General features: G+C 75.8%; 34 protein-coding genes and 2 tRNA genes (1 of these 36 only partly in view). 18 read left to right on the forward strand and 18 right to left on the reverse strand.

All coding sequences use genetic code 11. The features are described 5' to 3' along the window. From BMY88_RS18550 to BMY88_RS18560, 3 genes are all read left to right on the forward strand, one after another. Positions 1-2180, forward strand: the 3' portion of a protein-coding gene (locus tag BMY88_RS18550; protein ID WP_091947039.1) for a putative bifunctional diguanylate cyclase/phosphodiesterase. The gene continues 118 nt to the left of window position 1, outside the view; the window shows 2180 of its 2298 coding nt (coding positions 119-2298); the start codon falls outside the window, past its left edge; the stop codon is at positions 2178-2180. Positions 2181-2269: 89 nt separating this feature from the next. Beyond that, on the forward strand, positions 2270-3514 hold the full coding sequence (locus BMY88_RS18555) for an SLC13 family permease (RefSeq protein WP_091947042.1): 1245 nt from the start codon (positions 2270-2272) through the stop codon (positions 3512-3514). Between the two features lie 82 nt (positions 3515-3596). Further along, on the forward strand, positions 3597-5831 hold the full coding sequence (locus BMY88_RS18560) for a putative bifunctional diguanylate cyclase/phosphodiesterase (RefSeq protein WP_091947045.1): 2235 nt from the start codon (positions 3597-3599) through the stop codon (positions 5829-5831). Positions 5832-5834: 3 nt separating this feature from the next. Here the strand turns inward: BMY88_RS18560 and nadA are convergent, their stop codons facing one another. The 5 genes from nadA to BMY88_RS18585 form a co-directional block, all read right to left on the reverse strand. Next, a complete protein-coding gene (nadA, locus tag BMY88_RS18565) occupies positions 5835-6866 on the reverse strand; it encodes a quinolinate synthase NadA (RefSeq protein ID WP_244524788.1) in 1032 nt (343 codons plus the stop codon). 98 nt (positions 6867-6964) lie between these two features. Continuing rightward, a complete protein-coding gene (locus tag BMY88_RS18570) occupies positions 6965-7561 on the reverse strand; it encodes a dihydrofolate reductase family protein (RefSeq protein ID WP_091947048.1) in 597 nt (198 codons plus the stop codon). 84 nt (positions 7562-7645) lie between these two features. After that, entirely contained in the window at positions 7646-8764 is a 1119-nt protein-coding gene (locus tag BMY88_RS18575; RefSeq protein WP_091947050.1) for a bifunctional RNase H/acid phosphatase, read from the reverse strand. Between the two features lie 8 nt (positions 8765-8772). Continuing rightward, a complete protein-coding gene (locus BMY88_RS18580; RefSeq protein WP_091947054.1) occupies positions 8773-9513 on the reverse strand; it encodes a zinc ribbon domain-containing protein in 741 nt (246 codons plus the stop codon). A gap of 4 nt (positions 9514-9517) precedes the next feature. Then, positions 9518-10372, reverse strand: a complete 855-nt coding sequence (locus tag BMY88_RS18585) for a Nif3-like dinuclear metal center hexameric protein (protein WP_091947057.1) — start codon at positions 10370-10372, stop codon at positions 9518-9520. Between the two features lie 180 nt (positions 10373-10552). Between BMY88_RS18585 and BMY88_RS18590 the strand changes: the two genes are divergently transcribed. The 4 genes from BMY88_RS18590 (at position 10553) to BMY88_RS18605 (ending at position 16124) form a co-directional block, all read left to right on the forward strand. Continuing rightward, positions 10553-12490, forward strand: coding sequence for an FUSC family protein (locus tag BMY88_RS18590; protein WP_244524789.1), 1938 nt, complete (start codon positions 10553-10555; stop codon positions 12488-12490). Between the two features lie 39 nt (positions 12491-12529). Next, positions 12530-13504, forward strand: coding sequence for an alpha/beta fold hydrolase (locus BMY88_RS18595; RefSeq protein WP_244524790.1), 975 nt, complete (start codon positions 12530-12532; stop codon positions 13502-13504). A 92-nt stretch (positions 13505-13596) separates the two neighbouring features. Further along, on the forward strand, positions 13597-15084 hold the full coding sequence (locus tag BMY88_RS18600; RefSeq protein ID WP_244524791.1) for a WS/DGAT/MGAT family O-acyltransferase: 1488 nt from the start codon (positions 13597-13599) through the stop codon (positions 15082-15084). 41 nt (positions 15085-15125) lie between these two features. Continuing rightward, on the forward strand, positions 15126-16124 hold the full coding sequence (locus tag BMY88_RS18605; RefSeq protein WP_091947062.1) for an NAD-dependent epimerase/dehydratase family protein: 999 nt from the start codon (positions 15126-15128) through the stop codon (positions 16122-16124). A 12-nt stretch (positions 16125-16136) separates the two neighbouring features. Here BMY88_RS18605 and BMY88_RS18610 read toward each other — a convergent pair whose 3' ends face one another. Both BMY88_RS18610 and BMY88_RS18615 read right to left on the reverse strand, forming a co-directional pair. Continuing rightward, positions 16137-17702, reverse strand: a complete 1566-nt coding sequence (locus tag BMY88_RS18610; RefSeq protein ID WP_091947065.1) for a class I adenylate-forming enzyme family protein — start codon at positions 17700-17702, stop codon at positions 16137-16139. Positions 17703-17706: 4 nt separating this feature from the next. Further along, complete coding sequence (locus tag BMY88_RS18615; RefSeq protein WP_244524792.1) at positions 17707-18639, reverse strand: alpha/beta fold hydrolase; 933 nt, start codon at positions 18637-18639, stop codon at positions 17707-17709. A 182-nt stretch (positions 18640-18821) separates the two neighbouring features. Here BMY88_RS18615 and BMY88_RS18620 point away from each other — a divergent pair, with 182 nt between their 5' ends. Beyond that, positions 18822-19625, forward strand: coding sequence for an esterase/lipase family protein (locus tag BMY88_RS18620; RefSeq protein ID WP_211435711.1), 804 nt, complete (start codon positions 18822-18824; stop codon positions 19623-19625). 31 nt (positions 19626-19656) lie between these two features. Here the strand turns inward: BMY88_RS18620 and BMY88_RS18625 are convergent, their stop codons facing one another. The 5 genes from BMY88_RS18625 to BMY88_RS18645 all read right to left on the reverse strand — a co-directional run bounded on the left by BMY88_RS18625 (position 19657) and on the right by BMY88_RS18645 (position 22744). After that, positions 19657-20487: an acyl-CoA thioesterase gene (locus BMY88_RS18625; RefSeq protein ID WP_211435712.1), complete on the reverse strand. Its 831-nt coding sequence runs from the start codon at positions 20485-20487 to the stop codon at positions 19657-19659. 69 nt (positions 20488-20556) lie between these two features. Next, positions 20557-20628, reverse strand: a tRNA-Val gene (locus BMY88_RS18630). A 67-nt stretch (positions 20629-20695) separates the two neighbouring features. After that, positions 20696-21775: a glycosyltransferase family 2 protein gene (locus tag BMY88_RS18635; RefSeq protein ID WP_139220516.1), complete on the reverse strand. Its 1080-nt coding sequence runs from the start codon at positions 21773-21775 to the stop codon at positions 20696-20698. A gap of 36 nt (positions 21776-21811) precedes the next feature. Next, positions 21812-22270, reverse strand: a complete 459-nt coding sequence (locus BMY88_RS18640) for a peroxiredoxin (RefSeq protein ID WP_091947077.1) — start codon at positions 22268-22270, stop codon at positions 21812-21814. Positions 22271-22318: 48 nt separating this feature from the next. Further along, on the reverse strand, positions 22319-22744 hold the full coding sequence (locus BMY88_RS18645) for a DUF3052 domain-containing protein (protein ID WP_091947082.1): 426 nt from the start codon (positions 22742-22744) through the stop codon (positions 22319-22321). A 359-nt stretch (positions 22745-23103) separates the two neighbouring features. On the opposite strand from BMY88_RS18645, the gene aceE reads away from it, so the two are divergent. Then, positions 23104-25917 carry a pyruvate dehydrogenase (acetyl-transferring), homodimeric type gene (gene aceE, locus BMY88_RS18650; protein ID WP_211435713.1) on the forward strand — a complete coding sequence of 938 codons (2814 nt, stop codon included), beginning with the start codon at positions 23104-23106 and terminating at the stop codon, positions 25915-25917. Positions 25918-25959: 42 nt separating this feature from the next. On the opposite strand, the gene BMY88_RS18655 is transcribed toward aceE, so the two are convergent. From BMY88_RS18655 to BMY88_RS18665, 3 genes are read right to left on the reverse strand one after another with little or no spacing between them, the layout of a single operon-like run. Continuing rightward, entirely contained in the window at positions 25960-27234 is a 1275-nt protein-coding gene (locus BMY88_RS18655; RefSeq protein ID WP_091947201.1) for a M20 metallopeptidase family protein, read from the reverse strand. A gap of 5 nt (positions 27235-27239) precedes the next feature. Then, positions 27240-27749 (reverse strand): pirin family protein, encoded by a 510-nt coding sequence (locus BMY88_RS18660; RefSeq protein WP_091947085.1) that lies wholly within the window; start codon positions 27747-27749, stop codon positions 27240-27242. Beyond that, positions 27746-28438 (reverse strand): phosphatase PAP2 family protein, encoded by a 693-nt coding sequence (locus tag BMY88_RS18665; RefSeq protein WP_091947088.1) that lies wholly within the window; start codon positions 28436-28438, stop codon positions 27746-27748. Before BMY88_RS18665 ends, BMY88_RS18660 begins: the two co-directional genes overlap by 4 nt. Positions 28439-28483: 45 nt before the next feature. On the opposite strand from BMY88_RS18665, the gene BMY88_RS18670 reads away from it, so the two are divergent. From BMY88_RS18670 to BMY88_RS18695, 6 genes are all read left to right on the forward strand, one after another. Then, positions 28484-29662, forward strand: coding sequence for a PucR family transcriptional regulator (locus BMY88_RS18670; RefSeq protein ID WP_091947091.1), 1179 nt, complete (start codon positions 28484-28486; stop codon positions 29660-29662). 151 nt (positions 29663-29813) lie between these two features. Continuing rightward, entirely contained in the window at positions 29814-31025 is a 1212-nt protein-coding gene (locus BMY88_RS18675; RefSeq protein WP_244524793.1) for an acyltransferase domain-containing protein, read from the forward strand. Next, positions 31022-31990 carry a beta-ketoacyl-ACP synthase III gene (locus tag BMY88_RS18680; RefSeq protein WP_091947094.1) on the forward strand — a complete coding sequence of 323 codons (969 nt, stop codon included), beginning with the start codon at positions 31022-31024 and terminating at the stop codon, positions 31988-31990. Before BMY88_RS18675 ends, BMY88_RS18680 begins: the two co-directional genes overlap by 4 nt. A gap of 91 nt (positions 31991-32081) precedes the next feature. Beyond that, complete coding sequence (locus BMY88_RS18685; protein WP_091947097.1) at positions 32082-32321, forward strand: acyl carrier protein; 240 nt, start codon at positions 32082-32084, stop codon at positions 32319-32321. A gap of 49 nt (positions 32322-32370) precedes the next feature. Continuing rightward, entirely contained in the window at positions 32371-33609 is a 1239-nt protein-coding gene (locus tag BMY88_RS18690; RefSeq protein ID WP_091947100.1) for a beta-ketoacyl-[acyl-carrier-protein] synthase family protein, read from the forward strand. Between the two features lie 59 nt (positions 33610-33668). Continuing rightward, positions 33669-35117, forward strand: coding sequence for an acyl-CoA carboxylase subunit beta (locus BMY88_RS18695; protein ID WP_091947103.1), 1449 nt, complete (start codon positions 33669-33671; stop codon positions 35115-35117). A 189-nt stretch (positions 35118-35306) separates the two neighbouring features. Here BMY88_RS18695 and BMY88_RS18700 read toward each other — a convergent pair whose 3' ends face one another. Together BMY88_RS18700 and BMY88_RS18705 are read right to left on the reverse strand one after the other, a co-directional pair. Next, positions 35307-35807: a DUF3145 domain-containing protein gene (locus BMY88_RS18700; protein ID WP_091947106.1), complete on the reverse strand. Its 501-nt coding sequence runs from the start codon at positions 35805-35807 to the stop codon at positions 35307-35309. 321 nt (positions 35808-36128) lie between these two features. Beyond that, the gene (locus BMY88_RS18705; protein ID WP_091947108.1) at positions 36129-37229 is read right to left on the reverse strand and encodes a GGDEF domain-containing protein; all 1101 of its coding nucleotides are present in this window, start codon (positions 37227-37229) and stop codon (positions 36129-36131) included. Between the two features lie 170 nt (positions 37230-37399). Here BMY88_RS18705 and BMY88_RS18710 point away from each other — a divergent pair, with 170 nt between their 5' ends. Next, entirely contained in the window at positions 37400-38311 is a 912-nt protein-coding gene (locus BMY88_RS18710) for a maleylpyruvate isomerase N-terminal domain-containing protein (RefSeq protein WP_091947111.1), read from the forward strand. Between the two features lie 14 nt (positions 38312-38325). On the opposite strand, the gene BMY88_RS18715 is transcribed toward BMY88_RS18710, so the two are convergent. Next, positions 38326-39540, reverse strand: a complete 1215-nt coding sequence (locus BMY88_RS18715) for a M23 family metallopeptidase (protein ID WP_091947114.1) — start codon at positions 39538-39540, stop codon at positions 38326-38328. 411 nt (positions 39541-39951) lie between these two features. Between BMY88_RS18715 and BMY88_RS18720 the strand changes: the two genes are divergently transcribed. Continuing rightward, positions 39952-40025: transfer RNA gene (locus tag BMY88_RS18720), tRNA-Ile, on the forward strand. A 113-nt stretch (positions 40026-40138) separates the two neighbouring features. Continuing rightward, on the forward strand, positions 40139-40447 hold a 309-nt coding region (locus tag BMY88_RS18725; protein WP_139220484.1), incomplete at its 3' end, for a helix-turn-helix domain-containing protein.

Below are 40447 nucleotides of genomic sequence, written 5' to 3' on the forward strand. Positions count from 1 at the left end.
TGGGCGGCCCCGCCGCCGCGGCGCCGCCGTCCCCTCTGTGGCTGCTCCCCGGCCTGGCGCTGCACGGCGGGCTCTGCGGGCTCTTCCTGTGGCGGGCTCGCAGTCTGGGCCAGGAGCGCCGGGTCTGGACGCAGATCGCCTGCGCCGCGGTGGTGTTCGCCACCGCGGCGGCGGTCAGCGGTGTACTCGGCGTCCTCCCGGCGACCCGGGAGCACGCCGCGATGCCGCTGGCCTGGGCGCCGGTCCTGGCGTTCCCGTTCGCCCACCGGGGGCTGGTCCGCTGGAACCGGTACACGACCAGCCTCGCCGACCCCGACGACCTGCTCAACGGGTTCGCGGCCGTGCTGGGGGGCATGGCCGTGCTCAACGTGGTCGTGGAGCGGGTCGACGGCGCGCTGGCGGCCGCGCCCTGGTGGCAGGTCCAGCCGCTGCTCGCCCAGGCCGCGACGGGCGTGGTCCTGGCCGGGACGGCGGCATCGGTGATCTCCCTCGGCGCCATGGGCCGCGACCCCCGCGCGTGGCTGGTGACCGCCGTGTTCACCCTGCCGTTCGCCGGCGACCTCGCCACCGTGCTGCTCGACGGCCGGTCGATCGCCTGGTCGGTCGTCTGCGAGCCGCTCAGCGCCGTCCTGCTGTGCCTGGCGGCGCTGCTGCGCCCCGCCCGGACCACACCGCAGCCGACCGACCCGACCGCGACCACCGTCGGCGCGTTCTTCGTCATCGTCGCGTCGATCCTGCTCCTCCTCGTCGATGCCGGGGGTGCCTCCTCCGGGGTCGCGACGTGGTGCGCCGCCGGGGCGGCCCTCGGCTCGAGCGTGCGGCTGCTGGTCAACGTCCGGGAGCTGGCCCAGCTGGCGATCACCCGCAGGGAGGCGCTGACCGACGAGCTGACCGGCCTGGCCAACCGCCGGGCGGTGCTGCGCCGGGTGGCCGAGCTCGACCGCGAGCAGATCCCGCTGGCCTTCGCGCTCCTGGACCTGGACCGGTTCAAGGAGGTCAACGACGGCCTCGGCCACGCCGCCGGCGACGAGCTCCTGCGGCAGGTCGCCGCCCGGCTGCAGCCGGTGCTGCGCACCGGTGACCTGCTCGGGCGCCTCGGCGGCGACGAGTTCGCCGTCGTCGCCGTCGTGGAACCGGGGCTGTCGGCGGCGGACGTCGCCGCGTCGCTGTGCACCCGCCTGCACGACCGGCTGGCCGAGCCCTTCCGGATCGGCGGGATGTCGGTGCACGTGGGCGCCAGCATCGGCGGCACCGTCTGCACCGGGGCCCCCGCCGACGGCCACGCGCCCGCCCGGCTGCTGCGGGAGGCCGACGCGGCGATGTACGACGCGAAGCGGTCCGGAACCGGCTCGGCCCAGTACGACCACGCCCGGCACGGGGACGGCGGGAGCCAGCTCGCCCTCGTGGAGGAGCTGCACCTCGCCCTGGCCGCGGGCCAGCTCGTGCTGCACCACCAGCCGCAGGTGCGGGTGTCCACCCGCGAGGTCGTCGGCGTCGAGGCCCTGGTGCGGTGGCAGCATCCGCAGCGCGGGCTGATCGGGCCGGCCGAGTTCCTCGCGACCGCCGAGGCCCACGGGCTCATGGGCGCCCTCACCGACCAGGTGCTGGCCGCCGCGGTCGAGCAGCTCGCCCTCTGGCGGAGCCAGGGCCTCGCGCTGCGCATGTCGGTCAACCTGTCGGCCAGCAACCTGCTCGACGCCGGCCTCCCCGCCCGCGTCGCCGCGCTGCTGGAGGCGCACGCCGTCCCGGCCGAGGACCTCACCCTCGAGGTCACCGAGACCGTGCTGCTCAGCGACACCGCACGCAGCCGCGCGGTCGTCGCCGACCTGCGCGCGCTGGGCGTCGGCATCAGCATCGACGACTTCGGCACCGGCTACTGCTCGCTGGCCTACCTGCGCGAGCTGCCGGTGACCGAGCTCAAGCTCGACCGCTCGTTCACCGCCGACCTGGTCTCGGACCCGCGGACCGAGGCGATCGTGGGCAGCACGCTGGACCTGGCCCACCGGCTGGGCCTGCGGGTCGTCGCCGAGGGCGTCGAGGACGAGCGCACCCTCGCCCGCCTCTGCGCGCTGGGCTGCGACGACAGCCAGGGCTACCTGCACTCGGTGCCGCTGCCCGCGGCCGAGCTCACGGCCTGGCTGTCCCGCGGCCCGTCCTCCCGCAGCCCCGCTCTCCGCTGACCTGCCCGTCCTGCCGTCCCGACTCCCGCCGGCCTGCCTCCCGCCGGCCTGCACCGAACCCGCCCGGCGCCGCCGTAGGCTCGCGACCCGTGCCCGGCGTGGACCCGCTCGCCCTCGCCGCCTCCGCCGTCGTGCTGGCCGCGGTGCTGGGCGCCGCCCTCGCCGCCCGCCCGCGGGTGCCGGCCGCGGCCGTCGCCGTCGGCGGTGCGCTGCTCCTGTGCGCGGCCGGGCTGGTCGGCTGGTCCGACGCCGCGGACGCCGTCGGCGACGTCGCGCCGACCATCGGCTTCCTCGTGCTGGTGCTCGTCCTCGCCGCCCTGGCCGACGCCGAGGGCCTGTTCACCTGGGCCGCCGCCGTCACCGCGGGCCGCGGCGGGCACTCCCCCACCCTGCTGCTCGGCCGGGTCGCGGTGCTCGCCGCCGTCGTCACCGCCGTCCTGAGCCTGGACGCCACCGTGGTGCTGCTGGTTCCCGTCGTCCTCGCCACGGCGGCCAGGCTGGGCGTCTCCGCGCGGCCGCACGCCCTGCTCACCGGTCACCTGGCCAACAGCGCCTCCCTGCTGCTGCCGGTCTCCAACCTGACGAACCTGCTGGCCTTCGCCGCCACCGGGCTGTCGTTCCTGCACTTCGCCGGCCTGATGGCGGGCCCGTGGGTGGCCGCCGTCGCGGTCGAGTTCCTCGTCCTGCGCGCGCTGTACCGCGGCGACCTGGCGCGCCGTCCCGCGGCACCGGCCCCGGACGCGCCCCCGGTCCCGCGGTTCGCGCTGGCGGTGGTGGCGCTGACGGTGGCCGGTTTCGGCGTGGCCGCGCCGATCGGGATCTCCCCCGCGTGGCCGGCCGCCGCGGGCGCCACCGCCCTCGCCGTCCGCAGGCTGTCGCTGCGCACCGGCCGGCCGGCCGAGCTCGTGCGGGCCGCCGACCTGCCGTTCGCGGCGTTCGTCGCCGGGCTGACCGTCGTCGTCCTGGCCGTGCGGCGGCACGGTCTCGAGGCCCTGCTGGCCGATCTGCTCCCGGACGGCGACGACCTGCCCGCCCTGCTCGCCGTCGCCGGTGCCGCGGCCGTGCTGGCCAACCTGGTCAACAACCTGCCCGCCACCCTCGCGCTGCTGCCGGTGGCCGCGGCCGGCGGCCCCGGGACGGCGCTGGCGATCCTGATCGGCGTCAACGTCGGCCCCAACCTCACCTACGCGGGCTCCCTCGCGAACCTGCTGTGGCGGCGGGCGCTCGGCCCGGCCGCGCCGGGGGCGGCCGGCTTCTCCGCCGTCGGCCTGGCGACGGTGCCGCTCACCCTGCTCGCCGCGACCGTGGCGCTGTGGACGGCACTGCGGCTCTGACCGGTCGTCCCCCTACGGGGTGAGCCGCTCGTGTGGTCCGCTTCATCCCGGACCGCCCGGGACCGATACCCCCTCCATGCCCGTGCGCTCGCGAGTCCGGCTGCTCCCCGGGGCACCGCTGTGGCTGCTGGCCGTCATCGCCGCCGGCGTGGCGGCGCAGGCCGCGGCGGCGGCCGGCCGGCTGCCCGCGCCGCTTGAGCCCTACGCGTTGCTGATGGCCCTGCCGGCCTACGGCGGGCTCGTGACCCTGCTGCTCTGGCGATCGCGCATCGTCGACCAGGAGCGCGACGTCTGGGCGCGCCTGCGCATGGGCGCGACCGCCCTGGCCGGCGTGACCGCGCTCGGCGGCGTGCTCGCCGTCTTCCCGGCCACGCACGCGGTCGGCACCACGGGCGCCCTCTGGGCACCCCTGGTCGCCTACGTCTTCCTGTACGGCGGCGTGGTCCGCTGGAACCGCTTCGGCACCGAGGTCGCCGATCCGGACAACCTGCTCACCGGCGTCGCCGCGCTGCTGTCCTGGGTCGCCCTGACCCTCGTCTCGGTCGAGGCGCTGGGCGGTGCGGACTCGCTGACGACCGCGCAGCTCAACCCCGTCGCGGTCCAGCTCGCCGCGGGGCAGCTGCTGTTCATCACCGCGCTGCTGCAGCGGGTGCTGGGCGACCTCCGGCGCGACGTCCGGCCGGTCCTGCTGGCCTGCGGGTTCGGTGGCATCGACCTGACGGGCTACCTCGTGCTCGGTGACGTCGCCGCGCCCGCGTGGGCGGCGACGTCGGGCACCGCGGCCTGCCTGTTCATCGCGGTGGCGGCCCTCATCCGGCCGCTGCCGGCCACGCCCCGTCCCACGGACGCCGCGAGCTCGATGGCCGGCGCCTTCACCGTGATCGTGCTCGGCGGCGCCGCTCTGGTGGCCGCGGGCTTCAGCGACCCGTCCGTGGCGATGCTCGTCTGCGCCGGCCTGGCGGTGCTCGGCGGTGGGGTGCGGCTGCTCATCGGCGTCCGCGACCTCGCCCAGCTGGCCACCACGCGGGCCGAGGCCCTCACCGACCAGCTCACCACCCTTCCCAACCGGCGCGCCGTGCTGCGCCGCATGGACGAGCTCGGCGCCCGGAACACCGCGGTGGCCTTCGCCCTGCTCGACCTCGACCGCTTCAAGGAGGTCAACGACGGGCTCGGCCACGGCGCCGGGGACGACCTGCTGCGTCAGGTCGCGGCGCGGCTGTCGCCCGTGCTGCGGACCGGCGACCTGCTCGGCCGCCTGGGCGGCGACGAGTTCGCCGTGGTCGTGGCCGTCGAGCCCGGCGCCTCCGCCGAGGACACCGCGGAACACCTGTGCCGGCGGCTGCGCGAGCAGTTCACCGAGCCCTTCGTGCTCGACGGCCTCGCCGTGCACGTAGGGGCCAGCATCGGCGCGACGATCGGGCGCCTGTCCGCCGGCGACGCCGAGGCCTCCGCCCGGCTGCTGGGCGAGGCCGACGCGGCGATGTACGACGCCAAGCGCGGCGGTGGCGGGTTCGCCCTCTACGACGGGGCCCGGCACGCCGAGAGCGGAACGGCGCTCACCCTCGTCGAGGAGCTCCGCGCCGGGATCACCGGCGGCCAGTTGGTGCTGCACCACCAGCAGCAGGTGGACATGCGCACCGGCCGGGTCGTCGGCGTCGAGGCGCTGGTCCGCTGGCAGCACCCGCGCCTGGGGCTGCTCCAGCCGGCCCGGTTCCTCGACCTGGCCGAGGCGCACGGGCTCATGGACGCGCTCACCGACGAGGTGCTCGGTCAGGCCGTCCGGCAGCTGGCGCGGTGGCGGGCGACCGTCCCCGACCTGCGGATGTCGGTCAACCTCTCACCGAGCAACCTGCTCGACACCGTGCTGCCCGACCGGCTGGCGGTCCTGCTGGCCGAGGTCGGCGTCCCGGCGGAGGCGCTCACGCTCGAGGTCACCGAGACCGTGCTGCTGCGCGACCCCGAGCGCAGCCGAGCCGTCGTCGCCGCGCTGAGCGCCCACGGCGTCGAGATCAGCATCGACGATTTCGGCACCGGCTACTGCTCGCTCGCGTACCTGCGCGACCTGTCGGTGAGCGAGCTGAAGCTGGACCGCTCCTTCACCGCCGACCTGCTGCGCGACCCGCGTACCGAGGCCATCGTGGCCAGCGTCGTCGAGCTGGCCCACCGGCTCGACGTGCGGGTCATCGCCGAGGGCGTGGAGGACGAGGTCACCCTCGCGCGGCTGGCGGAGCTGGGCTGCGACCAGACCCAGGGCTACCTGCACGGCCGGCCGGTCCCTGCCGACGAGCTCCGGCTGGACCTGACGCCGGCGCCCTGAGCGTCATTCGCCGCCGCGGCCGGGCTCCCCGATCGCGATCATGGCCTCGACCGCCCGCCGCGCCCGCGCCGCCGTCTCCGGGTCGACGTCGATGACGCCGCGGCCCGTCCGCAGCGTGTCCAGCAGCTTGGCCGGCGTGATCATCTTCATGTAGCGGCAGGCGGCCCGGTCGTTCATCGGGATGAACTGCGTGCCGCTGTTGAGCGACCGCAGCTGGTGCAGGATGCCGATCTCGGTGGCCACGAGCACCTGGCCGGCGGTGGTGGTCCGCGCGGCCTCCGCCATGCCTCCGGTGGAGAGCACCCGGGTGCGGTCGGCGGGCAGGTCGCCGTGGCTGACCAGGTCCAGTACCGAGGTCGTGCAGCCGCACTCGGGGTGCACCAGGATCTCCGCGTCGGGGTGGGCGGCGACCTGCTCCCGGACGTCGGAGGGGCTGATGCCGGCGTGCACATGGCACTCCCCCGCCCAGATGTGGATGTTCTCCCGCCCGGTCACCCGCTTGACGTGCGCGCCGAGGAACTGGTCGGGGCAGAACAGGATCTCCCGGTCGGCCGGGATGGACCGGATGACGTCGGCCGCGTTGGACGACGTGCAGCAGATGTCGGTCTCGGCCTTCACGGCGGCCGTGGTGTTGACGTAGCTGACGACGACGGCCCCGGGGTGCTCGGCCTTCCACTCCCGCAACTGCTCGGCGGTGATGCTGTCGGCCAGCGAGCAGCCGGCGTCGAGGTCGGGCAGCAGCACGGTCTTGTCCGGGGACAGGATCTTCGCCGTCTCGGCCATGAAGTGCACGCCGCAGAAGACGATCTCGCGGGCGTCGGTCTCGGCCGCGACCCGCGACAGGTAGAGGGAGTCGCCGGTGTGGTGGGCGACGTCCTGGATCTCGGGCACCTGGTAGTTGTGCGCCAGGATCACCGCGCCGCGCTCGTCGGCGAGCCGGCGGACCTCGGCGGCCCAGCTGTCGCACTCACCGGGCGAGAGGGTCCGCTCGTCGCCGGGGACGGCGGGGGTGGCGGGCGCGATCGTCGAGGTCACACGGTCTCCAGGGAGTCGGGCGGGGCCCACATGATCCCCCGTCCGGCCTCGGCAACGGGGTACCGGGTACAACAACCGGCCCGTGGCCGCCCTTCCCGTCAGCGGCGCACGTCGTAGACCAGGTGCAGCACCCGGCGCCCCTGGACCACGAGCACCGGGTCCTCGAGGAGCACCTCCGGGAGGCCGCCGCTGCCGAAGTAGGGCTTGCCCGAGCCCAGCACGACCGGCACGAGGTTCAGCACGACCCGGTCGACGAGGCCCTCCCGCAGCGCCTGGCCGCCCACATCCCCGGCGGCCACCGACACGTCGCGGTCCCCGGCGTACGCCTTCGCCTGCTCGATCGCGGCGGCGACGCCGTCGGTGACGAACGTGAACGGCGCCGTGCCCAGGTGCGGCCAGTCGGTGGGCACCGAGTGCGTGACCACGAAGGCGTGCTCGCCGTTGGGCGGCACTCCCTCCCAGCCGTTCGTGTGGTCGAAGAGGCGGCGGCCGACCACGCCCGCGGCCATCCGCGGCGCCGTCCCGGCCAGGAAGTCCGCGGTCTGCCGGGTCACGTGGAAGACGCGGGTCTCGTCGCTGAACGTCGTCTCGACCTCGCCGTTGCCGTACCAGTCGAACAGCGGGCCCACAGAGTCGTCGTCGCGCGCGACATACCCGTCGAGGGACACCGCCGCGAACAGGATCGCCCTGCCCATCTCGCACCTCCGGTCGTCTCCGGGGCCCGGGGTGGGCTCCCGCCGTTACGACACCCGGCTCGTGCTCAACTCATCGGTTGACGACTACGGCAGGTGGGACGAGTCGTTGACGAGGCGGACCGAGTGCCGGCCGTCGGTCGACCACGCGACCGTCGACAGCGACGCCGCCGACAGGAAGATCCGGTGGACGACGGCGTCGTCGACGTCGAGGCCCGCGGCCAGCATCAGCTTGATCGGGGTGACGTGGCTGACCACGAGCGCCGTGCGGCCGCGGTGCTCGCGCAGGATCCGGGACCGGGCCCGGCCGACCCGGCGGGCGACGTCGGCGATCGACTCCCCGCCCGGAGCCGGGACGTCGACCTCGGTGAACACCCGCCGGGTGGCCAGCGGATGTCGCGTGCGCGCCTCGTCGGCCGTCAGGCCCTCCAGGTCGCCGAAGTCCATCTCGACCAGGTCGTCGTCGAACAGCACCGGCAGGCCGAGCCGCCCGGCGACCACCTCCGCGGTCTCCCGCGTCCGGCGCAGCGGCGACGCGACGACGACGTCGACGCCCAGCGCCACGGCCCGCGCGGCGGCGGCCTCGGCCTCGGCCCGGCCGACCGCCGAGAGCGGCAGGTCGTTGCGGCCGCTGAACCGCCGCTCGGGGGTGTGCTCGGTCTGCCCGTGCCGCAGCAGGTGCGTGACGGTGGTGACCGCGGGCGCGCGCTCGGCTGCGGCCGGCTGGACGTCGTCCTCGGTGGTGCTGCGCTCCCCGGCGGCGTCCCGGTGGATCGGCTTGCCGTCCATCGCGCTGTTGGCGAGGGCGTCGGCAGCGGAGTTCTGCGCCCGCGGGATCCAGGTGTAGCGGACCCGGCCGAGCTGCCGGGCGAGCTGCTGGGCCTGGACCGCGAGCTTCTGCATGTCCGGGTGCTTGACCTTCCAGCGCCCCGACATCTGCTCGACGACCAGCTTGGAGTCCATCCGGACCTCGACCTCGGCCGAGGACGCCGACCCGCCGGTGAGGTCCAGCACCGCCTGAAGCCCGGCCACCAGGCCGCCGTACTCCGCGACGTTGTTGGTGGCCCGGCCGACGCTCGCCGCCCGCTCGGCCAGGACCGAGCCCGTGGCCGCGTCGCGGACGAGCGCGCCGTAGCCGGCCGGCCCGGGGTTGCCCCGCGATCCCCCGTCCGCCTCGACGACGAACCGGCCGCTCACCGCGCCCATGGTTCGACTCACAGGCCGCTCTCGGCCGTGCGCACCAGGATCCGGCCGCAGTTCTCGCAGCGCACGACCTCGTGCGGGTCGGCGTTGCGCACCGTGGCCAGGTCGCGGCCGTTCAGCTCGATGCGGCAGCCCTGGCACTGGCGCGACTGCAGCAGCGCGGCGCCGGAGGTGCCGGTCTGCGTGCGGATGCGGTCGTAGAGCGCCAGCAGCGCGGCGGGGATGCCGCCCGCAGCGGACAGGCGCGCCGCCTCGTGCTTCGTCGTCGCGTCGGCGACGTCGGCCAGCGCGTCGTCGCGCAGCTGCTCGGCGCGGGCGAGCGCCTCGCGGGCCGCGGCGTGCACCTCCTGCGCCTCCGCCAGCGCCTTCTCGGCCGTCTCGACCTGCTCCATGAGCTCGAGCTCCTGGTCCTCCAGGTCGGACTGCCGGCGCTGCAACGACGACAGCTCGTGCTGGAGGTCGGTCATCTGCTTGGCCGAGACGCTCCCGCCGTCCAGGAGCTTCTGGTCCTTGGCCGCGCGGGCCCGCACGGTCTCGACGTCGGCCTCCATCCGGGTGACCTCGCGCTGCAGGTCGCGCGTCTCGGTCTCGGCGCGGACGACGGCGCCGGCGGCGTTCCGCTCCGCCTCGGCCGCGGCCTCGACGGCCGCCGCCTCGGGCAGGGTGCGCCGGCGGTGCGCGAGCTGCGTGAGCACGACGTCCTCGGCGGCGAGAGCCAGCAGTTTCTGCTGGTCGAAGTGGTCGGCCTTCACCCGCTCAACCTACCTGCGCCGGGGGCGGTCCCTGACCGACGTGCACGGTCCAGGGATCGGTCCGCTGCGCGGCGACGATCACCTCGACCCGGCCCCCGAGGTCCGCGGCCAGCACCCGCGCGGCGACCGCCAGCCACGGCCACTCCGTGGCCCAGTGCGCGACGTCGACCAGCGCGGGGCGGGCGGGGTCCAGGGCCATGGCCTCGCCGGCCTCGGAGACCGGGTGGTGGCGCAGGTCGCTGGTGAGCAGGACGTCGGCGCCGGCGGCGGCCGCGGCCGGCAGCAGGGAGCCACCGCTGCCGCCGCACACGGCCACGGTCGTAACCGGCCGTTCGGGATCGCCGGCCAGCCGCACCCCGCCCGCCGTCGCCGGGAGCGCCGCGGCCGCCGCGGCGGCGAACTCGCGCAGCGGCACCGGCCGGGCCAGCCGCCCGACGCGCCCGAGCCCGGCCCGCGGATCGCTGCCGGCCGGCTCCAGGGGCGCGGCGTCGACCAGCCCGAGGACGGAGGCCAGCGCGTCGTTGACGCCGTGCTCCGGGGCGCGGTCGGCGTTGGTGTGCGCGACGAACAGCCCGGCTCCGGCGCGGACCAGCCGGTGCACGAGCCGGCCCTTGGCGTCGTCGGCCGGCACGCCGTGCACCCCACCGAGGAACAGCGGGTGGTGCGTCACCAGCAGGCCCGCGCCGGCGGCGACCACCTCGTCGACGACGGCGGCCACCGGGTCGACGGCGAACAGGACGCGCTCCACCGGGTCGTCGCGGTCGCCGCACACCAGCCCCACGGCGTCCCAGTCCTCGGCCAGCGCCGGGTCGTAGCGGGCCTCGAGCGCGGCGACGACCTCGCCCAGCGTTGCGGTCACGGCCGCCGACCGTAGCCCAGCCCGCAGCCGGCGAGATCGCGATCCTCGCCCCCGCGTCGCCCTCCCCACGCTCCACCCCGCGGTCCGCGACTCCGACGCGAGGACGGCGATCATCCCGCCCCCAGGAGGGGTTGGCCCGCACCGACCGCGGGGAAGCCCCCGGTCGTGGTGGAGCGGGCGTTGCGGGCACCGGCCTGGCTGGAGGAGCTGGTCCGCACCACTCCCCCGCCCGTGCCGTGGCCCGACGTCGTCCGCTTCGCGATCGCCGTGCCGATGCCGCTGGCGGTCGCGGTGCTCGTGGCCGGGGGGATCGAGCCCGGGCCCGAACTGGGCGCCGGCGTCTTCGGCACCACCGGCGCGCTGGCCGCCAGCCTGGCGCCGCGGGGCGGGCCGCTGCGGGACCGGATGCGCCGCACCGCGGCCGCGACCGGCCTCGGCGCCGTCGGGCTGCTCGTCGGCCAGTACGCCAGCGGCGGCGGGTGGGTGCCGGTCCTCGTGATCGCGCTGGTGTCGGCGGTCGCGGCCCTGATCAGCGCGGTCAACGCCGCGCTGTCCCTGGGGTCGCTGCAGCTGCTCGTCTACACCGCGCTGGCGTCGGGTCTGGTCACGCCGCTGTCGGCCGGGGCGGAGATCGCCTTCTTCTTCGCCGGCGCGGCCTGGGCGGCGCTGACCGTCCTCGTGCAGGCCGCGACCGAACCCGGGGATCCCGACCGCGCCGCCGTCGCCGCCGTCCTCACCCGCATCGGCGAGCTGCTGGCCGCCGCGGGCACCGAGGACACCGAGGAGGCGCGCCGCGGCCTGACCACCGCGCTCAACGACGCCTACGACCGCGTCATCCGCAGCCGCAGCTCCATCGCCGGGCGCAGCGCCGAGCTGTCGGAGCTGGCCGGGGTGCTCAACGCCACGGCACCGCTGGTCGAGGCGACGGTCGCGACCGTCCGCGCCGGGGTGGCGGCCGACCCCTCCGACGTCACCGCGGTGCACGCGCTGGCCGCCGCGGTCACCGGTGCCCGCGAGCTGCCGGCGCAGCGGCCGTCGTCCCTGGCCGAGGGCCCCCCGACCCGGCGCGCGGTGCGGCACGGGCTGCGGCTGGCCTGGAACGTCGTCGGCGACCCCGAGGAGCGGGCCGGTGCGGCCGTCGACCTCCCCCACCTCGACTGGCGCACCCGCCTGCGGGACGTCGCCGACCGCACGGTCGCCAGCCCCGACACCCGCTCGTTCGCCCTCCGCCTCGCGCTGTGCATGACGGTCGCGGAGATCGCCCGGCAGCTGCTGCCGCTGGACCGCCCCTACTGGGTGCTGCTCACGGTCGCGATCGTGCTCAAGCCCGATTTCGGTTCCGTCTTCACCCGGGCGGTGCAGCGCGGGGCCGGCACGCTGCTCGGCGTCCTCATCGGGTCGCTGCTGCTGGCCCTGCTGCCGCGCAACGGCTGGGTGCTGCTCGCGCTGGCCGTCGCCGCCGGGCTCCTGCCGTGGGCCCGCGACGCCAATTTCGGGCTGTTCTCGGTGTTCCAGACGCCGGTCATCATCCTGCTGCTGGACCTGGCGCTGGACGGCGGACCGGAGCTGGTCCTCGCCCGCATGCTCGACACGCTCGTGGGCTGCGCGATCGTGCTCGTCGTCGGCTACGCGCTGTGGCCCTCGACCTGGCGGGCGCCGCTGGACGAGGCGCTGCGCGACGTCGTGACCGCGCTGGACGCGTTCGTCGGCGCCGCGTTCACGGGCGGCCCGACCGAGCGCCGCCGGGCCCGCCGCGGCACCTACCGGGCCCTCACCGAGGTGCAGACGCAGCTCCAGCGGCGGCTGGCCGAGCCCCCGCCGATCAGCACCCGCGCCGCGGCCTGGTGGCCGGTGATCGTGCAGCTGGAGCGGACCTCCGACGCGGTCACGGAGGCGGTCATCGCCGTCCGCACCGGCGAGCCGGCGCCCGATCCGGCGCAGGTCGCCGTCCTGCGCCGGGCGATCGGGCAGCTGGAGGACGACGTCGCCGCCACCGGCTCCCCCGACGACGCCGAGATCCTCGCCGTGGGGGTGCTCGCCCCGGTCGCCCGCGAGGTCGACGCCGCCCGGCGGCTGGTGCGCGGCACGGCCCCCGGCCGGCGGCAGAGCGCCCCCTGACCGCTTGCCCGGGCGGGCCGGTGGGCCTGGGATGGGGGCGTGCCCCTGCCGCCCGGCGTCGACGCCCCCGTCCCCGGCCCGCCCGGACCCCCGCCGCCGGGGTCGCGCACCGTCCGCACCGACGACGGCGTCGACCTGCACGTGGAGTTCGACGGCGACGACCGGGCGCCGTTGACCGTCGTGTTCGCGCACGGCTTCACCGCCCAGCTGGCCGAGTTCGACGTCCACCGCGCGGCGCTGCGCCCCCGCGCCCGGCTGGTGTTGTGGGACCAGCGCGGGCACGGCCGCTCGGGGTGGACGCCGCTGACCGCCGCCACCATCGACCGCACCGGCCGTGACCTCGGGCAGGTGCTGGACGCCGTCGTCCCGGCCGGGCCGGTCGTGCTGGCCGGGCACTCGATGGGCGGGATGAGCATCATGGCGCTGGCCCGGCAGCGGCCGGAGCTGTTCGGCACCCGGGTGGCCGGTGCGTTCCTGCTGGCCACCTCCTCCGGCGGGCTGGTCGGCACCGGGGTGCTGGGCCGGTGGGTCACCGCGGTCCGCCGGCTGCACCTGCTCGGCCTCTGGCTGCGCGGCCTCCAGCTGCTGGCCCCGCTGCTGGAGCGATTCCGCCGCCGCGGGACCGCGGTCGGCCGCTGGTTCACCCGCCGGTACCTGTTCGGCCGCGCAGACGCCGATCCCGCCGACGTCCGGCTGGTGCAGGCCCTGCTCGAGGAGACGCCCTACACCGTCACGCTGGCCTTCTGGGCGACGTTCCTCGAGCACGACGAGACCGCCGCCCTGCCGGTCCTCGGGCGGGTGCCCACCACCGTCGTGGCGGCCACGGACGACCGGCTCACCCCCGTCGACCACGGCCGCCGCCTGGCCGGGCTCCTCGGGCACGACGCCGAACTCGTCGTGGTGCCGGGCGCCGGGCACAGCGTCAACCTCACGCGCACCGACGTCGTCGACCGGGCGCTGGCCGACCTGCTGGACCGGGTCGAGGACCGCCTGCGCACGCCCCGGGCGGGGTGACGCGGACCGCAGATGCCGGACCGGACCGGCTCGTCGTCCCCATTGCGGCGGCCCGCCAACAGCGGTTGGCTTCGCCGCACACCCGAGGACGCGTGGACGGCCCCGCCGGGGACGGTGGTGGCGGCGAGGAGCTGATCGTGGACCGCATGAGCCCGACGGACGCCGGTTTCTACTTCGCGGAGAGCGAGAACACCCCCCTGCACGTGGGCTCGGTGGCGGTGTTCGAGGGGCCCGCGCCGAGCTACGGCGAGGTCATCCGGCTGCTGCTGAGCAAGATGCCGCTGGTTCCGCGGTACCGCCAGCGCGTGCGCCCCGTGCCCTTCCAGCTGGGCCGGCCGCTGTGGATCGACGACCCGCACTTCCAGATCCTGTACCACGTGCGGCACACCGCGGTGCCCGGCCCGGGCAGCGAGGAGCAGCTGCGCAACCTGGCCGGCCGGGTGCTCGGCCAGCGGCTGGACCTGGCCAAGCCGCTGTGGGAGCTGTGGCTGGTGGAGGGCCTGGAGAACGGCCGCTGGGCGATCATCTCCAAGGTCCACCACTGCATGATCGACGGCGTCGCGGGCACGGACCTGATGCAGCTGATGTTCGACATCACCCCGGACGCCACCCATCCCGAACCGCACGACTGGACGCCGCAGCGCACCCCGTCCGGCGTCGAGGTCGTCGCCGGCGCCGTGCAGGACGCGCTCACCCAGCCGCTGCGCCGGCTCACCGCGGGCGAACCCGGTGGCCCCGGCGTGACCCGCACGCTGGCCGGCGCCGGCCGGTCGCTGGTCAAGGCCCTCCCGACGGTCGCCCGGCAGCTGACAACACCCATCGCCCGCTCCCTGTCGGGCCCGATCGGCCCGCACCGGCGGTGGGCGTGGACCGAGGCCGAGTTCGACGAGCTCAAGCCCATCCGGACCGCGCTCGGCGGCACGGTCAACGACGTCGTCCTGGCCTCGATCGCCACCGGTTTCCGGGACCTGCTGGAGCGCCGCGGAGCCCTGCGCGACGGGCTGGTCGTGCGGTCGATGGTGCCGGTGTCGATGCGCCAGGAGAGCGAGCGCGGCCGGCTGGACAACCGCATCTCGGCGGTCTTCGTCGACCTGCCCGTCGGCGAGGCCGACCCGGTGGCCCGGCTGGACTCGGTCCGCCGCCAGATGGACGAGTACAAGCAGATGATGCAGCTGGTCGATGCCCGCTCGATCATCGCGATGGGCGACTTCGTGGCGCCCACCCTGCTCTCGCTCGGGGTGCGGGCGGCGCTGGGCGCCAGCCAGTTCTACGCCCAGGCGGTCACGACGAACGTGCCCGGCCCGCGGGTGCCGCTGTACGTGCTGGGGCGGCGGATGACGTCGGCGCACGCCTACGTGCCGATCGCCGGCGGCACCCGGGTGTCGATCGGGATCTTCAGCTACCTCAACACGATGACGTTCGGCATCAACGCCGACTTCGACGGCTTCCCCGACATCGACCTCCTCTCCGCCGGCATCCGGCGCGGCATCGACGAGCTCAAGGTCGCCGCCGGGACGGCGGACGCGCCCGCCGGGGAGCAGCCGCCCGCCCGGGAGCCGACGGAGGCCGCCGCCCGGTGAGCCGCCGGTGTGAGGGACCGCTGCCCGGGTAGCGGGGGCGGGTGGCCGAGACCGACCTGACCGTGGCCGTGACCGGCCCCACCGGCACCTTCGGCGCGGGGCTGGTGCCGCTGCTGCAGGACGACGACCGGATCGCGCGGATCGTCGGCGTCGCGCGCCGGCCGTTCGACCCGGCCGAGCGGGGCTGGACGAAGATGGAGTACCGGCGCGGCGACGTCCGGGACCCCGACGCGCTGGCCGAGGCCTTCGCGGGCGTCGACGTCGTCGTCCATCTCGCCTTCCTCGTCACCGGCAACGCCTCCCGGCGGACCACGCGGGCGATCAACGTCGACGGCACGCTGAACGTCTTCCGGGCCGCCGCGGCCGCCCGCGCCCGCCGGTTCGTCTACGCCTCCTCGGTCGCCGCCTACGGGTTCCACCCCGACACCCCGGCGCTGGTCGACGAGGAGTGGCCGGTGCGCCCGGCGTCGCGGTTGTTCTACGCCCGGGAGAAGGCCGAGCTCGAGCAGTTGCTGGCCACCCAGGCGGTCGGCGCGCCGGACATGGCGGTGTACCTGCTGCGCCCACCGGTCGTGGTCGGGCCGGACGTCGTCGGCGCCAAGGACGTGCTGCCCGGGCCGCTCGCCCCGCTGGGCCGCGCGCTGTTCGGCCGCCCCCGGCGGCTGCCGGTGCCGCTCCCGGTGGCGGTTCCCGCGCTGCCGCTGCAGCTGGTGCACGAGTCCGACGTCGGCCGCGCCCTCCAGCTGTGCGTGGTGGGCGCGGGGCCGCCCGGGGCCTACAACATCGCCGGGGACGGCGTGCTGACCGCCGCCGACGTCGCCCGCGAGTTCGGCGCCCTCGCGCTCTCCCTCCCGGCCGGCCCGGCGCAGCTGGCCGCGCGGGCGGTCACGGCCCTGCCGTTCCTGCCGCCGGCCGCCCAGTGGGTGGAGGCGGCGACCCGGCCGGTGATCATGGACACCGCCAAGGCCCGCGAGCTGCTGGGCTGGAAGCCCCGGTTCACCGCCCTCGAGGCGCTGCGCGACACCCTGCGTCCCCGCTGAGCCGCGCCCGGCTCAGCCGCCGCCCGCGCGGAACAGCTCCTCGACCTCCACCTTGCGCACCTTGCCGACCGCCGTCACCGGCAGCGTCGCCTCGAAGCGCCACACGCGGGGCACCTTGAAGTGCGCCAGCCGCTCGGCGGCGAAGGCCTCCAGCGCCCGCGGCGCCGGATCGGCGCCCTCCCGCAGGACGACGGCGGCGCCGACCTGCTGACCCCAGCGCTCGTCGGGCACGCCGACGACGGCGACGGCGGCCACGGCCGGGTGCTGGCCGAGCACCTCCTCGACCTCCGCCGGGTAGACGTTCTCCCCGCCGCGGATGACCACGTCGCGCACCCGGCCCTGCACCCGGAGGAAGCCCTGCTCGTCGAGCGAGCCGAGGTCGCCCGTGCGCAGGAAGCCGTCCGGGGTGAAGGCCTGGGCCGACGCCTCCGGGGCCCCGAAGTAGCCACCGGCCGCGCAGACCGTGCGGACGCAGATCTCGCCCGCCTCGCCGACGGCCAGCTGCCGCCCCGACAGCGGGTCTCGGATGCTCAGCTCGACGTGCGGCACCACCCGCCCGACCGTGTCGGTCACGACGGCGGGGTCGTCGTCCAGCCGGGTGCTGGACACCATCAGGCACTCGGACTGGCCGTAGGTGGCGAAGACCGGCGCTCGGATTTCCGCGCGCAGCCGCTCGACCAGCCGGGGCGAGATGGAGCTGCCGCCGAGCCCGGTCGAGCGCACCTGCCCGGCCGGGGGCGGCACCCAGTCGGGGTGGTCCAGCAGGCGCAGGAGCATCGTCGGCACGCCTCCGAGGCGGGTGGCGCCGGTGAGCCGCAGCAGCCGGAGGTACTCGGCCTCGTCGAACCGGGGCATCAGCACGTAGGCGCTGCCGACCGCCATCGCGCCCAGGACCATCGCCAGCGCACCGCCGACGTGGGTCATCGGCACGGGGTTGTGCAGCACGTCGTGCTCGTCGGTGCCGTGCAGCCGCGCCCGGATCCATGCACCGTTCAGGGCGGCCCGGTGCGACAGCGCGGCGGCCTTCGGCCGGCCCGTCGTCCCCGAGGTGAACTGCAGCAGGAACAGGTCGTCGGGCGCCACCGGCGGCAGGGCTGCCGGCGGCTCCGACCCGGCCAGGGCGCGCAACGCGGAGAGGTCGTGCACCCGGCCGCGTGCGCCGAGCGAGCGGGCGCGGTCGAGCAGGTCGACCCCGCGGACGTCGCGTCCGGCGAGGACGAGCCGCGGGTCGGTCCCGTCGACGGCGTGGGCGCACTCCGGGTCGGTCCAGGCGCCGTTCCACGCGGTGACGACCGTTCCGGACAGCGCGCAGCCGTACTCGGCCAGCACCCACTCCACCGAGTTGCGCGACCAGATGGCCACCCGGTCCCCCGGCGCGGTGCGCCGCGCGATCCAGCCCGCGACCCGCTGCGCCTCGGCGAGCAGCTCGGCGTAGGTCATCCGGCCGAGGCCGTCCCCCTCGGCCCACAGGAGGGCGGGGCGGTCGGGGAAGCGGGCGGCGGTCTCCCGCAGCCGGTCGCCGATCGTGCACTCGAGCAGCGGGACCGACGTCCCGCCGGCCGCGACGGCTGCGCGCACCGGGTCAGCTCCGCTCGGCCGGCCCGCGACCGGCCGGGGAGACGAGCCCGGAGTCGCGCAGCCAGTCCAGCAGGTGCCCGGCCACCACGTCGGGCACCTGCAGTTGGGGCACGTGACCCACGCCCGCCAGCTCCACGTAGCGCCAGTCGGGATGGCGGGCGGCGATGTCGCGGGACGCCTCCACCGGCACGAGCCGATCGCGGTCGCCGTGGAGGAGCAGCACCGGTCCGGCGATCGAGGCCATGGCCTCGCGGTAGCGGCGCGGATCGGCCAGCACCCACAGCAGCGACCGCGCGGCGGCCAGGAACGCCTTGTCCATGCCGGCGACGTCGCGCCGCTCCTCCAGCAGCGTCACCGACCGGTCGACGACCTCGGCCGGCACCGCGTCCGGGTCGACGCCGCACAGCTCGAGCAGCTCGCGCACCCGCCGCAGCGGCGACCTGCGCGTCCGGTGGAACCACAGCGCCCGCTCGGCGAGGAACGGCACGGCGTAGAGGGCGAAGTGCAGGGCGACGGCGGGATCCGGGGCGCGCCGCGCGCCGGGCACCGCCGGGTCCAGCAGCACGGTGCCGCGCACCCGCTGCGGCGACCGCGCCGCCTCGAACAGGGAGATCATCCCGCCCATCGAGTTGCCCACCAGGACCACGGGCCCCGGCACGACCTCGCGCAGGAAGCGGTCGAGCACCAGCACGTTGGCCGGCACGCCCGCCCGCCGGCCGGCCGGCTCGCTGCGGCCGAACCCGGGCAGGTCCAGGGCGAGGACGCGGGCGTGCGGGGTGAGCAGCGGGGCCAGCAGGTCCCAGTTGAGGTGCGAGCCGCCCAGCCCGTGCACCAGGACGACGGCCGGGCCGCCGTCGGCGCCGCCGAAGTCCACGTAGTGCACCGGACCGTCGAGGTCCACGGTCATCGACCGTCCCGGAACAGGCGTGTCGTCCACGGCTCCACCGTGGCACGGACGCCGTCCCGGTGCCCGCGCGGGACGCGTGGGGCGCGCGGGACGGGTCGGTGTCCGGCGCCACACCGGGCTGCCGAGGACACGACCGGGTCTCGGCGGGTGTCGCCCGCGAGCCCCGGTGGTATCCGTGAGGTGACCAGCGCCGGTCGTCGAGGAGGAACTCCGTGGCACGTCAGCCCCGTGGCGGTCCCGCCCTGCCGCTCTACCTGAGCGAGCCGGGCCGGGCGGCGGTCGACTTCGGCCTCTTCGTCGCCGCGCGCCCCCTCCTGCACTCGCTGCCGCACGGCGACGGCCACCCCGTCCTGGTGCTGCCGGGCCTGCTCGCCGACGACCTCTCCACCCGCACGCTGCGGGCGACGCTGCGCCGCCTGGACCACCGCGTCCACGGCTGGCGGCTGGGCCGCAACATCGGGCCGACCCCCACCTGCGTGGACGGCATGCGCCGGCGCCTGGACGAGCTCGCCGAGCGCTACGGGCGCCCGGTGAGCCTGGTCGGCTGGAGCCTGGGCGGCGTCTTCGCCCGAGAGCTGGCCCGCGCGACCCCGGACTCGGTCCGCCAGGTCATCACGATGGGCAGCCCGTTCCGGCTGACCTGCGAGTCGCAGACCCGCGCCGCGCGGGTGTTCGCCCGGTTCGCGCACCTGCACGTGGACGGCCTGTCGTTCCCGCTGGAGAGCGAGTGCACCCCGCTCCCGGTGCCGGCGACGTCGATCTACTCGCACTCCGACGGCATCGTCCACTGGCAGACCTGCCTGGAGACGCCGGGGCCGCGGGCGGAGAACATCGCCGTCCACGCCAGCCACCTGGGCCTGGGCCACCACCCCGCCGTCGTCTACGCGGTGGCCGACCGGCTCGCCCAGCCCGCGGGCACCTGGCAGCCGTTCCGGGCGCCGGGCGTGCTCCGGCCGGTCTTCCCCCGCCCCGACGTCCCGGTCGCCGGCTCTCCCCGCTCCGCCACCGCCGCCTGAGGACCGGCAGCGGCTGCGGCGTACGGGCCCGTCATTTCAGGTAGATCTCCTGCACGATCGAGGCCACGTGCCGGCCCTCGCCGTCGTACGCCGACCCCAGCGCCACCCCGCGCCCGTGCGCGGTGGACAGCGGCTGCGACGTCAGCACGAACCACTCGTCGGCCAGCAGCGGCCGGTGGAACCACATCGTGTGGTTGACGCTGGTCGTCGCCACCGTGCCCGGGCCGCCCTCGCCGTCCGGCCCGCCGGCGGACAGGCCGGCCGCCGTGATCGCGACCGTGGGCACCGCCATGTCGGAGACGAGGGTCAGCACGCCCGCGTGCCAGACGCTCTCGCCGGGCAGCCGGTCCGCTGCCCGGTACCAGGCCTGCACCTCGGTGGAGAGGGTGCCGTTGGCGCTGCCGGTCGCGTCGACGAACTCGATGCCGAAGCCCCCGTCGCGGTGCACCCGCAGCTTCCCCGCCTCGACCGCCGCGGCCGGGAACCGCAGCGGCGACGGCAGCTGGAACTCCGCCCCCGCCTCGCGGGTCCGCTGGAACGACGCCTCCAGGGTCACCACGACCCGGTCGCCCTGCCGGCCGACGACGCGGCGGCTGATGAGGGAGCGCCCGTCCTTGACCCGGTCGACGGCCAGGACGATCGGCTCGCCGGCGCGGCCGCGCTGCGGGAACTCGCCGTGCAGATGGTGGACGGCGTAGTCGTCGGGCACCGTCGCGTCGGCCGACAGCAGCGCCTGGAACAGCAGCGCGCCGCCGAACAGGGTCTCCCGGGCCAGCGGCGAGGCGCCCGAGACGCCGAACCGGTCGCCCCCGAGCGGTTCCACGCCGAGGGCGGCCACGACCGCGGACACCGTCTGATCCACCGCACACCTCGCACGTCGACGTCGGAACTTCTCCGGCGCCGACACCGTGCGGTGAGGGCGGGACCGGGGTGGGCGCGGCCGGGATCGAACCGGCGACCGCTCGCTTGTAAGGCGAGAGCTCTCCCGCTGAGCTACGCGCCCCGCGAGCCCAGGGTAGGGGCACCCTGCGCGGCCCTTCCCGCAGGGCCGGGCCGTGCTCGGGGCCGGGCTACCCCGCCGGGCGGCCGGGACGTCGGCGCCGGCCCGCCGCGGCCTGGACCCGGGCCTTCCCGCGCCGGTACCGGCGCCGCAGGAGGCTGACCAGGCTGGCGTCGGAGGTCGCCGCCTCCAGGCCCGCCAGCCGCTCCTCCAGGCGCCGCACCAGGTCCTCGGTCCGCCGACCGAGCTCGGCCTGCGCCTCCCGCGCCTGGACCTGGCCGGCCAGCAGTTCCTCCTGCCGGAGGGCGGACTCCCGGAAGAGGTTGTGCAGGTGGTCGATCTCGGTCCGCAGGTATCCGGTCAGGTAGAGCAGCCCGCCGACGCCGTGCCGCCGGACGTGCGCGCGCAGCGCCTCCTCCCGCACCCGGAGATCGGCGGCGCGGTGGTCCCGGGCGCGGGCGAAGACGCTGTTCACCAGCGCGCCGTCGGCCTCCGGGCGCTGGTGCCAGAAGGCGAGCACCTCGCCGTCGAGGAAGCCGATCGGGCACTGCGACTGGGCCAGCCTGAGGTTGAACTCCCAGTCGCCCACGACGGGCAGGTCCTCCCGGAACGGGCCGACCTCGTCGTGCACGCTGCGCCGGTACAGCAGCGAGATCGGCACGACCCGGTTGGAGCGCAGCAGCTGGGCGAGGCTGAAGGACCGGGCCTCGGGCGCGAAGACCTCCCGCGACTCCTCCTCGAGCCGGCCGTCCCGGACGCGCTCCCAGACGATCTCCGTCCGTACCGCGACCCCCGCGTCGCCGGTCTCGCGCAGGTGGGCGACCGTGCGCGCGAGGAACTCCGGGTGCCACGTGTCGTCGTCGTCGTGGATGGCGACGAACTCCGAGGCGCTCGCGCCGATGCCCTGGTTGGAGGCCGCCTCCATGCCCCGGGACTCGGCGTTGTGCAGCACGGTGACCCGCCCGGCCAGGCCGGGTCGCGCTGCGACGAGATCGTCGACGACGGCGGCATCCCCACCGTCGTCGACGACCACGAGCTCCCAGTCCGGGAAGGTCTGGGCGCAGACGTCGGCCAGCGCCCTCTCCAGCATCAGCGGCCGGTCCCGCGTACGCACCACGACGGCGACCACCGGCTCAGGCCCGCTCAGCACGCCTGAGTCTCCCGCGGGAGGACCATCCGCGCGGCCTCAGGACAGCGCGGCGACCGCGTCCTTCCAGCCGGTCTGCTGGCGCGCGTCGCCGGGCTGGTTCACCTCGGCGAAGCGGACGACGCCCTCGGCGTCGACCAGGAAGGTGCCGCGCAGCGCCATGCCGGCCTTGTCGTTGAACACCCCGTACGCCTGGGCGGTGGCGCCGTGCGGCCAGAAGTCCGACAGCAGCGGGAAGGGCAGCCCCTGCTGGTCCTTGAACGCCTTGAGGCTGAACACCGGGTCGGTGCTGATCGCCACGACCCGCACGCCGGCGTCGGTGTAGGTGGCCAGCTCGTCCCGCAGCTGGCACAGCTCGCCGGTGCAGATCCCCGAGAAGGCGAAGGGGTAGAAGACCACCAGGGCCGGCGTGCCCCGCAGCTCGGCGAGGGACACGACCTGCTTGTCCTGGTCGGGGAGGCTGAACTCGGGGGCGCGGTCACCGACGGAGAGGCTCATGCCACCGATCGTGCCCTAGCCCGGGACGACTCCCCCGGGGGGTCCCGCTCAGCGGCGGCTGCGGGCCGCTTTCGGCGTGACCAGGCGGATGCCCGACCACTCCTTGGCGGCGGAGATGCTGCTGGTCTGCTGCAGGCCCGCCGTCGGCGCCACCTCGGTGACGTCGCCGGGCTCGACGTGCCCCGGCCGGCCCGACTTCGGCACCAGGAGCCAGACCACGCCCTCGTCGGCGAGCGACGTCAGCGCGTCGGTGAGGGCGTCGAACAGGTCGCCGTCGTCCTCGCGCCACCAGAGCACGACGACGTCGGCGACCTCGTCGGTGTCCTCGTCGACCATCTCGCTGCCCGAGACCTCGACGATGGAGTCGCGCAGGTCCTCGTCGGCGTCCTCGTCCCAGCCGAGCTCCTGCACGACCATGCCCGGCTTGATGCCCAGCCGGGCCGCCATGCCGGCGCTGCCCGAGTCGACGCTCATCCCTGCTGTTCCTCCATGGGTGTGGTGGCGGCCGTCCGGCCGCCGGGAAGCCCGCGCCCGGCCCACGAACGGGCGGACGGGACCGGGATACGGGGGGCGGGCCGCGCTCCGGCGGCGCGCCCGGTGGCCGCGGGGCGCGGGACGGACACGACCGGCGGGACGCACACCCGCTGCCTGGTCATGTCACCCCTCGTCGCCCTGGTCGGCCGTGGACCCGATTGTGGGGCCACGTGGGCGGAAGCGTAGGGCATGCCTGGTCAGGCGCAAGCGCTCCGCGGGGGCGCCTCGCCGACACGGCGACGTCCCGACAGGTGGGCGCGTGCGTGACGGGGACGGGCGTGCAGCGGGAGGATGGGGGCATGAGCGCTCCGCAGCAGTCGGGCGGCGACCCCGCCCGCGATGCAGGTCCCACCCCCGGCAGCGCCCGCGCGGTCATCACCGACGGGCTCCCCAGCCAGCTGGTCGACACCGACCCCGACGAGACACAGGAGTGGCTGGAGTCCCTCGACGCCGTCGTGGGCCACGCCGGCCGCGGCAGGGCCCGCTACCTGATGCTCCGGATGCTGGAACGCAGCCGCGAGCAGCAGGTCGGCGTCCCGGCCCTGCGCAGCACCGACTACATCAACTCGATCCCGCCGGAGCGCGAGCCCTGGTTCCCCGGTGACGAGCACGTGGAGCGGCGCATCCGCGCCTACATCCGCTGGAACGCCGCGATCATGGTGCACCGTGCGCAGCGCCCGGGGATCGGCGTGGGCGGCCACATCTCCTCCTACGCCTCGTCCGCCTCCCTCTACGAGGTGGGCTTCAACCACTTCTTCCGCGGCAAGGACCACCCCGGCGGCGGCGACCAGATCTGGTTCCAGGGGCACGCCTCCCCCGGCATCTACGCCCGCGCCTTCCTCGAGGGGCGGCTCAGCGAGCAGCAGCTCGACGGCTTCCGCCAGGAGGTCAGCCACCCCGGCGGCGGCCTGTCGTCCTACCCCCACCCGCGGCTGATGTCGGACTTCTGGGAGTTCCCCACGGTCTCGATGGGCCTCGGCCCGCTCAACGCGATCTACCAGGCGCGGTTCAACCGCTACCTGCACGCCCGCGGCGTCAAGGACACCTCCGACCAGCACGTGTGGGCCTTCCTCGGCGACGGCGAGATGGACGAGCCGGAGTCGCTGGGCGCGATCGGTCTGGCCGCCCGCGAAGAGCTCGACAACCTCACCTTCGTCGTCAACTGCAACCTTCAGCGCCTCGACGGCCCGGTCCGCGGCAACGGCAAGGTCATCCAGGAGCTCGAGTCGTTCTTCCGGGGCGCCGGCTGGAACGTGATCAAGGTGATCTGGGGCCGCGAGTGGGACCCGCTGCTGGCCGCCGACCGCGACGGCGCCCTGGTCAACCTGATGAACCAGACCCCCGACGGCGACTACCAGACCTACAAGGCCGAGGACGGCGCCTTCGTGCGCGAGCACTTCTTCGGCCGGGACCCGCGCACCCGCAAGCTCGTGGAGAGCATGAGCGACAAGGAGGTCTGGGACCTCTCCCGCGGCGGGCACGACTACCGCAAGGTCTTCGCGGCGTTCAAGGCCGCGGTCGAGCACAAGGGCCAGCCGACGGTCATCCTCGCCAAGACCATCAAGGGCTGGACGCTGGGCAGCCACTTCGAGGGCCGCAACTCCACCCACCAGATGAAGAAGCTGACCGCCGAGGACCTGGCCGGCTTCCGCGACCGTCTCTACCTGCCGATCCCGGACGAGGCGCTGGACAAGACCCTGCCGCCCTACTACAAGCCCGACCCGGACTCCGACGAGATGCAGTACATGCTCGAGCGGCGGCGGGCCCTGGGCGGAGCGGTGCCGCGGCGCCGGTCGGAGTTCAAGTCGCTCAAGGCGCCCGAGGAGAAGGCCCTCGACGTGCTGCGCCGCGGCTCCGGCAAGCAGGAGGTCGCGACGACGATGGCGTTCGTGCGGCTGCTCAAGGAGCTGCTCAAGGACCCCGAGCTCGGGCCCCGCTTCGTGCCGATCATCCCGGACGAGGCGCGCACCTTCGGCCTGGACTCGCTCTTCTCCTCGCACAAGATCTACAACCCGGCCGGGCAGCGGTACACCTCGGTCGACCGCGAGCTGATGCTGGCCTACAAGGAGTCCGAGCAGGGCGTGATCCTGCACGAGGGGATCAACGAGGCCGGCTCCACGGCGTCGTTCACCGCGGTCGGCAGCTCGTACGCCACGCACGGCGAGCCGATGATCCCGATCTACATCTTCTACTCGATGTTCGGGTTCCAGCGGACCGGCGACGGGTTCTGGGCGGCAGCCGACCAGATGGCCCGCGGCTTCGTGCTCGGCGCCACCGCCGGGCGCACCACGCTCAACGGCGAGGGCCTGCAGCACGAGGACGGACACTCGCTGCTGCTGGCGCAGACCAACCCGGCGGTCGTCTCCTACGACCCGGCGTTCTCCTACGAGGTCGCGCACATCACCCGGGACGCCCTGCAGCGGATGTACGGGGAGGACCCGGGCGCGCCGCTGGGCGGGCACCGCTCGCCGGACGTCATGTACTACCTGACGGTCTACAACGAGCCCTTCGTGCAGCCCGCCGAGCCCGAGGGTCTCGACGTGCGGGGCCTGCTGGCGGGCATGTACCGGTACGCCCCCGGGGCCGGGGACGGTCCGAAGGCGCAGGTGCTGGCCTCCGGCGTCGCCGTCCCGTGGGCGCTGCGGGCGCAGGAACTGTTGCGCGAGGACTGGGGAGTGTCGGCCGACGTGTGGTCGGTGACCTCCTGGAACGAGCTGCGCCGCCAGGCCGACGAGTGCGAGGAGTGGAACCTCCTGAACCCCGGCGAGGAGGTGCGGGTGCCGTACGTGACGCAGCAGCTGCAGGACGCGCCGGGCCCGGTCGTGGCGGTGTCGGACTGGATGAAGGCCGTCCCCGACCTCATCGCGCCCTACGTCCCCGGCGGCATGGCGACCCTGGGCACCGACGGGTTCGGGCTCTCCGACACCCGCCCGGCGCTGCGCCGGCACTTCCACGTGGACGCCGAGTCGATCGTCGTCCGCACGCTGGCGTCGCTGGCCCGCCGCGGCGAGGTGGACGACGCCGTCGTCCGCCAGGCGGTGGAGAAGTACCAGGTCCGCGACGTCCAGGCCGCCCCCGCGGAGGAGCGCAGCGACCCCAGTCCCGCGACCTGAGCGGAGGGTGGGAGCGCAGGTTTCCTGCGCTCCCACCCTCCGTCAGGGGGCCAGCGCGCGCAGGGCCATCGCGGCGTACAGGGCGGCGCCGGCCGGCAGCGGCGCCTCGTCGAACACCGCCAGGTTCGAGTGGTTGGGCGGCGCCTCGTCGGGGTCGACGCCGGCCGGCCGCGCGCCGATCCAGGCCATCGCCCCGGGCACCCGCTCCAGCACGTAGGAGAAGTCCTCGGCCCCCATGAACGGCTCGGCCAGGGGCGGCACCGCGTCCGGCCCGAGCAGCTCGGCGGCGGTGGCGCTGACCCGCGCGGCGACGCCGGGGTCGTTGGCGGTCACCGGGTAGCCGGGCTCGTGCACGAACTCCGCCGGCATGTCGTGCGCGGCGGCCACGAGCTCGGCCACCCGGCGCACGGACGCGACGACGTCGGCCCGGCGGCCGGCCGAGAGGGTGCGGATCGTCCCCTCCAGGAACGCGAGGTCGGGGATCACGTTGTTCGTCGACCCGGCGGCGATGTGCGCGACGGTGACGACGGCGGGGTCGGTCACGGGCACCCGGCGGGTCACCATCGACTGCAGCGCCAGCACGATCTCGGCGGCCACCGGGATGGGGTCCCGGGTGCGGGCGGGCTCGGAGGCGTGCCCGCCGCGGCCGTGCAGCGTCAGCCGCCACTGGTCGGCCGCCGCCATGATCGGCCCCGGCCGCACGTGCACCGTGCCGCTGTCGAGCGTGGACGAGGAGTGCAGCGCGAACGCGCCGGTCACCGGCGCCTCCGGGACGACGTCGAGCAGCCCCTCCTCGAGCATGAACCGCGCGCCGTGGAACCCCTCCTCCCCCGGCTGCAGCATGAACACGACCTGGCCGGCGATCTCGTCGCGCCGCTCGGCCAGCAGCCGCGCCGCCCCCAGCAGCATCGCCACGTGCGTGTCGTGCCCGCAGGCGTGCATCACGCCGGGCACCTCCGAGGCGAACGGCAGCCCGGTGTCCTCGTGCACGGGCAGGGCGTCCATGTCCCCGCGCAGCAGGTACGTCGGCCCGGGCCGCGCACCGCGCAGCACCCCGACCACCGAGGTGGTGGTGCGGCCGGTGGTGAGCTCGACCGGCAGCTGCGCGAACGCCTCCAGCACGGTCGCCTGGGTCCCGGGCAGGTGCAGGCCGATCTCGGGCCGGCGGTGCAGGCGGCGGCGCAGGTCGACGGTGCGGTCGGCGTCGGCCTCGGCCGCGGCGAGCAGGTCGGCGGCCCTCGCTCGGAGGATCCCCTCGCCCCCCACCGCCGGCGAGCTCGCGTCGGGCCCCTGCGAGGGAGCCGGTTCCATGGGCATGCCCGTCACCTTGCCCACGAGGGGCGGCCGCTATCCAGCCGCCAGACGACGACCGGGCCGCCGTCCGCCCCGTCCACCACCGCGGGCTCGGGGCCGACGGCCAGCCGCAGGCCCTCGGGCGCCGGGCCGGTCCCCAGCCACAGGCGAGCGTCGGCCCGGCCGAGGTCCACCCAGCCCGCGGCGGCCGCGACGACCTCGTGCGCCGGCGCCGCCCCGGGCGCCGCCGTCCGGAGGTAGCACTGGAGCACCCGCGCGCCGTCGTCCCCGGCGATCTCGTCGTGCTCCAGGCCGGTGCCCGCGCGCAGGACGGCGACGTCCCCCGCGGCCACCTCCGCCCCGCCGTCCCAGCAGTGCCGCAGGGAGCCGGCGAGGACGACGGCGACGACGTCGACGGCCCGGTGCTCGTGCAGGCCGTACCGCGTCCCCGGGCCGAGCCGGTCGTCGGCGATCCGCAGCAGCGGCCCGAGCGATCCGTCGGTGTTCTCCAGCAGCACGCGCGAGTCGAGCGAGGTCACGAGCGGCCCTCCCGGGGCGTGAGTGCGGCGGGCCCGCCGGGCAGGCCGCCCAGCAGCAGGGCGATCCCCAGGGCCCAGGCGATCCCGAGGGCCCAGCCGCCCAGGACGTCGGAGAGGAAGTGCACGCCCAGCCACAGGCGGGTGGTCCCGACCAGCGCGACGAGCGCGATCCCGGCGGCGGTCGCGGCGCGGCGCCCGAGCGGGGCCAGCCGCGGCCAGGCGAGCACCAGGGCCACCGTCACCAGCGTCGCCACGCCCGAGGAGTGCCCGCTCGGGAAGCTGAGGCTGCCGTACTCCAGGCCCCCGCCCTCGAAGGCCGGCCGGGCCCGCCCGACGAGTTCCTTGAGCCCGGTGGTCAGCGGGCTGACGAGGACGACGGCGACGAGCACCCAGGTCAGCGTCCGCCACCGGCGGCCCAGCCCCAGCCAGAGCAGCACCGGGAGGTAGGCCAGCACGCGGAACCACACCGTGCCCGGCGAGGTCAGCACCTCCAGAGCCGCGTCCTGCGCACCCGACCGGTCGTCCCCGGCGTACAGCGCCCGGCTGACCGCGCCGTCGAGGCGGATCTGCGGGTCGACGTCGACGAGCACGCCCGCGCCCAGCGCGACGAGCACCGCGACGGCGGCGGCGACCGCGGCGAGCGTCCGGCGGCGGGTCCGCGGGGGGACGCCGGCAGCGAGTAGTTCCACCGCCCCACTCTCCCCGACCGCCGTCGGCGTGACACGCTGACCGGCGTGGACGACCGCGCCGGCGCCCCCGGGCCCTCGGCCGGCACCCTGCACCGGCTGGAGCGCGCCTCCGGCGCCATCGCCACGCAGGCCGTTGCCCGGATGGACGAGCAGCTCTCCTGGTTCCGCACCATGCCGGCCGACCAGCGGTCCTGGGTGATGCTCGTGGCGCAGGCCGGCATCGCGTCGCTGGTCGAGTGGTGCCGCAACCCCGACCGGCCGCCGCGGTTGACCGGCGAGGTGTTCGGGGCCGCTCCGCGGGAGCTGGTGCGGGCGGTGCCGCTCAAGCAGACGGTCGACCTGGTGAAGGTCGTCGTCGAGGTGCTCGACGACCACGTGCGCGAGGTGGCCGAGCCCGGCGACGCCGACACCCTGCGCCTGGCCGTGCTGGTGTTCAGCCGCGAGGTCGCCTTCGCCACCGCGCACGTGTACGCGACCTTCGCCGAGGACCGCGGCGCCTGGGACGCCCGGCTGGAGGCCCTGGTGGTCGACGCCCTGGTCCGCGGGGAACGCTCGGAGGAGCTGCCCGGCCGCGCGGCCGCGCTCGGCTGGGCGGTGGCGACGCCGGTCACGGTGCTGGTCGGCGCCGCCCCCTCCGACCGGGACGCGCACGGGGCGGCGCGCCGGGCCGCCCGCACGATGCGCAGCGAGGCGCTCGTCGGGGTGCACGCCGAGCAGCTCGTCGTCGTGCTGGGCGGCGCCGAGGACCTGGGGACGGCCGCCGACCGGGTCGCCGAGGAGTTCGGCCCGGGGCCGGTGGTCGTCGGGCCAGTGGTGGAGGGGCTGGCCCGGGCGCCCGAGTCGGCCGCCGCCGCGCTGGCCGGGCTGCGCGCCGCGCCGGCCTGGCCCGGCGCCCCCCGCCCCGTGGCCGCCGACGCGCTACTGCCCGAGCGCGCCCTGGACGGCGACCCGCTGGCCCGCCTGGCGCTGGAGGAGCGGGTCGCGCTGACCCTGCAGGCGGCCGGTGGCGAGCTGCTGGAGACCGTCGGCGCGGTGCTCGCCAGCGGCGGCAACCTCGAGGCCAGCGCCCGCGCACTGTTCGTCCACCCGAACACGGTCCGCTACCGCCTGAAGCGGGCAGCGGAGCTCACCGGCTTCTGGGCCACCGACCCCCGCGGCGGCTGGACCCTGCAGGTGGCGCTGGCCCTCTCCCGGCTCGGCGGCGAGCGCTCCCTCTGGCAGTAGCGGCCACCCACCCCGGCCGCAGTGTGCTCTCCACCACTCTGCTGCGCGCGCCGGGGCCTGTCGCCGCGCTCTCTTTGGAGGAACCCTCCAAAGATCACCCGTGTCCTTTCGTGCCGCTCCCCATCCGTGGACGGCGCTCCCGCCTGGCACGGTGGACGACGTGCTGGCCGTCCTCGCCCCCGGACAGGGTGCGCAGAAGCCCGGGATGCTGACCGACTGGCTCGAGCTCCCCGGTGCCGAGTCCTTCTTCCGCTGGGCCGGCGCCATCGCCGGCGCCGACCTCCTCACCCTGGGCACGACCGGGGACGCGGAGGCGATCAAGGACACGGCGGTCACCCAGCCGCTGGTCGTGGCGATGAGCCTGTTCGTCGCCCGCGAGCTCGGGGGCCTGCCGGGCCCGGTCCAGCACACGCCGCACACCGGGCGGGACGTCGTCATCGCCGGGCACAGCGTCGGCGAGCTGACCGCGGCCGCCCTGGCCGGCGTCCTGAGCATCGAGGCCGCGATCGCGCTGACCGCCGTCCGCGGGCGGGCGATGGCCGCCGCGTGCGCGCTCACCCCGACCGGCATGTCCGCCGTCCTGGGCGGCGATCCCGAGGAGCTCGCCGCCGCCCTGGAGCGGCACGGCCTGGTGGCCGCCAACCTCAACGGCGGCGGGCAGACCGTGGTCGCCGGCCCGCTGGAGGGCCTCGCCGCGCTCAAGGAGGCACCGCCCGCCAAGGCGCGGGTGCTGCCGCTGTCGGTGGCCGGCGCCTTCCACACCGCCTACATGGCCCCGGCCCGGGAGCAGCTGGAGGGCCTCGTGGGCGGGCTCAGCCCGGCCGAGCCGAGCCGGCTGCTGCTGAGCAACGCCGACGGCGCCGCCGTCCCCACCGGTGCCGAGACCCTCGCCCGCCTGGTCAGCCAGGTCACCAGCCCGGTGCACTTCGACGCCTGCCTGGCCACGATGCGCGGCCTCGGCGTCACCGCCGCCATCGAGCTCCCGCCCGCCGGGGCCCTGGCGGGCCTGGCGAAGCGGGAGTGGAAGGGCACCGGCATCGAGGTGCTCACCGTGAGCGGGCCGGGCGACCTCGACCGCGCGCGCGAGCTCATCGCCGCCGAGCGCGGCCGTGCCGAGGCACAGCACTCCCCCGACTGGCGGGTCGTCGTCGCCCCCGCCCGGGGCACGGTGGCGCCGGCGGAGATCGCCGAGGGCACGCTCGTGCCGGCCGGCGCGCCACTGGGCTGCATCCGCAGCCGCCGCGAGGAGGTCGGGGTGTCCGCGGGCTACGCCGGCGTCCTGGCCGAGTGGCTGGTGCACGACGGCGACCTCGTCGACGCCGGTGACCCGATCGCCCGTCTCTACCCGGAGGTCTCCTCGTGAGCAGCATCCAGCTCAGGACCGGCGCGCCGGGGGCGCGGATCCTCGGCTTCGGCGGCTACCGGCCGCGGCGCCGGGTCACGAACGACGAGCTGTCGCAGTCCATGGAGACCAACGACGAGTGGATCCAGAGCCGCGTCGGCATCGCCGAGCGCCGCTGGGCCTCCGAGGACGAGACGCTCGTCGAGATGGCCGTCGCCGCGGGCGGCAAGGCGCTGGCCGCCGGCGGCCTGGCCCCCGACGAGATCGACCTGGTGATCCTGGCCAGCGCCAGCCTCAAGGAGCCGATCCCCGGCATCGGACCGCAGGTCGCGCACCGGCTGGGCATCCCGCGCCCCGGGGCGTTCGACCTCAACGCCGGCTGCGCCGGCTTCTGCTACGCGCTGGAGATGGCCGGCAGCGCCATCCGCACCGGCTCCGCGCGCAACGTGCTGGTCGTCGGCGCCGAGCGGCTCACCGACGTGATCGACCGGGGCGACCGGTCCACGGCGGTGATCTTCGCCGACGGGGCCGGCGCCGCCGTGGTCGGGCCCAGCGACGATCCCGGCATCGGCCCGGTCGCGTGGGGCAGCGACGGGGACCAGTACTCGGCCATCGAGATCGTGGGCGACGGCCGCGCGATCGCCATGGCCGGGCAGGCCGTCTACCGCTGGGCGACGACGAAGCTGACGGCGACGCTGGAGGAGGCGATGGCCGCCGCGGGGGTCACGCCGGCCGACATCGACGTCTTCGCCCCGCACCAGGCGAACCTGCGGATCATCGAGTCGATGCACAAGCGGCTCGGCTTCCCCGAGCGCACCGTCGTCGCGCGGGACATCGTCACCTCCGGCAACACCTCGGCGGCGTCCATCCCGCTGGCCCTGTCGGCGCTGCTGGAGTCCGGCGAGGCCAAGAGCGGCGACCTGGCCCTGGTGCTCGGCTACGGCGCCGGGCTGACCTTCGCCGGCCAGGTGCTGCGCCTCCCGTGAGCCGACCGCCCCACACAGACCCCCGGACCACCGGGCCGGCGCCGGGAACCCGAGCGCCGGGCAACGAACGAACGAGAGAGAGGACCTCAGCGTGAGCGAGGACATCCAGGCTGGTCTTGCCGAGATCCTGGAGGAGGTCGCCGGGGTCTCCCCCGCCGACGCCACCCCCGAGAAGTCGTTCACCGAGGACCTCGACGTCGACTCGCTGTCGATGGTCGAGATCGCCACGGAGGTCGAGAACAAGTTCGGTGTCGCGATCCCCGACGACGAGCTGGCCAACATCAAGACGGTCGGCGACGCGATCACCTTCATCCAGAAGAACCGCGGCTGAGCCGGATCCCCGACCGCCCGCACCCGCACGCTCCCAGGAGGACCCGTCCATGAGCACCAACGACGACGTCGTCGTCACCGGCCTCGGCGCCACCACGCCGCTCGGTGGGGACGTCGCCAGCACCTGGGAGGCACTGCTCGCCGGGCGGTCGGGGATCAGCCGCATCACCGACGACTGGGTGGCGGAGTTCCCCGCCCAGCTCGTCGCCCGGATGGCGGTGGACCCGGCCGAGAAGCTGGACCGCGTCCGCGCCCGCCGGCTCGACCGCAGCCAGCAGGCCGCCGTCGTCGCCGCGGAGGAGGCCTGGCGCTCCTCGGGCGCCGCCGACGCCGGGGTGGACCCCGAGCGGATCGCGGTCGTCATCGGCACCGGGATCGGCGGGGCGCTGACCCTGCTCGGCCAGGACGACGTCCTGGAGGAGAAGGGCCCCAAGAAGGTCTCGCCCTTCACCATCCCGATGCTCATGCCCAACGGCCCGGCCGCCGCGGTGGGGCTGGCCGTGGGCGCCAAGGGCGGTGTCCACGCGCCGGTGAGCGCCTGCGCGTCCGGCGCCGAGGCGATCCGCTGGGGCCTGGACCTCATCCGCTTCGACCGCGCCGACGTCGTCCTCGTCGGCGGCGCGGAGGCCTGCGTGCACCCGCTGCCGATGGCCGGGTTCGCCGCGATGCGGGCGATGTCCACCCGCAACGACGAGCCCGAGCGGGCCTCCCGGCCGTTCGACAAGGGCCGCGACGGGTTCGTCCTCGGCGAGGGCGCGGCGGCGCTGGTGCTCGAACGCGGCGACGCCGCCCGGGCCCGCGGCGCCACGATCCACGCCCGGCTCGCCGGCGCGGGCGCCACCGCCGACGGCTACGACCTCGTCGCCCCGCACCCCGAGGGCGAGGGCGCCGGGCGCGCGATCCGGGCGGCCCTGCGCGACGCCGGGCTCACCCAGGCCGACGTCGGGCACGTCAACGCGCACGCCACGTCCACCCCGGTGGGCGACACCGCCGAGGCCGCCGCCATCCGCGGCGCCCTCGGCGAGCACGTGCTGGTCACGGCCACCAAGAGCCAGACCGGCCACCTGCTGGGTGCCGCCGGCGCCCTGGAGGCGGTCTTCACGATCCTCGCGCTGCGGGACCAGATCGTGCCGGCCACCGCCAACCTCGACGACCCGGACGACGACGCGGCCGTCCAGGCCCTCGACATCGTGCGTCGCGAGCCGCGACGCGCCTCCTTCTCCGCCGCGGTCAACGACTCCTTCGGCTTCGGCGGCCACAACATCGCCCTGGTGTTCACCACCGCCTGAGGAAGGACCCCGCTGTCCCCGCCACTCCCACCCCCGTGGCGGGCCCCTGCAGTGGGCCCATGACCGGCTCGAATGACGACGATCTGGGAGACCCCGTGACGACGCTCTCGGCCGCACCCGCCCTGCCCGCCCCCGACCCGCGCGACCCGGAGGACCGGCTCTCGCGGTTCTTCGACCCGGGGTCGATGGCGCTGCTGGCCGCCCGCGACACGTCCGGGGCGATGGCCGCCCGGGGCACGGTGGCCGGCAGCCCGGCGATCGCCTTCTGCACCGACGCGACCGTGATGGGCGGCGCGATGGGGCTGGACGGGTGCCGGCACATCGTGGACGCGATCGACGCCGCCCTGCGCGAACGGGTGCCGGTCGTCGGCATCTGGCACTCCGGCGGCGCGCGGCTGGCCGAGGGCGTCACCGCGCTGCACGCCGTCGGCGAGGTGTTCGCGGCCATGGTCCGGGCGTCGGGGCGGATCCCGCAGATCTCGGTGGTGCTCGGCCCCGCGGCCGGCGGCGCCGCCTACGGTCCCGCGCTCACCGACCTGGTGATCATGGGCCCGGCCGGCCGGGTGTTCGTGACCGGCCCGGACGTCGTCCGCTCGGTCACCGGGGAGGACGTCGACCAGGAGACCCTCGGCGGCCCCGACACCCACGGGCGGCGCAGCGGCGTCGTCCACGTCGTCACCGACACCGAGCCGGCCGCGCTGGAGACCGCGCGCCGCGCCGTCGACCTGCTGGCCGCCCAGGGCACCTTCGCCGCCGCCGACGACGAGCCCGACGACGACGTGGGTGCCCTGCTGCCCGAGCAGCGGCAGCGGGCCTACGACGTGAAGCCGGTGGTGTCGGCCGTCCTCGACGAGCCGGGCCTGGAGATGCACCCGCGGTGGGCCCCGAACGTCGTGACCGTGCTCGGCCGGCTCGCCGGGCGGACCGTCGGCGTGATCGCCAACAACCCGCTGCGGCTCGGGGGCTGCCTGGACTCGGCGTCGGCGGAGAAGGCCGCCCGGTTCGTGCGGATGTGCGACGCCTTCGGGGTGCCGCTGGTCGTGCTGGTCGACGTGCCGGGCTACCTGCCCGGGGTGGGCCAGGAGTGGGACGGCGTGGTGCGCCGCGGGGCCAAGCTGCTGCACGCCTTCGCCGAGGCCGTCGTACCGCGGGTGACGCTGGTGACCCGCAAGTCCTACGGCGGCGCCTACATCGCGATGAACTCCCGCTCGCTGGGCGCGACCGCGGTGTTCGCCTGGCCCGGCGCCGAGGTCGCCGTCATGGGCGCCAAGGCGGCCGTGGGCATCCTGCACCGCAAGAAGCTGGCCGCCGTGCCGCCCGCCGAGCGCGAGGCCCTGCACGCCCAGCTCGCCGAGGAGCACGAGCGGATCGCCGGCGGGGTCAACCGCGCGCTGGAGATCGGCGTGGTCGACGAGGTGGTCGAGCCGACCCACACCCGGCGCCGGCTGATCCGCGCGCTGGCCGACGCGCGCCCGGGCCGCGGGGCCCACGGCAACATCCCGCTGTAGCGCCTCGACCCCGGAGACGACGAAGGGCCCGGCACCTGAATGGTGCCGGGCCCTGCCGTTCTGACCGTCCGGGCGCCGCTTCCCCGACGACGCCCGGACGGTCTGGTTCCAGGTTACGACGGCGGGCCGCTCTGGTCCCCGGTCGCGACCGCATCGTGATCGACGGACCCGCTCCCCCTCGGGAGCGGCTCAGACCACCTGGTGGAGCCAGGTGATCGGGCTGCCGTCGCCGGCGTGGCGGTAGACCTCGAGGTCGGCGTCCCAGGCGGCCCCCAGCAGCTGGTCGACGCCGTGCCGGAACGCCTCGGCCGACGTCGCCGTCGCGGCGAGGTGGCGCAGCTGCTGCTCGGTGACGACGAGGTCTCCGTTGGCGCTGGTCGGCGCGCGGAAGACCCCGTGCCCGGGCACGTAGGACATGCGCTCGCCGTCGTTGCCGTGGCTGGCTTCCTCGGTGACCTCGAAGCGCAGCATCGGCCACGCGCGCAGCGCGGCGACCAGCTTGGCGCCCGTTCCGGGAGAACCGGACCAGGCCACCTCGGCACGGTAGGAACCATGCGCCGCGGGCTGGTCGGCCCACGACAGGGAAACCGGCGCGCCGACGACGCGCTCGAGCGCCCATTCGACGTGCTGGCACAGCGCCTTCGGGCACGCGTGCACGAAGACGACACCCTGGGTAGACCGTCGCTGCACGGGGTACCTCCATCGATTCGATCGGTCTCGTCTTCCCCAACGGACGATCGATTCGGTGACAGGCTGTGTTCGCGGTCGGCAACTCAGCGGTGCGTCGACCAGTGTGCACGATCGCACCCCGGTCGCGCCAGCCCGGATGAGGCGGATGGGTCACATGTGACTGTTGGTGACGAATGCGACCACTCGTCGCAGGTCAGCGGCCATAGCACGGGCGAAGCGACCTGGTCCAGCCGCTCCGCGCTGGGTGCGTGACCGCCACCGTCGCATGCGCACGGCGCGTCGTCGCAGCGACACGCCGCGTGGTGCCGGTCGGCGCTGCCGTCACACTGAGTGATCGACCGAGGCCCCGTCGAACCGGACCGCGCTCGGTGGCCCCCCGATCCGATTCCCCCCGGCGGCCTTGGCGCGGTACATGGCCTGGTCGGCCCGCAGCAGCACCTCGTGGTCGTCGTCCCCGGCGCGGACGACGGTCAGGCCCACGCTTGCGGTCACGCCCACGGAGCGGCCCACCCGGGCGATGCCCTCCCGGATCCGCTCGGCCAGCCGGGTCGCGTCGCCGGGCTCGGGGACCGCCGCCAGGACGGCGAACTCGTCGCCGCCGAGCCGGGCGACGGTGTCGGTCTCGCGGACCGCCGCCGCCAGCGCCGTGGTGACCGAGCGGAGCACCGCGTCGCCGGCGGCGTGGCCGTCGCGGTCGTTGACGGCCTTGAAGCCGTCGAGATCGACGAGGCAGACCACCGTCGACTCCTCCGCCGCCCCGCCGATGGCGGCGTGCAGGCGGTCGAGGAAGGCGCGCCGGTTCAGGCAGCCGGTGAGCGGGTCGGTGGCGGCGAGGGTCTCGTGCGTGCGCAGCAGCAGGGTCAGGCGGTCGTAGGCCTCCCACTGGTTGGCCGAGGCCATCGCGCACAGCATGGTGAAGGCGGCCATGACGACCGCGACGAACAGGCCCGCCGTCGAGGGCTGGGGCAGCACGTCGACGACCAGATAGGAGACGACCATGACGCTGCCCATCGCGACCACGCCCGCGGGCTGGAACGCCGCGGACATGAAGCCGAGGGTGAGGAACAGCAGGACGATCAGCGCGCTGTCGGCGCCGCCGTCCATCCGGGTGCCCACGACGACGAGCACGGTCGTGGCGCCGCTCCAGGCGTAGAAGAGCACCGGCCCCCGGGCGTCGCGCATCATCGCCGGCAGCGGGAGCAGGAGGACCAGGGGCGACCCGAGGATCGCCAGGGCGGCGGCCGCGAGGAGGACCGGGTGCATGCGGCCCGGGGTGGGCGTGAAGAGCGCGTACCCGACCGCGGCCAGCGCCGCGACCTCGGTGAGGAGCACGCCGAGGCGGACGTGGTGGACCCAGTAGGCGACCCGGCCGTCGTCCTCGGCCAGCGGCCGGTAGAGGGAGCGCCGGACGGCGGCGCCCACCCGTAGAAGCACGCGCGGAGGCGCGTCAGCGGCCCGGCGCCGCCGTCCCGGGGGTGGTGTCACTCCATCGAGGTCGGCGCGCGGCGTGCCCGGCTTGACGGGCGCCTCGCTCCCCCGGGTGAGAGACCAGCGCCACGCCTGCCGGCCGCGCCGGCGGGTACGGCCCCCCCATGGCCCGACGCGAGACCAGCGCCACCGCGCACGGGATGGCCGACGCCGGCCGCGCCGAGGTCGGCGCCATGGTGCTCGCGGCCTGGGACGCATTCCTGAGCCAGGCCGAGGCGGTCGACCTCGACCGGCGCACGCGACTGCCCGGCTGGCGCGCCCAGGAGGTCTGCGTGCACCTGGGCTGCTGGCCCGACCACACCGCGCTGGCCGACCTCGTCGCGTCGGCCCGGGCCGGCGGCGCCGGCGAGCCCCCGGACGTCGACGGCACCAACGCCCGGGTGACGGCGGCCCACCGCGACGCCCCGCGCGAGGAGGTGCTGGCGGCGCTGCGCCGCAACCGGGACGCCACGGCCCGCTACCTCGCCGAGGAGCCGGTCGAGCTCGACACCGCCCCGACGGTGGCCACCGTCGGCACCCTGCCGCTGCTGTCGGTCGTCCTGGGCCAGGCCTACGAGCTCGCCGTGCACGGACTGGACCTCGTGCCCCTGGGCGCGCCGCCGGTGCCGGACGACGTGCTGCAGGCGGGGCTCGCCGCGCTGGCGGACGTGACGGGCGCACTGGCGGCGTCCCTCGGGATTGCCGGCGGCGTCACGCTCGGCACCCCCGATGGCGGCTGGGCGTTCGTGTCGGACGACGACGGTTGGACGGTGCGCCGCGTGGCGCCCGGCGAGCGAGCCGGAGCGGCCGTCGAGGCACCGGCCGACCTGCTGCTCGAGGCCGCCTCGGGGCGGGTGAACCCGGTGACCGCCCTGGCCCGCCGCAGGCTGACGGTGCACCACGTCGGCGGGCTGCTGCAGCTGGCGCCGATCGTCTCGGCGGCCCCGGGCATCCCGGGGGGCCCGATCCTGGCCCTGGCCGCCCGCACCCTGGGCGGGGCGGGCGGCCTCCTCGGACGGCTACGCGGCCGCCGCTGAGGTCGGGACCGACCTCAGCAGGCGCCGCCCAGCGAGATCCCGAGCGCCGACAGCCACGGCACCGGGTTGACCCGGTTGGCGTAGAGCCCGCCCTGGTGCACCTCGAAGTGCAGGTGGGGCCCGGTCGACTGGCCGCGGTTGCCCACCTCGGCGATCTGCTGGCCGGTGGTGACCACGTCGCCGGCGGCGACGAAGAACCGGTTCACGTGGCCGTAGACGGTGATCGCGCCGCCGGCGTGCTGCACGTAGACGGCCAGGCCGAAGCCGCTGGCCGGGCCGGCCTGCAGGACGACACCTCCGGCGGGGGCGAACACGGGCGTGCCGATCGGCGCGGCGATGTCGACGCCGCTGTGCATCGTGCCCCAGCGGCTGCCGTAGCAGGAGGTGACCCGGCCCGTCGTCGGGGCGACCGCCCCCGCGGCGACCGCGAGGGTGTCCGGCCGCGCGGCCGCCGCGACCCGGGCGGCGTAGGCGGCCTCGGCGTCGGCCACGCCCTGGAGCCGGAGCAGCTCGACCTGGGCGGCGTGCAGGCGGGCGTCCAGGTCGGCCCGGCGGGCGCTCAGCTCGTCGAACTGGGCCTGCGCCCCGGCCAGGTGCTGCTCGGCGGCGGCCGACGTGTCGTCGGCCACCTGCCGGGCCCGGTCCTGCTCGGTGACGGCGACCCGCGCCGCGGCCTCGGCCTCGGCGACCTCCACCTCGACGTCCTCGAACTCCTGGAGAACGTCGGACCGCTGGTCGCCGAGCACCTCCAGCGTGGCCGCGCGCTGCAGCATGTCCTCGGGGCTCTCGGCGTCCAGCAGCACTGCGGCGCCGCCGTACACGTCGCCGGCGCTCATGTAGGCCTCGCGGCCGACGTCGGCCACCTCCTGCTCGGCCTCCACCACGGCGGCCCGAGCGGCGACCAGCCGGGCGGCCGCCTCGTCCGCGGCGGCCTGCGCGGCGGCGAGCTGGGCCCGGGCGACGAGCGCCGCGTCGGCGGCGGCCTCGGCCTCCACCGTCATCCGCTGCAGCTGCTCCTCGGCCTGAGCGAGCTCGCCGGTGACGGCGGCGACCTCGGCCGCGACCGCCTCCTGGGCCGACCGTGCGGCCGCGACGTCGTCGGCGGGAGACGCGGCGGCCGGTGCGGCGGACGTGGCGAGCAGGGCTCCGGCCGCGGCCGTGGCGAGCAGGACGGCGCGGAGGCCTCGCGGGCGGGAGGAGGAGCGGTGCGGGCGGTGCAGGGGCGCCAAAGCGGCGGCTCTCCGTTTCTGCGGTCCGCCGGGCCGGGAAGGACGTCGTCCCTCCCGCGTGCCGCTGCCCCCGTGAGCACGTGCGACCCCGGGACGGCAGGTCCCGGACGCCCCCGCGGGTGGCGGGGGCGGATCGGCGGGGCCCGCCGGGGTCCCCGGGGAGCGGGGAGCGTGGCCCGGCTGAGCCGCGAGCGACGGTACCTGTGTTGCGGGTGTGGGTCACGGGGCGATAACGACGGCACCGCGCGGGCTCCGGACGGCGGCGGGGTGACCTGCGCGGCGGCGGCCGGACCCGGCCGGCGAGTGACCAAGGGCACGTCCGCCGCGGCCGCCCGGGGGCTCCCAGGGCCCGGCCCCGCCGGCGTCCCGGGGCGTGGCAGGCTGTCGGCGCGACCGGTCGGCGCCGGGCGCGGGGCGGTAGCTCAGCCGGTCAGAGCATGGGACTCATAATCCCTGGGTCGTGGGTTCGAGCCCCACCCGCCCCACACCGCCTGTGTGTTGTTTCGCCTGATGCTTGACCACGGAGCTTCGGGTGAGCCGTGACAGTGTTGCGGTTGATGGTTGACAGCTGTTTCGGCTGATCCTTGACGCTCCCTCGATGAGGGAGTTGAGCGTGGCGGAGCAGCGCTATCGGGCGGTGTTGGCGGTGATCGCCGAGGGCCATCCCGTGAGCTCGGTGGCTCAGCAGTGGGGTGTGTCCCGGCAGACGGTGCACGCGTGGCTGCGGCGGTATGAGGACGGCGGGCTGGAGGCGTTGGCCGACCGGTCGCACCGGCCGGGGTCGTGTCCGCATCAGATGTCGGCGGTGGTCGAGGCAGCGGTGCTGGAGCTGCGGCGGGAGCACCGGGCGTGGGGGCCGCGGCGGCTGGTGGTGGAACTGGTTCGCGGGAAGGTGATGCCGCTGCCG

The organism is Trujillonella endophytica, from assembly GCF_900110555.1.
Lineage (GTDB): Bacteria > Actinomycetota > Actinomycetes > Mycobacteriales > Geodermatophilaceae > Trujillonella > Trujillonella endophytica.

What these genes read in the sequence shown, in the direction of transcription:
- BMY88_RS18710 (WP_091947111.1), top strand. Translation starts at nt 37,400, where the DNA reads ATGGCCCGACGCGAGACCAGCGCCACCGCGCACGGGATGGCCGACGCC.
- aceE (WP_211435713.1), top strand. Translation starts at nt 23,104, where the DNA reads ATGAGCGCTCCGCAGCAGTCGGGCGGCGACCCCGCCCGCGATGCAGGT.
- BMY88_RS18575 (WP_091947050.1), bottom strand. Translation starts at nt 8,764, where the DNA reads ATGGGCGCGGTGAGCGGCCGGTTCGTCGTCGAGGCGGACGGGGGATCG.
- BMY88_RS18645 (WP_091947082.1), bottom strand. Translation starts at nt 22,744, where the DNA reads ATGAGCGTCGACTCGGGCAGCGCCGGCATGGCGGCCCGGCTGGGCATC.
- BMY88_RS18690 (WP_091947100.1), top strand. Translation starts at nt 32,371, where the DNA reads ATGAGCACCAACGACGACGTCGTCGTCACCGGCCTCGGCGCCACCACG.
- BMY88_RS18570 (WP_091947048.1), bottom strand. Translation starts at nt 7,561, where the DNA reads ATGGGCAGGGCGATCCTGTTCGCGGCGGTGTCCCTCGACGGGTATGTC.
- BMY88_RS18655 (WP_091947201.1), bottom strand. Translation starts at nt 27,234, where the DNA reads ATGCCCATGGAACCGGCTCCCTCGCAGGGGCCCGACGCGAGCTCGCCG.
- BMY88_RS18640 (WP_091947077.1), bottom strand. Translation starts at nt 22,270, where the DNA reads ATGAGCCTCTCCGTCGGTGACCGCGCCCCCGAGTTCAGCCTCCCCGAC.
- BMY88_RS18695 (WP_091947103.1), top strand. Translation starts at nt 33,669, where the DNA reads ATGACCGGCTCGAATGACGACGATCTGGGAGACCCCGTGACGACGCTC.